The organism is Ruegeria sp. O11, assembly GCF_056535285.1.
Genome location: NZ_JBQERS010000001.1, coordinates 904,865 through 960,329 on the forward strand (window position 1 = coordinate 904,865; position 55,465 = coordinate 960,329).

General features: G+C 57.3%; 59 protein-coding genes and 1 tRNA gene (2 of these 60 cut by a window edge). 29 read left to right on the forward strand and 31 right to left on the reverse strand.

The window, feature by feature from the left end:
- From ACRZ91_RS04500 to rsmA, 4 genes are all read left to right on the forward strand, one after another.
- Positions 1–1,306 carry the 3' portion of an LPS-assembly protein LptD gene (locus ACRZ91_RS04500; protein ID WP_480902920.1) on the forward strand. It extends 860 nt beyond the left edge of the window, so only the last 1,306 of its 2,166 coding nucleotides appear in the window; its start codon lies off the left edge, out of view; its stop codon occupies positions 1,304–1,306.
- On the forward strand, positions 1,297–2,550 hold the full coding sequence (locus ACRZ91_RS04505) for a peptidylprolyl isomerase (RefSeq protein WP_480902923.1): 1,254 nt from the start codon (positions 1,297–1,299) through the stop codon (positions 2,548–2,550). The genes ACRZ91_RS04500 and ACRZ91_RS04505 overlap by 10 nt, the downstream gene beginning before the upstream one ends.
- The gene (pdxA, locus tag ACRZ91_RS04510) at positions 2,547–3,512 is read left to right on the forward strand and encodes a 4-hydroxythreonine-4-phosphate dehydrogenase PdxA (RefSeq protein ID WP_480902926.1); all 966 of its coding nucleotides are present in this window, start codon (positions 2,547–2,549) and stop codon (positions 3,510–3,512) included. The genes ACRZ91_RS04505 and pdxA overlap by 4 nt, the downstream gene beginning before the upstream one ends.
- An 82-nt stretch (positions 3,513–3,594) precedes the next feature.
- A complete protein-coding gene (gene rsmA / locus ACRZ91_RS04515) occupies positions 3,595–4,437 on the forward strand; it encodes a 16S rRNA (adenine(1518)-N(6)/adenine(1519)-N(6))-dimethyltransferase RsmA (RefSeq protein ID WP_480902928.1) in 843 nt (280 codons plus the stop codon).
- Between the two features lie 56 nt (positions 4,438–4,493).
- On the opposite strand, the gene ACRZ91_RS04520 is transcribed toward rsmA, so the two are convergent.
- The 3 genes from ACRZ91_RS04520 to prfA form a co-directional block, all read right to left on the reverse strand.
- Positions 4,494–5,072, reverse strand: a complete 579-nt coding sequence (locus ACRZ91_RS04520; RefSeq protein WP_480902930.1) for a DUF4167 domain-containing protein — start codon at positions 5,070–5,072, stop codon at positions 4,494–4,496.
- Between the two features lie 228 nt (positions 5,073–5,300).
- Positions 5,301–6,158, reverse strand: a complete 858-nt coding sequence (gene prmC, locus ACRZ91_RS04525; protein WP_170470761.1) for a peptide chain release factor N(5)-glutamine methyltransferase — start codon at positions 6,156–6,158, stop codon at positions 5,301–5,303.
- A complete protein-coding gene (gene prfA, locus ACRZ91_RS04530; RefSeq protein ID WP_260026364.1) occupies positions 6,155–7,210 on the reverse strand; it encodes a peptide chain release factor 1 in 1,056 nt (351 codons plus the stop codon). Before prfA ends, prmC begins: the two co-directional genes overlap by 4 nt.
- A gap of 62 nt (positions 7,211–7,272) precedes the next feature.
- Here prfA and ACRZ91_RS04535 point away from each other — a divergent pair, with 62 nt between their 5' ends.
- On the forward strand, positions 7,273–7,575 hold the full coding sequence (locus ACRZ91_RS04535; RefSeq protein ID WP_480902932.1) for a hypothetical protein: 303 nt from the start codon (positions 7,273–7,275) through the stop codon (positions 7,573–7,575).
- On the opposite strand, the gene ACRZ91_RS04540 is transcribed toward ACRZ91_RS04535, so the two are convergent.
- From ACRZ91_RS04540 to ACRZ91_RS04555, 4 genes are read right to left on the reverse strand one after another with little or no spacing between them, the layout of a single operon-like run.
- Positions 7,501–7,902 (reverse strand): DUF1499 domain-containing protein, encoded by a 402-nt coding sequence (locus ACRZ91_RS04540; RefSeq protein ID WP_480902934.1) that lies wholly within the window; start codon positions 7,900–7,902, stop codon positions 7,501–7,503. The genes ACRZ91_RS04535 and ACRZ91_RS04540 overlap by 75 nt on opposite strands.
- Positions 7,903–7,957: 55 nt before the next feature.
- Positions 7,958–8,905 (reverse strand): agmatinase, encoded by a 948-nt coding sequence (gene speB, locus ACRZ91_RS04545; protein WP_480902936.1) that lies wholly within the window; start codon positions 8,903–8,905, stop codon positions 7,958–7,960.
- A gap of 59 nt (positions 8,906–8,964) precedes the next feature.
- On the reverse strand, positions 8,965–9,933 hold the full coding sequence (gene speB / locus ACRZ91_RS04550; RefSeq protein WP_039535940.1) for an agmatinase: 969 nt from the start codon (positions 9,931–9,933) through the stop codon (positions 8,965–8,967).
- Positions 9,934–9,945: 12 nt separating this feature from the next.
- The gene (locus tag ACRZ91_RS04555; protein ID WP_170773894.1) at positions 9,946–11,109 is read right to left on the reverse strand and encodes a M20 aminoacylase family protein; all 1,164 of its coding nucleotides are present in this window, start codon (positions 11,107–11,109) and stop codon (positions 9,946–9,948) included.
- A gap of 66 nt (positions 11,110–11,175) precedes the next feature.
- On the opposite strand from ACRZ91_RS04555, the gene mazG reads away from it, so the two are divergent.
- From mazG to ACRZ91_RS04570, 3 genes are all read left to right on the forward strand, one after another.
- Positions 11,176–12,033, forward strand: a complete 858-nt coding sequence (mazG, locus tag ACRZ91_RS04560; protein ID WP_480903388.1) for a nucleoside triphosphate pyrophosphohydrolase — start codon at positions 11,176–11,178, stop codon at positions 12,031–12,033.
- Between the two features lie 63 nt (positions 12,034–12,096).
- Entirely contained in the window at positions 12,097–13,035 is a 939-nt protein-coding gene (locus ACRZ91_RS04565; RefSeq protein ID WP_480902938.1) for a nucleoside hydrolase, read from the forward strand.
- Positions 13,032–13,481, forward strand: a complete 450-nt coding sequence (locus ACRZ91_RS04570) for a GNAT family N-acetyltransferase (protein ID WP_170540242.1) — start codon at positions 13,032–13,034, stop codon at positions 13,479–13,481. The genes ACRZ91_RS04565 and ACRZ91_RS04570 overlap by 4 nt, the downstream gene beginning before the upstream one ends.
- On the opposite strand, the gene ACRZ91_RS04575 is transcribed toward ACRZ91_RS04570, so the two are convergent.
- From ACRZ91_RS04575 to ACRZ91_RS04600, 6 genes are all read right to left on the reverse strand, one after another.
- Positions 13,478–13,645 (reverse strand): hypothetical protein, encoded by a 168-nt coding sequence (locus tag ACRZ91_RS04575; RefSeq protein ID WP_480902941.1) that lies wholly within the window; start codon positions 13,643–13,645, stop codon positions 13,478–13,480. The two genes, ACRZ91_RS04570 and ACRZ91_RS04575, sit on opposite strands and share 4 nt — an antisense overlap.
- 100 nt (positions 13,646–13,745) lie before the next feature.
- The gene (locus tag ACRZ91_RS04580; RefSeq protein WP_170540245.1) at positions 13,746–14,063 is read right to left on the reverse strand and encodes a hypothetical protein; all 318 of its coding nucleotides are present in this window, start codon (positions 14,061–14,063) and stop codon (positions 13,746–13,748) included.
- 135 nt (positions 14,064–14,198) lie between these two features.
- Positions 14,199–15,476, reverse strand: coding sequence for a phosphopyruvate hydratase (gene eno / locus ACRZ91_RS04585; protein WP_170540248.1), 1,278 nt, complete (start codon positions 15,474–15,476; stop codon positions 14,199–14,201).
- Positions 15,477–15,620: 144 nt separating this feature from the next.
- Positions 15,621–16,499, reverse strand: coding sequence for a DMT family transporter (locus ACRZ91_RS04590; RefSeq protein WP_480902943.1), 879 nt, complete (start codon positions 16,497–16,499; stop codon positions 15,621–15,623).
- A gap of 136 nt (positions 16,500–16,635) precedes the next feature.
- Positions 16,636–17,049: a Fur family transcriptional regulator gene (locus tag ACRZ91_RS04595; protein ID WP_010440496.1), complete on the reverse strand. Its 414-nt coding sequence runs from the start codon at positions 17,047–17,049 to the stop codon at positions 16,636–16,638.
- A 72-nt stretch (positions 17,050–17,121) separates the two neighbouring features.
- Positions 17,122–17,826, reverse strand: coding sequence for an endonuclease/exonuclease/phosphatase family protein (locus ACRZ91_RS04600; protein WP_480902946.1), 705 nt, complete (start codon positions 17,824–17,826; stop codon positions 17,122–17,124).
- A gap of 269 nt (positions 17,827–18,095) precedes the next feature.
- On the opposite strand from ACRZ91_RS04600, the gene ACRZ91_RS04605 reads away from it, so the two are divergent.
- The gene (locus ACRZ91_RS04605; protein ID WP_480902948.1) at positions 18,096–18,953 is read left to right on the forward strand and encodes an FHA domain-containing protein; all 858 of its coding nucleotides are present in this window, start codon (positions 18,096–18,098) and stop codon (positions 18,951–18,953) included.
- Here ACRZ91_RS04605 and ACRZ91_RS04610 read toward each other — a convergent pair.
- Positions 18,929–20,347, reverse strand: coding sequence for a protein adenylyltransferase SelO (locus ACRZ91_RS04610; RefSeq protein WP_480903390.1), 1,419 nt, complete (start codon positions 20,345–20,347; stop codon positions 18,929–18,931). The genes ACRZ91_RS04605 and ACRZ91_RS04610 overlap by 25 nt on opposite strands.
- A gap of 87 nt (positions 20,348–20,434) precedes the next feature.
- Here ACRZ91_RS04610 and ACRZ91_RS04615 point away from each other — a divergent pair, with 87 nt between their 5' ends.
- Entirely contained in the window at positions 20,435–20,854 is a 420-nt protein-coding gene (locus ACRZ91_RS04615) for a cupin domain-containing protein (protein WP_480902950.1), read from the forward strand.
- 101 nt (positions 20,855–20,955) lie between these two features.
- On the opposite strand, the gene ACRZ91_RS04620 is transcribed toward ACRZ91_RS04615, so the two are convergent.
- Positions 20,956–22,035: an anhydro-N-acetylmuramic acid kinase gene (locus ACRZ91_RS04620; protein ID WP_480651664.1), complete on the reverse strand. Its 1,080-nt coding sequence runs from the start codon at positions 22,033–22,035 to the stop codon at positions 20,956–20,958.
- A gap of 231 nt (positions 22,036–22,266) precedes the next feature.
- On the opposite strand from ACRZ91_RS04620, the gene tyrS reads away from it, so the two are divergent.
- Both tyrS and ACRZ91_RS04630 read left to right on the forward strand, forming a co-directional pair.
- Positions 22,267–23,517 (forward strand): tyrosine--tRNA ligase, encoded by a 1,251-nt coding sequence (tyrS, locus tag ACRZ91_RS04625; protein ID WP_170773883.1) that lies wholly within the window; start codon positions 22,267–22,269, stop codon positions 23,515–23,517.
- Between the two features lie 254 nt (positions 23,518–23,771).
- A complete protein-coding gene (locus ACRZ91_RS04630; protein ID WP_480902953.1) occupies positions 23,772–24,857 on the forward strand; it encodes a DUF2652 domain-containing protein in 1,086 nt (361 codons plus the stop codon).
- A gap of 385 nt (positions 24,858–25,242) precedes the next feature.
- Here ACRZ91_RS04630 and ACRZ91_RS04635 read toward each other — a convergent pair whose 3' ends face one another.
- Complete coding sequence (locus ACRZ91_RS04635; protein ID WP_480902955.1) at positions 25,243–26,553, reverse strand: YfiM family lipoprotein; 1,311 nt, start codon at positions 26,551–26,553, stop codon at positions 25,243–25,245.
- A 304-nt stretch (positions 26,554–26,857) separates the two neighbouring features.
- On the opposite strand from ACRZ91_RS04635, the gene ACRZ91_RS04640 reads away from it, so the two are divergent.
- From ACRZ91_RS04640 to ACRZ91_RS04655, 4 genes are all read left to right on the forward strand, one after another.
- Positions 26,858–28,408 (forward strand): trimethylamine methyltransferase family protein, encoded by a 1,551-nt coding sequence (locus tag ACRZ91_RS04640; RefSeq protein ID WP_480902957.1) that lies wholly within the window; start codon positions 26,858–26,860, stop codon positions 28,406–28,408.
- Between the two features lie 78 nt (positions 28,409–28,486).
- Entirely contained in the window at positions 28,487–29,590 is a 1,104-nt protein-coding gene (locus ACRZ91_RS04645) for a mandelate racemase/muconate lactonizing enzyme family protein (protein ID WP_480902959.1), read from the forward strand.
- A 12-nt stretch (positions 29,591–29,602) separates the two neighbouring features.
- Complete coding sequence (locus ACRZ91_RS04650; RefSeq protein WP_480902961.1) at positions 29,603–30,334, forward strand: SDR family NAD(P)-dependent oxidoreductase; 732 nt, start codon at positions 29,603–29,605, stop codon at positions 30,332–30,334.
- Positions 30,331–31,065 (forward strand): SDR family oxidoreductase, encoded by a 735-nt coding sequence (locus ACRZ91_RS04655; protein WP_170470794.1) that lies wholly within the window; start codon positions 30,331–30,333, stop codon positions 31,063–31,065. Before ACRZ91_RS04650 ends, ACRZ91_RS04655 begins: the two co-directional genes overlap by 4 nt.
- A 12-nt stretch (positions 31,066–31,077) precedes the next feature.
- On the opposite strand, the gene ACRZ91_RS04660 is transcribed toward ACRZ91_RS04655, so the two are convergent.
- Genes ACRZ91_RS04660 through ACRZ91_RS04675 form a run of 4 tightly spaced genes read right to left on the reverse strand, consistent with a single transcriptional unit; the run spans position 31,078 to position 35,550 of the window.
- Entirely contained in the window at positions 31,078–32,418 is a 1,341-nt protein-coding gene (locus ACRZ91_RS04660; RefSeq protein WP_480902963.1) for an NAD(P)/FAD-dependent oxidoreductase, read from the reverse strand.
- Complete coding sequence (locus ACRZ91_RS04665; RefSeq protein ID WP_480902965.1) at positions 32,415–33,911, reverse strand: aldehyde dehydrogenase; 1,497 nt, start codon at positions 33,909–33,911, stop codon at positions 32,415–32,417. The genes ACRZ91_RS04660 and ACRZ91_RS04665 overlap by 4 nt, the downstream gene beginning before the upstream one ends.
- Positions 33,912–33,914: 3 nt before the next feature.
- Positions 33,915–34,832, reverse strand: coding sequence for a dihydrodipicolinate synthase family protein (locus tag ACRZ91_RS04670; protein ID WP_480902967.1), 918 nt, complete (start codon positions 34,830–34,832; stop codon positions 33,915–33,917).
- A gap of 7 nt (positions 34,833–34,839) precedes the next feature.
- Positions 34,840–35,550 carry a GntR family transcriptional regulator gene (locus ACRZ91_RS04675; protein ID WP_480902969.1) on the reverse strand — a complete coding sequence of 237 codons (711 nt, stop codon included), beginning with the start codon at positions 35,548–35,550 and terminating at the stop codon, positions 34,840–34,842.
- A gap of 132 nt (positions 35,551–35,682) precedes the next feature.
- Here ACRZ91_RS04675 and ACRZ91_RS04680 point away from each other — a divergent pair, with 132 nt between their 5' ends.
- From ACRZ91_RS04680 to ACRZ91_RS04690, 3 genes are all read left to right on the forward strand, one after another.
- A complete protein-coding gene (locus tag ACRZ91_RS04680; RefSeq protein WP_480902971.1) occupies positions 35,683–36,633 on the forward strand; it encodes a GlxA family transcriptional regulator in 951 nt (316 codons plus the stop codon).
- 74 nt (positions 36,634–36,707) lie between these two features.
- Positions 36,708–37,463, forward strand: coding sequence for an SDR family NAD(P)-dependent oxidoreductase (locus ACRZ91_RS04685; RefSeq protein ID WP_480902973.1), 756 nt, complete (start codon positions 36,708–36,710; stop codon positions 37,461–37,463).
- A 9-nt stretch (positions 37,464–37,472) separates the two neighbouring features.
- Positions 37,473–38,015 carry a sugar O-acetyltransferase gene (locus ACRZ91_RS04690; RefSeq protein WP_480902975.1) on the forward strand — a complete coding sequence of 181 codons (543 nt, stop codon included), beginning with the start codon at positions 37,473–37,475 and terminating at the stop codon, positions 38,013–38,015.
- Positions 38,016–38,204: 189 nt separating this feature from the next.
- Here the strand turns inward: ACRZ91_RS04690 and ACRZ91_RS04695 are convergent, their stop codons facing one another.
- Complete coding sequence (locus tag ACRZ91_RS04695; protein WP_139056599.1) at positions 38,205–38,744, reverse strand: TetR/AcrR family transcriptional regulator; 540 nt, start codon at positions 38,742–38,744, stop codon at positions 38,205–38,207.
- Positions 38,745–38,874: 130 nt separating this feature from the next.
- Between ACRZ91_RS04695 and ACRZ91_RS04700 the strand changes: the two genes are divergently transcribed.
- Positions 38,875–39,348 carry a cupin domain-containing protein gene (locus ACRZ91_RS04700; RefSeq protein WP_480902978.1) on the forward strand — a complete coding sequence of 158 codons (474 nt, stop codon included), beginning with the start codon at positions 38,875–38,877 and terminating at the stop codon, positions 39,346–39,348.
- 196 nt (positions 39,349–39,544) lie between these two features.
- Here ACRZ91_RS04700 and ACRZ91_RS04705 read toward each other — a convergent pair whose 3' ends face one another.
- From ACRZ91_RS04705 to ACRZ91_RS04715, 3 genes are all read right to left on the reverse strand, one after another.
- On the reverse strand, positions 39,545–41,353 hold the full coding sequence (locus tag ACRZ91_RS04705; RefSeq protein ID WP_480902980.1) for an ABC-F family ATP-binding cassette domain-containing protein: 1,809 nt from the start codon (positions 41,351–41,353) through the stop codon (positions 39,545–39,547).
- Positions 41,354–41,421: 68 nt separating this feature from the next.
- On the reverse strand, positions 41,422–42,156 hold the full coding sequence (locus ACRZ91_RS04710; protein WP_480902982.1) for a GNAT family N-acetyltransferase: 735 nt from the start codon (positions 42,154–42,156) through the stop codon (positions 41,422–41,424).
- A 101-nt stretch (positions 42,157–42,257) separates the two neighbouring features.
- Positions 42,258–42,734, reverse strand: a complete 477-nt coding sequence (locus ACRZ91_RS04715) for an outer membrane protein assembly factor BamE (RefSeq protein ID WP_170470812.1) — start codon at positions 42,732–42,734, stop codon at positions 42,258–42,260.
- 84 nt (positions 42,735–42,818) lie between these two features.
- Here ACRZ91_RS04715 and ACRZ91_RS04720 point away from each other — a divergent pair, with 84 nt between their 5' ends.
- From ACRZ91_RS04720 to ACRZ91_RS04755, 8 genes are all read left to right on the forward strand, one after another.
- Positions 42,819–43,355, forward strand: coding sequence for a YceD family protein (locus ACRZ91_RS04720; protein ID WP_170470814.1), 537 nt, complete (start codon positions 42,819–42,821; stop codon positions 43,353–43,355).
- Positions 43,356–43,560: 205 nt separating this feature from the next.
- Positions 43,561–43,767, forward strand: a complete 207-nt coding sequence (gene rpmF / locus ACRZ91_RS04725) for a 50S ribosomal protein L32 (protein ID WP_008756996.1) — start codon at positions 43,561–43,563, stop codon at positions 43,765–43,767.
- 24 nt (positions 43,768–43,791) lie between these two features.
- Entirely contained in the window at positions 43,792–44,877 is a 1,086-nt protein-coding gene (gene plsX, locus ACRZ91_RS04730) for a phosphate acyltransferase PlsX (RefSeq protein WP_010440567.1), read from the forward strand.
- Positions 44,878–44,901: 24 nt separating this feature from the next.
- Positions 44,902–45,873, forward strand: coding sequence for a beta-ketoacyl-ACP synthase III (locus ACRZ91_RS04735; protein WP_170470817.1), 972 nt, complete (start codon positions 44,902–44,904; stop codon positions 45,871–45,873).
- Between the two features lie 96 nt (positions 45,874–45,969).
- Positions 45,970–46,272, forward strand: a complete 303-nt coding sequence (gene ihfA, locus ACRZ91_RS04740) for an integration host factor subunit alpha (RefSeq protein ID WP_008755922.1) — start codon at positions 45,970–45,972, stop codon at positions 46,270–46,272.
- An 18-nt stretch (positions 46,273–46,290) separates the two neighbouring features.
- Positions 46,291–46,878, forward strand: a complete 588-nt coding sequence (locus ACRZ91_RS04745; RefSeq protein WP_480902985.1) for a MerR family transcriptional regulator — start codon at positions 46,291–46,293, stop codon at positions 46,876–46,878.
- 61 nt (positions 46,879–46,939) lie between these two features.
- Positions 46,940–47,016: transfer RNA gene (locus ACRZ91_RS04750), tRNA-Pro, on the forward strand.
- A 61-nt stretch (positions 47,017–47,077) separates the two neighbouring features.
- Positions 47,078–48,157 carry a 2'-deoxycytidine 5'-triphosphate deaminase gene (locus ACRZ91_RS04755; protein ID WP_260022561.1) on the forward strand — a complete coding sequence of 360 codons (1,080 nt, stop codon included), beginning with the start codon at positions 47,078–47,080 and terminating at the stop codon, positions 48,155–48,157.
- Between the two features lie 3 nt (positions 48,158–48,160).
- Here the strand turns inward: ACRZ91_RS04755 and ACRZ91_RS04760 are convergent, their stop codons facing one another.
- From ACRZ91_RS04760 to argS, 6 genes are all read right to left on the reverse strand, one after another.
- Complete coding sequence (locus ACRZ91_RS04760; protein WP_480651707.1) at positions 48,161–48,400, reverse strand: hypothetical protein; 240 nt, start codon at positions 48,398–48,400, stop codon at positions 48,161–48,163.
- A gap of 65 nt (positions 48,401–48,465) precedes the next feature.
- Positions 48,466–49,116 carry an SMC-Scp complex subunit ScpB gene (gene scpB, locus ACRZ91_RS04765; protein WP_010440580.1) on the reverse strand — a complete coding sequence of 217 codons (651 nt, stop codon included), beginning with the start codon at positions 49,114–49,116 and terminating at the stop codon, positions 48,466–48,468.
- Complete coding sequence (locus ACRZ91_RS04770; protein ID WP_010440582.1) at positions 49,109–49,903, reverse strand: segregation and condensation protein A; 795 nt, start codon at positions 49,901–49,903, stop codon at positions 49,109–49,111. The genes scpB and ACRZ91_RS04770 overlap by 8 nt, the downstream gene beginning before the upstream one ends.
- Entirely contained in the window at positions 49,893–50,900 is a 1,008-nt protein-coding gene (gene nagZ / locus ACRZ91_RS04775; protein ID WP_480902989.1) for a beta-N-acetylhexosaminidase, read from the reverse strand. Before nagZ ends, ACRZ91_RS04770 begins: the two co-directional genes overlap by 11 nt.
- Positions 50,897–51,937, reverse strand: a complete 1,041-nt coding sequence (locus tag ACRZ91_RS04780; protein WP_480902991.1) for an SPOR domain-containing protein — start codon at positions 51,935–51,937, stop codon at positions 50,897–50,899. The genes nagZ and ACRZ91_RS04780 overlap by 4 nt, the downstream gene beginning before the upstream one ends.
- 89 nt (positions 51,938–52,026) lie before the next feature.
- Positions 52,027–53,772 (reverse strand): arginine--tRNA ligase, encoded by a 1,746-nt coding sequence (argS, locus tag ACRZ91_RS04785; protein WP_480902993.1) that lies wholly within the window; start codon positions 53,770–53,772, stop codon positions 52,027–52,029.
- A 136-nt stretch (positions 53,773–53,908) separates the two neighbouring features.
- On the opposite strand from argS, the gene ACRZ91_RS04790 reads away from it, so the two are divergent.
- Positions 53,909–54,460, forward strand: a complete 552-nt coding sequence (locus ACRZ91_RS04790; RefSeq protein ID WP_480902995.1) for a putative pterin-binding protein — start codon at positions 53,909–53,911, stop codon at positions 54,458–54,460.
- Here ACRZ91_RS04790 and ACRZ91_RS04795 read toward each other — a convergent pair.
- Positions 54,442–55,465, reverse strand: the 3' portion of a protein-coding gene (locus ACRZ91_RS04795; protein ID WP_480902997.1) for a deoxyguanosinetriphosphate triphosphohydrolase. 134 nt of this gene lie beyond the right edge of the window; only the last 1,024 of its 1,158 coding nucleotides appear in the window; its start codon lies off the right edge, out of view; the stop codon is at positions 54,442–54,444. The genes ACRZ91_RS04790 and ACRZ91_RS04795 overlap by 19 nt on opposite strands.

Here is a 55,465-nt window from a genome sequence, read left to right on the forward strand (position 1 = left end):
CGGATACCTATTTGCTGATGGTCGCTTCAGCCTGGGAAACAGCTATCGACTGACGTTTGACATCAAGACAACCTCGGATGACTCATATCTGGCTGACTATGGCCTGCCCGATTTTGATCGCCTGCGCAGCGAAATCGCCCTTGAAAGGATCAAGCGCGACACCGCATTCAAGACCAGCTTCATCCACTACAAAAGTCTGCGGGATAGCGAAAATCAGGACGAAATCCCATCGCGTATCTTCGACCTTAACTATCGAAAACGTTTATTTCCCAAAGCCCTCGGGGGCGAAGTTCAACTGGCCTTTCTTGGCCACACCCACACACGCACCAGCGATGAGGATATTGTTGGGCGCGATGTCGCCCGCGCGACTTTTGACGCAGAATGGCTGCGCAACTGGACTTTCGCAACCGGGCTACGTGCAGAGGCCCAGCTAGGCGCAGCAATTGACACGTTCAACATCAGAAATGACAGCAGTTACCCGAACAATGTAACGCGCTCGACGCCGCGCGCGGCCTTTACTTTGCGCTACCCAATGTTGCGACGCGAGCAATCTGGTGCGACGCAAATCCTGGAACCTATTGCACAAATCGGCTGGACACATGTTTCAGATAACGATGTGCCCAACGACGAAAGCACATTTCAAGAGCTCGATCAGGGCAATCTGCTGGCACTTTCGCGATTTCCTGCGCCTGACAGGCGTGAAGATGGCACAACCGCCGTGGTCGGCTTGAATTGGTCCCGCTACAACGCTGATGGTTGGCGTGCGCTCGCAACAATTGGGCAAGTTTTTCGGTCTGACGCCGATCCGGATTTCACGCTGACATCAGGATTGCAGGGGACCAAATCGGATATTCTTTTGGCCGGTCAACTTAACAATGGCAAAGGTTTGACACTGGCGGCACGTGGACTGCTGAATAATGACTTCAGTTTTACGAAAGCCGAGTTGCGCGCAGCGTGGGTCAAAGGAGATACGGCACTATCTGGCGGCTATATCTGGCTGGAACCGGACCCGGCTGAAGCTAACAATGACGAAATATCAGAGCTGCGCATATCGGGTCGCTATCGCGTAGATCAGAACTGGCTGACCCGCGCCAGCGCGCGCTATGATTTCAGCGAATCTGAGCCGCTCCGCCTGGGGTTTGGTTTGACCTACCAGAATGAGTGCGTGCAGGTGAATGTGAACGTCAACAGACGTTTTACCTCCACATCAAGTATTGAGCCTTCGACGGAATTCGGCTTTACCGTAGCCCTGACAGGGTACTCCGTCGAAGGCAATGGACAAAAGTTTAAGAGAAGATGCAGTTGATCTCAGGTTTCACAAAATCTCTTCGCGCGGGCTATCGTAATTCGGTCCTGCCGGTGTTGGCTGCCGCGTTTGTTGCCCTGGCGACACCCCCGGCCCAGAGTCAAAGCCTTTTCTCTCCTGCAATCCGGGTCAATCAAGACATTGTCACTTGGTATGAACTGCAACAGCGCCAACAGTTTCTGGATCTTCTGGGTATCCCCGGCAGTTCCGACACAGAAGTCCGCAATGCACTTATCGATGACAGGCTGCGTAAACAGGCTATGCGTGATGCCGGGATTCAGGCGACGCCGGAAGATGTTCAATCTGGAATTGATGAATTCGCCTCACGCGGCAACCTAAGCACGGACGAGTTTCTAAGACTACTGAACGAAGAGGGTGTTTCCACGGAAACCGTACGGGATTTCGTGGCCGATCAATTATCCTGGCGGGATTATGTCGCCACTCGCTTTTTGTCGCAGGCCCGGCCGAGCGAGGATGAAATCAATCGCGCACTGGGACAGGGCGGCGGCGGCGGCTTGCAGGTTTTATTGTCAGAAATCATCATTCCAATAACCCCACAAACACTGGCTCAAGCCGAGGCTCTGGCCGACGAAATTGCATTGCTCCCTGATCAGGAGAGCTTTTCGGCCGCCGCAACACAGTACTCAGCAGCGGCTACACGTGAAAATGGCGGGCGGCTCGAATGGCTTTCGATCACGAATCTGCCGCCCGCTCTGCAGCCGGTCATCCTGGGCCTGAAAAATGGTGAGATTACTGATCCGCTTGCGCTGCCAAACGCGGTGGCGCTATTCCAGATGAGGGGTATCCGTGAAACAGCGGGCAGTGCTCCGCGATATTCCGAAATCGACTACGCCATCTATTACCTCCCAGGTGGCCGCAATACAGATACACTCGCAAAAGCTACCAAACTCAAGGAAGAGATCGACACCTGCGATGATCTCTATGGATTGGCCAAGGGTCAGTCGCCGGATATTCTTGATCGTATCACCGCTAAACCGTCCGAGATACCACGCGATGTTGCATTGGAACTGGCCAAACTTGACCCAAATGAGGTTTCAACTGCACTGACACGAAACAACGGTCAGACGCTGATGTTCCTGATGCTGTGCAACAGAACCCGCGATCTGGGTGAAGAAACGACCCGAGTGGACGTAGCCAACGCGCTGACACAACAACGCTTGCAGGCTCTTGCAGACAGCCTGCTGGAACAGCTCCGAGCCGAAGCCGTCATCATCGAGCAATGACACCACCTATCGCACTCAGCTGCGGCGAACCTGCAGGAATAGGCCCCGAGATCGCGGCCAAAGCCTGGCAATCATTGCGCGATGAATGCCCGTTCTTCTATATCGGCGATGCCTCGCACCTCCCGGCAGGCACTCCGATCACTCGGATATCCGACCCAGCAGAAGCCCGTGCAGCAAGCGCCACTGCCCTGCCCGTTCTGCATGTCGAGTTTTCGTCTATTAATACACCCGGACATCCCGAAGCCAAAAATGCGCCCGCTGTCGTTGATGCTATTGAACGGGGTGTCGAGTTGGTCCAATCCGGTGCAGCATCGGCGCTTTGTACAGCACCGATCCACAAGAAGGCACTGATCGATGGGGCTGGATTTGCGTTTCCGGGACATACCGAATTCCTAGCATCACTGGCGGGACAGTCGCGCGTCGTGATGATGCTCGCGAGCGATCAATTGCGGGTGGTACCAGCCACCATCCATATTCCGCTATCGCAAGTCACAAGCGCGCTCACTCCAGAAGTTTTGCGTGAAACGATCGAGATCACCGCACGGGGTTTGCGCGACCAGTTTGGCATCCCCAATCCCAGAATCGCCGTGGCTGGATTGAACCCCCACGCGGGCGAAGAGGGAAAGATGGGGACTGAGGAGCTCGACTGGATCGCGCCGCTGATCGCCGATTTGTCACCCATTGGCTATTCAGTGACCGGCCCGCACCCCGCAGATACCATGTTCCATGCCGCGGCACGTGCGCGCTACGACGCGGCGATTGCAATGTATCACGACCAGGCGCTGATCCCGATCAAAACGCTGGATTTTGACCGAGGTGTAAACGTGACGCTGGGCCTGCCCTTCGTCAGAACCTCGCCAGATCACGGCACGGCCTTGGACATTGCAGGCCAAGGCATCGCAAACCCAACCAGCCTGATCGAGGCGCTCAGACTGGCCCAGAAGATGGCGCAATCTCGCTAATGCTTCATCTGGCCAAAAAATATCCCCGCCGGAGGCAAAAAATATCTGGCGCACCAAATCCAATCCGAACAACGATTAAGCCATGAGCGCCATCGACTCCCTCCCCCCGCTGCGCGAGGTTATCGCCACCCATCAGCTCTCGGCCCGCAAATCGCTGGGTCAGAACTTTCTGCTCGACCTCAACCTGACGGCAAAGATCGCGCGGCAGGCCGGAGACCTGGACGAATGCGATGTCCTTGAGATCGGGCCGGGACCTGGTGGTTTGACCCGTGGCCTGCTGTCTGAGGGGGCCCGCAAAGTCGTCGCCGTTGAAAAAGACACTCGCTGCATCGCAGCCTTGAACGATATTGCCGCCGCTTATCCCGGCAGGCTCGAGGTCATCAACGGTGATGCGCTGGAAATCGATCCATTGGCCCATCTGACGCCTCCGATTCGCGTGGCCGCGAACCTGCCTTATAATGTCGGAACCGAGCTTCTGGTCCGCTGGCTCACCCCGCCCGATTGGCCACCTTTCTGGCAAAGCCTGACCCTTATGTTCCAGCGCGAAGTGGCCCAGCGTATCGTTGCCCAACCCGGCAGCAAGGCCTATGGCCGCCTTGCCATCCTCGCCCAATGGCGGGCCGAAGCGCGCATCGCGATGTCCCTGCCGCCCGGAGCGTTCACACCTCCACCGAAGGTCTCCAGTGCGGTGGTTCACCTGACAGCGTTGCCCGAGCCCCGGTATCCAGCGGACGCCCGCACCCTGTCCCGCGTGGTCGCGGCGGCCTTCAATCAACGTCGCAAGATGCTGCGTGCCTCGCTCAAAGCTACGGCCCCGGATATCGAAGACCGCCTGCTTGCCGCTGGTATCAAACCCACTGAACGCGCCGAGCAGATTCCGCTGGAAGCTTTCTGTGCCTTGGCTCGCGAAATTCAGAAACCCTGATCGCAATAAAAAGCCCCGGGTAAAAACCTCGGGGCTTTTGTCGGCGTGAGCCGATCTTATTCGGCCGCTTCTGGTGCGTCGCCTGTATCGGCGGGCGTATCCTCAGCTGCAGGCGGTGCTTTGGGCTTGCGCGCCCGCGGTTTACGCGCCGGCTTTTCCTTCTTCTCCTGAGTCGGAGCTTCGGCACCTTTGCTTTCGGGTGTCTCGACCAACCCGCTTTCAGGTGTCGGTTCGGCCGAGGCGAAATCCATCACATCAGGTTGTGGAGCTTCGGCAGGGTCCGCCTGACGAGCCGCTTCGCGCTCCTGACGTTCGGCACGCTCACGGTCACGTTCAGCTTGCCGTTCGCGGTTCTGGCGCTCTTGCTCTTCGCGGCGCGCTTCGATCTCGCGCTGCGCCTCGCTCAGCATGCGCAGGTAATGCTCGGCGTGTTGCTGAAAGTTCTCAGCCGCCACACGGTCATTCGACAGCTGTGCGTCGCGCGCCAGTTGGTTGTATTTGTCAATGATCTGCTGCGGTGTGCCACGCACTTTGCCCTCAGGACCCGAGCTGTCGAAAACCCGGTTTACGACGTTGCCGCCAGAAGGACGATTGCGGTTGTTCTTGGCCCGCGAGCGGGATTTGGAAGATCTCATCTTACTTTACGTCAGCCTTATCAATTCACTGTCGATCAACCCGTATCTAACGCTGCTCAGTGGCTTTGTGCCGTTACGCGCTATCGACTTTTTGGGCTTGGCGTCAGGGGTGCGCTGAAACAGCGTCAACCTCGCCGACTAATCCTGAGTAAACATGTCCTGAGCGCTCAGACAAGAGGATTCTCACAATTGTCGCAGCTTTTTTACATCAATCGGCATTTTTCAGCTTCAGATTCCCCTGGATGGTGGCATTCTTGCCCCTACAACCCGGTCACGCCCGTCCAGGTCAGGGATCACCTGCGTGCGCGTCAGTCCAGCGGCATCAAATAACGCTGAGACATAAGCCCCTTGTGTTGGACCGATTTCTACCAAAATACGCCCGCCAGGCATCAGATAATCTGGGGCCGAGGCCGCTATACGACGGTACGCGTCCAATCCGTCGCCCTCATCCGTCAAAGCCATGCGCGGCTCATGCTCACGTACTTCCGGCGAAAGATCATTCATTTCTTCCGCCGAAATATAAGGCGGATTCGAAACAATCAGGTCAAATTGCCCCTGAATGTTTTCAAACCAATCCGACCGCCGAATCTCCAAACGCGCCTGAACTTGATGCTGAACAGCATTGGCGCTGGCCTGCAGGCAGGCCGCTTCGCTCAAATCCACCCCGACGCCCGAGGCGCTCGCCCGTTCAGCTAGCAAGGTAATCAAGATACAGCCCGAGCCCAAACCCAGGTCCAGAACATGATCGAACGGTTCACTTAGAGCTGCTTCGATCAAAGCTTCGGTTTCGGGACGAGGGTCAAGTACATCACGGCTGACCCGGAACCGACGACCATAGAATTCGCGCTCGCCCAGAAGGTGCGACACCGGCACCCGGATGGCACGAAGAGAAATCAACTGGTCATAGCGCTCTGCGATATCAACGGGCAGTTCCTCGGGTGCGATCAGCGTCACACGGCTGGCCTCGATCCGTGCCGCATGGGCCAGCAGCACCCGCGCATCCCGCGCCGGATCGGGCACCCCTGCCGCGCGCAAACGCGCGGTGGCGGCTACCATGGCCTGCGCAGCTGTCAGTGCCGCAATCATTGCGCCATCTCGGCCAGCAGCCGGGCCTGATCATCTGCGGTTAGCGCATCAATCACCTCATCCAGATCGCCCTGCATCACCTGATCCAGCTTATAGAGCGTCAGGTTGATGCGGTGATCCGTCATACGACCCTGTGGGAAATTATAAGTCCTGATCCGTTCCGACCGGTCACCCGAGCCCACTTGGCTGGCGCGATCCGCTGACCGCTCACTGTCGATCCGCTGCCGCTCCAGATCGTAAAGGCGCGTTTTCAGCACCTGCATCGCAATCTCACGGTTGCGATGTTGCGATTTCTCGGAGCTGGTCACCACGATACCGCTGGGCAGGTGCGTGATCCGCACCGCCGAATCCGTCGTATTAACGTGCTGCCCACCCGCGCCGGAACTGCGCATCGTGTCGATGCGGATGTCATTCGCGTCGATCTGGATGTCTACATCCTCAGCCTCAGGCAAAACCGCGACGGTCGCTGCCGAAGTGTGAATACGCCCGCCGCTTTCGGTTTCGGGCACACGCTGTACCCGATGCACGCCAGATTCATATTTCATCCGCGCAAAGACGTTGTCGCCCTTGATATGAGCCACTACTTCTTTGATCCCGCCGAGATCCGAGGCCTGTTCCTCAATGATTTCAAACTGCCAGCCACGCGCCTCGGAGTATCGCTGGTACATCCGCAGCAGGTCTCCGGCGAACAGAGCCGCCTCATCGCCACCTGTACCGGGCCGTATCTCCAGCATCGCCGGGCGCGCATCCGCCGCGTCTTTGGGCAATAATGCCAGCTGCAAGGCATGTTCGGCCTCGGGGATTTGCGCCTGCAATTCGGGAATTTCCTCCTCGGCCAGCTCTTTCATGTCTGGGTCGGCCAGCATCGCTTCGGCCTCGGCCAAATCGGAGACCAACAAACGCCATGCCATGATCTGATCAACCACCGGCTTGAGGTCGGAATACTCCTTAGCCAAGGCCGCAATATCTCCGCCCGATGCGCCATCAGCCATGGCCGCTTCGAGGTATTGGAATCGCTGGGTGATCTGTTCTAGGCGTTCTTCGGGGATCATCCGCGCGGTGTCTATCATCCGGGGGCTTTGGTCAAGGCCTTGCCTTGTGCTAGGCTTAGCGCATGAAACGACTGATCCTGGCCCTGACACTTGTTGCAGCCCCTGGTATGGCCGACGTTGTTGGCCCCGGGGGCAAGGTGCAGGACTGCTATTGCACCGACAAATCAGGCACCCGCGTCGAATTGGGAGAGATGATCTGTCTGCAGGTCGACGGCCGCATGTTCATGGCCCAATGCCAGATGTCGTTGAACGTGCCCATGTGGCGTGAAGTGCAGGAAGGATGTTTGTCGTCAGGGCTGCCGCAAAGCAAGCCAGTGGGTGACCCGCTGTCGATTGACGCCGAAATCTTTCCGACCAAATCTTGAGCGCGCATAGATGCGCAGCATATCCCCGTCATGCTGCACGGTGGTGTAGTCGGGGAACCCGAATACCCTGGAACGGGTGACATAGGTTATCATTCCCTCTTCGATCGAACCTGCCAGCACGGTCGTGCGCGGTGTCGCACGGGCAATATGATCGAGTTGCTCCAGCCCTCCCGGGGCTGCCTCAACGACCCGCGCTACGCCGTTCCTGAAATCTCGATCCACGCCTTCGGGGGCAACATGCCAGCGCGTTGGGTCAGACGGCGCAATACGAACATATGCGCCCATCGCAATGCCCACCGAAATCAACAGCCAAAGCACCATTTTCATCTGCCCTTCGATCCCTTTGCGCAAAGCCTACCCGGTCCGAGGGCGACCAACACCCCTATCGTGGCGTCACGCCCGGCAGAATGCACAGCATCTCGAACAGCAGATTTGCTGCCGTCAGCGCCGTATTGCCCGACGGATCATATGGCGGAGAGACCTCTACCAGATCACAGCCCACCACGTTCATTCCTGCCAGTGCATGGATCAGCTGTAGCGCCTGTGGCGTTGTCAGACCCGCGATCTCGGGCGTGCCGGTGCCGGGCGCATAAGCCGGATCGAGGCTGTCGATGTCATAGGTGATATAGACCGGATGATCACTGACCATCTTGCGGATAAGTGAGCCGATCTCGGTCAGGTTTAGCTGCCACAACTCCCACGCGGGGTATTGGCGAAACCCCCAGCCCTGCGCCTCGGTAAAGTCGCTGGCGGCATAGCCTGATCCGCGAATGCCGATCTGGAAGGTCTTGTCAGGGACAATCAGTCTTTCCTCATAGGCTCGTCGAAAGACGGTGCCATGGGTCTCTTTCTCGCCAAACATCTCGTCATTGACATCGGCATGAGCGTCCACATGCACCAGAGCCACCGGCCCGTGTTTGGCCGCCATTGCCCGCAGGATCGGCAGGGTGATCGAATGATCCCCTCCCATCGCCACCGGGGTCACGCCCTGCGCCAGAATACCGTCATAGCTGTCCTTGATGATCTTAAGACTATCAGCCAGCGAGAAGGTGTTGATCGCCAAATCTCCAATATCAGCGATCTGCAGATGTTCGAACGGGGCCGCGCCATTGGCCATGTTATAGGGCCGTATCATCGCACTTTCGCTGCGGATCTGCTTGGGTCCGAACCGAGTGCCCGACCGCCAAGAAGTGCCGATATCCATCGGAACCCCGAGGATCGCCACGTCCAGCCCTTCAAGCGACGACGCCTGCGGCAGACGCATGAATGTATTCGGCCCCGAAAACCGCGCCAGATCATTGCCTCCAATGGGTTGGTTATATTCGGTCATGTACTGTCTCCGATCCGGTGCCTTACCAAGCAGATACCGGGATTATGCCTAACCAAAGGTTAAGGCTTCACCAGCTTGTTCCACCCCAACAGGCATATGATCTGCGTCGCCACATGGGCCCCCGCAATCGCCGTCGCACCAGATGTGTCGTATGGCGGAGAAACCTCGACCACATCACCACCTTTGATGTTGATACCGGCAATGTCGCGCAGGATGATTTGCGCCTGAATGGAGCTCAGCCCACCCCAGACCGGTGTCCCGGTGCCCGGGGCAAAAGCCGGATCAAGACCGTCGATGTCGAAACTCAGATAAACGGGTCTATCGCCCAGTATTCCTTTGATCTTCTGCGCCACGGCGGCGGGTCCGGATTCATAAACCTCGCGTGCATCGATGATGTTGACGCCCAGCGTGTCCTCGTTCGTCGTGCGTATCCCAACCTGAACCGAGCGTTTCGGGTCCACGATCCCCGATTTCACCGCTTTGTAGAACATCGTCCCATGGTCTACGCGGGACATGTCGTCATCGGCCCAAGTGTCCGTGTGCGCATCGAATTGCAGCAGGGACATCGGCCCATATTTCTCGGCATAAGCCTTGAGGATCGGGAAGCTGATATAATGATCCCCGCCCAGCGTGACCGAAGCGACATCGGCCTTCAGAATGGTACGGATGTGATCGGTCAGGGTGTCGGGAAAGGCCGGGATATTGGCATAGTCATAGGCCATGTCGCCATAATCCACGATGGCCAGCTCACTCAGAGCATCAAAAGGCCAGCCATAAGGCGCATCAGGCGATTGCAACGCACTGGCCTCGCGGATCGCACGAGGGCCAAGCCGGGTTCCGGGGCGGTTTGTCACCGCCTGATCGAAAGGCACGCCGGTTACCGCGATATCCGCTCCGGTCAGGTCTTTGGTATAAAGCCGCCGCAGGAATGAGGTCGCGCCACCAAAAGTGTTCTCATAGGACAGCCCCTTGAGATCGGGGTTGGTGAACGCCTCATCCACCTGGTTCTTTGCATCTTCCAGTGCCATGTCTTTTCCCTGTCAGCCCAACGGCTGAGCCTTTTCGACGATCCGCGCAAAGAAGGACGCTCCGATCGGCGCGACGTCGTCATTGAAGTTGTATTTCGGATGGTGCAGTCCTGCGCCCTCTCCTTGTCCCATGAACAGATAAGCACCGGGTCGGGCCTGCAGCATATAGGAAAAATCCTCTGCCCCCATCTCGCGTCCAGCATTATCCTTCACACGTTCCGCACCGGAAACATCCCGCGCCACTTCGGCCGCAAACGCGGCCTTGTCGGCATCATTGATGGTGGCAGGATACCCCTCTTGATACTCCAGTTTGGCCTCAACACCGTACGAGGCCGCCTGCCCTGCCACAATCTGCGCCATCCGTTCTTTGACCATTTTCTGCACTACAGGATCAAAGGTGCGGACAGTGCCGTTCAAATAAGCGGTGTCGGGAATGACATTGTTCACCGTTCCGGTGTGAATCTGCGTCACTGATACCACCAGATCGTCAAGCGCATAGTGATTGCGACTGACAATTGTCTGGATTGCCTGCGCCATCCCGCAGGCCGCCATCACCGGGTCTTTCGTTTCGTGTGGCATGGCCCCGTGGCCGCCAACACCTTGAATATGGATCTCGAACGTATCCACAGCTGCCATCAGCGGCCCCGGCGTGGTCTCGAACAGACCTTCAGGCCGACCCGGAGTGTTATGGATGCCATAGACCTGAGAGATATCGAACCGATCCATGATGCCTTCTTCAACCATGACGCCTGCGCCACCACCTTCTTCCTCGGCGGGCTGAAAGATCAGCGCAACGCGACCCGCGAAATTCCGCGTCTCAGCCAGATAGCGCGCTGCGCCTAACAGCATGGTCGTATGCCCGTCATGACCACACGCATGCATCATGCCGGGGTTCTTCGAAGCGTAATCTACGCCCGTCTCCTCGGTAATCGGCAGCGCATCCATATCGGCACGCAGGCCAATGGTCGGACCCTCGCCCTGCCCATTGATGATCGCGACCATGCCTGTTTTGGCGATCCCTTCGTGCAGCTCATCCACGCCGAACTCGCGTAGACGCTCGGCCACGAAAGCAGCGGTCTCATAGCATTCGAATTCCAGTTCGGGGATGGTGTGAAGGTGCTGGCGCCACTTGGCCATATCGGCGGCGTAATCGGCAATTCGGTTGACGACGGGCATCTGGGGTGGACTCCTGATCCTGACTGCGGGATGGATGCATCTGACACCGGAACGAAAGGGTTCGCAATGGCCGAAAATCCTCTGATCCACGACGCGGACGCGGGTATCGAGCGTTTGCTGGAAATCATGCGCCGTCTGCGCGACCCTGAAACTGGCTGCCCGTGGGATATCGAACAGGATTTTTCGACAATTGCCCCCTATACGATCGAAGAAGCCTATGAGGTCGCAGATGCCATCGAACGCAAGGCCTATGACGAGTTGAAAGGGGAGCTGGGTGACCTGCTGTTCCAATCCGTCTTTCACGCGCAAATGGCTGAAGAGGCTGGGCATTTCACCTTTCAGGACGTAGTGCGCACCATGTCGGACAAGATGGTTGACCGGCACCCGCATGTGTTCGGTGACGAATCCCGTGACAAGTCCGCCGACCAACAGACGAAGGATTGGGAGACCATCAAAGCCGCCGAACGCGCGGGCAAAGAACAGAAAGGCGCACTGGACGGCGTCGCCGCCAACCTGCCTGCTTTGCTACGTGCGCATAAACTGCAGAAACGTGCCGCGCGTGTGGGCTTTGACTGGCCCGACGCCAGCCATGTGCTGGCAAAGATCACCGAGGAGGCCGCCGAACTGGAAGAAGCGCGCGACAGCATGGATGCCGATGCGCTGGAAGATGAATTCGGTGATCTGCTGTTCGTGATCGTCAACCTCGGCCGCCACTTAGATATCGAACCCGAAGCCGCCCTGCGCCGCACAAACGCCAAGTTCACCCGCCGCTTCGAGAAGGTCGAAGCCCGGCTGGCCGAACGCGGAAGAACGCCCTCTCAAAGTGATCTGGCCGAGATGGACGCGCTCTGGGATGAGGTGAAAATCGAAGAACATCGCGCCAATGGCAAACTCCCGCCGGTGGATGCCCCGACAGGGGCGTAATTCGGCTAGACAAGTCCCGCGACACTTGCGAGTGTCCCACCTTCACGGCCCTCGGAGATCCCCATGCCCCGTAAAATCATCATCGATACCGATCCCGGTCAGGACGACGCCGTTGCGATACTTCTGGCCCTTGCCAGCCCTGAAGAGATCGAGGTTCTGGGCATCACCGCCGTCGCCGGAAACGTTCCGCTGGAACTTACCGCCAAGAATGCACGCATCGTGTGTGAATTGGCGGGCCATACCGATATCCCCGTCTATGCCGGATGCGACCGACCGCTGAAACGCCCGCTTATCACCGCCGAACATGTTCATGGCAAAACCGGGCTCGACGGTCCTGTTCTCCCCGATCCTGAAATGCCTCTAGCCGAAGGACACGCGGTCGATTTCATCATCGAGACCCTGCGCGCGCATGAGCCCGGCACGGTCACGCTCTGCCCGCTGGGGCCGCTGACCAACATCGCCTCGGCCTTTCTGAAGGCGCCCGATATCATCGACCGGGTGCAAGAGATCGTCTTAATGGGCGGCGCCTATTTCGAAGTTGGAAATATAACTCCAGCTGCGGAATTTAACATCTATGTCGACCCGGAAGCGGCTGATATCGTGTTTAAATCCGGCATCCACATCGTGGTGATGCCGCTGGACGTGACCCATGACGCGCTGGTCACGCCTCATCGCAATGACGCCTTCCGAGCATTGGACAGCAAGGTCGGTCATGCGGTGGCAGAAATGACCGATTTCTTCGAACGCTTCGACAAAGAAAAATACGGCTCGGAAGGCGCGCCGCTGCACGACCCCTGCGTGAGCGCCTATCTGATCCGGCCCAATCTGTTCTCGGGCCGCCACATCAATGTTGAGATCGAAACCCAATCAGAACTGACGTTGGGCATGACCGTGGCCGATTGGTGGCGAGTCACCGACCGCGCACCAAATGCCATGTTCATAGGCGACGTGGACGCTCAGGGCTTCTTCGACCTGCTTACAGAAAGGCTTGCCCGCCTATGACTGCCGCACTCCGCCTTGCCCGTCCCGACGATCTGGATCGCCTGATGGCACTGGTCGCAGCGTTTCATTCGGAATCCGGCATCGCGCAGGATGACGAGAAACGCCGCAACGCGCTGGCCCCTTTGCTGGATGGCATACCGCATGGCTGCATCTACCTGATCGGGCCGGGCCGTGCGCCGCTGGGCTATGTCATCCTCACCTTCGGCTGGTCAGTCGAGTTTGGTGGCATGGACGCCTTTGTGGATGAGATTTACATCCGCCCTGCTGTCCGAGGCCGCGGTATCGCAACCGAAGTGCTACACGATCTCCCCAAAGCGCTGGCCGAAGCTGGCCTGACTGCCCTGCATCTTGAAGTCGACCGCACCAATGAGACTGCGCAGAAACTTTATCTCCGGTCAGGTTTCAAACCGCGCGATCGCTACATGCTAATGAGCAAATTGCTCTAGCGCGATTCACCCCGGAAGATCACGGCGGGGTTCACCATGTCCTGCACCGGATCATCCTGCGAGACCTCCATCCCCGTGATCGGATAGGTCCCCGGCTCCGAGCAAGCGGCTAGAAGCCCGACGGAAAGCATTGAAATTAAAAGAAAGATTTTTGAAGCAGACATATCGTCCCCCTTTCTGCAATACAGGCAGAATATCGGGGCTTGTTCCGCCGCAATAGGAACAAGTTCACACATAATGATTTTTATGTCGGAATATTCTAGCTTAGAGGCAATTCTTGTTGAACGTCTGTTCCATGGTTTTTAGTTGCCTTGGCACCCGCTTGGGCTGCGGCAACGCGTTGAGCTGCTCGGTTATGTTCTCGCCGGTGTACCAGGAGTCGAACAAAAGGGCTTTGATGTCATCGTCCAGCACCGTATCGGCGACGTTATAAGTACACAGACATTCCTCCATCGTGATCTGCCCGCTGGGATCACCTTCCACCATCTTCTGACACACTGCCTCTGGCGGTCGATCAGCAAACACTAACTGAGGCAAGATCAACAGCGAAACTGCACCCACGATGAGTTTTAGATGGCTCATATGACGTCCTCTCCCATCGACCACCGCGTGATGGCCTATCTGACACAGATTAGACGGAACGACGACAAGACAAAGAAAAAAATAGCCCCGGCGATAACGCCGAGGCCCATTCAAGTCCAAATGCAGAGACGCAGATCAGCGTTTCAGGATAGACGAACCTGCATATTCCGCGACCTCGCCCAGCGATTCCTCAATACGGATCAACTGATTATATTTCGCCAACCGGTCCGAGCGCGCCAGAGAGCCGGTTTTGATCTGGCCACAGTTTGTCGCGACCGCCAGATCGGCAATCGTGGCGTCTTCGGTCTCGCCCGAGCGGTGCGACATTACGTTGGTGTATCGCGCGCGGTGGGCCATATCGACGGCACGAAGGGTCTCGGTCAGCGAACCGATCTGGTTCACCTTGACCAGCATCGAGTTCGCACAGCCACGCTCGATTCCTTCGGCCAGACGCGCCGGATTGGTCACGAACAGATCGTCGCCGACCAGCTGCACCTTGTCCCCGATAGCGTCGGTCAGGGCCTTCCAGCCATCCCAGTCATCTTCGGACATACCGTCTTCGATCGAGATGATCGGGTAATCGTTGACCAGTGCGGCCAGATAGGCGGCGTTTTCATCGGATGTCAGCGATATGCCCTCGCCCGCCAGCACGTACTTACCGTCCTTGAAATACTCGGTCGCGGCGCAATCCAGCGCCAGATGGATTTCCTCACCCGGCTTGTAGCCCGCTTTTTCGATGGATTTCAGAATGAAATCCAGTGCCTCACGAGTCGACGCGATGTTCGGAGCAAAGCCGCCCTCATCGCCCACACCAGTGGCCAGACCAGCCGCCGAGAGTTCTTTCTTCAACGTGTGAAATACCTCAGACCCCATGCGCACGGCCTCACGGATATTCGCGGCCGAGGTCGGCATGATCATGAATTCCTGAATGTCGATCGGGTTATCGGCGTGTTCTCCACCATTGATGATGTTCATCATCGGCACCGGAAGAACGCGCGCTGAAGTACCGCCGACGTAGCGATACAGAGGCTGTGTGGTGAAATCCGCCGCCGCCTTGGCCGTCGCCAGCGAGACACCCAGAATGGCGTTCGCGCCCAGACGGCCCTTGTTCTCGGTCCCGTCGAGTTCAATCATCGCCTGGTCGATGGCCACCTGCTCAGTCGCATCAAAGCCCACCAGTTCTTCGGCTATCTCACCGTTAACGGCAGCGACCGCTTCCAGCACGCCCTTGCCCATATAGCGGGCCTTGTCGCCATCACGTTTTTCTACTGCCTCATAGGCACCGGTTGACGCGCCCGAGGGCACGGCAGCGCGGCCCATAGTGCCGTCTTCCAGAATCACGTCCACCTCGACCGTCGGGTTACCCCGGCTGTCCAGAATTTCGCGTGCGTGGATGTCGATGATCGTGCTCATGATATGGGTCCCGATGATGCCAACAGTTGCATGCCTCATAGCAGCACGCGGCAAAAAGTAAACCGCTTCCGTTATCGCTAACACGTATATTTTTCAGCCTTTAGGGCTAACAGTTTGCTGTTTGCGCCAACAGGTAGCGGGTGCTTAGGCCGCTGCCAGCGCCTGCGCCAACTGGCGTTCGCGAATGAAGGTGTACAGACCCGACCCGATAATCAGACCGGCACCGGCCAACGTCATGCTGTCAGGGCGTTCGCCGAACATCAGCATCCCGGCCATGATCGAAAACACCAACCGGGTATACCGAAACGGCGTCAGCGCTGAAGCTTCACCAATCCGCATCGCGGTAACGATGCCATAATAGCCCAAAACGCCGAACCCGATGGCACCCAGATAAGGCCCGATCTGCGCAGGCTGCAGCGGCACGATGGGCTGTGCTGTGAACACCATCAGGGCCGCACCAGCCAGCGCCACTCCGATATAGGCCTGCAATGCGACGACCGAAGAGGCTACACGAACATCCAGCCTGCGTGTGATCAGATCACGCGCCGCGATCGCAACAACCGCAACCAAAACAAACAGAGATTCTGGCTGGAAACCTTCGAGCCCGGGGCGAATGATCATCAAGACGCCGACAAAGCCAATGCCGATGGCGCTCCAACGACGCCAGCCGACCTGCTCGCCCAGAAACAGCGCGGCCCCCATCGTGACGAATAGCGGCATCGCTTGAAAAACCGCAGCTACGGTCGACAGATCGACCAATGACAAAGCGGTCACGAAGCTGAGCGCTCCAAAAGCCTCGGTCCCTGCCCGAAGCAGTGGCAGCGGTTCCCACGCGACAGGATCGAAAATGCGTTTACGTGTCACCAACGACATGATTGCAAAGACGGTTCCGCAGAACAGACCCAACACGATCATGATCTGCCCGGTCGAGACACTGACCGAAAGGTACTTGATGAACATGTCCTCAAGCGCGAAGGCTGCCATCGAGCCGATGATCAGCAAAATGCCGTTTACGTTGTTCATGCGCGTTTCCGTTGGAATTGACCGCTAACAGGCGAGTCCTTCCAGCACAAAAATCGTAACCTTCACGACGTCGCAAGCAGTATTGCGACATGTTCGATGATTTCCCGTGCGCCGACCAATCGATTTTCGTGATGAGTCAGTCTTTTTCCAGCGGTACGCCGTACAATTCCAGGCGATGTCCTTTCAGCTTATACCCAAGCTTGGCCGCAATCTTTTCTTGCAGTGCTTCAATCTCGGGGTCTACGAATTCGATCACTTCGCCTGACTGCATGTCGATCAGGTGGTCGTGGTGATCACGCTCTGCGTCCTCGTATCGCGCGCGGCCATCACCGAACTCCAACCGCTCCAATATCCCGGCCTCTTCGAACAGCTTAACGGTGCGATAGACCGTTGCGATCGAAATCCCCGAATCCTCTGCCGAGGCACGGGCATACAGCTCTTCAACATCCGGGTGATCCTCGCTCTGTTGCAAGACCTGGGCGATGGTCCGGCGTTGACCCGTCATGCGCAGGCCCTTGGCTTCGCAACGGGCGATAATCGTATCGGACATGGTGACCCCCGGAACTGTTCGAAACTCTGTCATAGTATGTCTGAGTGCCTTGCGCCACACAGGATTTACGTATCAGGCAGCGCGTCGCAAATCGGCCCAAACCGGCAAATGGTCAGACGCGATGTGCGCCGGTCGCGCATCGTGCACCCCATGCAAAGCTGCCTCAAGCCCCTGTCCCACTGCGATCCTATCCAGTGCCCCCAATGGCTGCGCCGCCGGAAAGCTGGGCACGGGCGGCAAAAACCTCATGTCCGGAGCCAGATGATCCAGAACCGGTTGTCGCGACCATTCGTTGAAATCGCCAGCCCAGACGGTGGGCATATCGTCAAGATCGGAGTCACAGCGCTTGATATGGTTGATTTGCTGGCGTCGCGACGCGGGCAATAACCCCAGATGCATCCCCATCACGCGCAAAGGCCCGATCTGTGTATCAAATTCGACCCGCACAGCACCACGCGGCTCCAGCCCCGGCAACTCGTGATGCCCGGTCCGACGTACCGCAATTGTGTCTCCACGCCAGATGACAGCGTTGCCGTGCCAACCCAGACTGCCCGCACCACCCAGATCAACAATCTGCCAGCCGGCTTCGTCCAACATGAAATGCGGCAACGCGGCAGGGCGCGGTGGCAAACGTTTGTCGGCCTCCTGCAGCACAACAATATCCGCCTGCATACTCTCAATAACCTGCAATATCCGCTGCGGTTGACGCCGGAAGTCGAGTCCCACACATTTCTGAATGTTGTAACTGGCTAGACGCAGTGTTGACTGAAGGACCATGGGATTCCGATGTTTACTCAAGCACCAAGAGTGCCACGCTCAGCGCCTGGTGCAACATGAAATTCCCGCAGGAACCAGATAGGTTGCTTTGGTTCTATCACCACCATTCAACTTAAAATTGCTTTTACCACAATGCGCTCCACCAAAACGCAAATATCGTGTACACGTGCATCTCTATGGGTAAAGTGCCCGTAAAGCCAAACTAAGGATCAACCGTGAATTCAACATTCGCCACCCTGGTAATCGCAGACATTTCAGGGAGCACCCCATTGTACAAAGCAGTGGGCGAAGGCGAAGCGCAGCGTCTAATCCAATTGGAACTTGATCGGCTACGTCGCGTACTTGCAACCCATGGTGGCACACAGGTTGGCCAGAAAGGGGATGATGTTCTAAGCTTTTTCCTGGATCCGAACGCAGCGTTGAATGCAGCGATGGGCCTGATCGAACAGTCCCCGGAAACCTCACTGTCTGTGCATGTTGGTGTACATTGCGGGCCGATCGTCATCGCCGAAAAAGGTGTTTATGGCGAAGCTGTGAATGTGACCGCCCGTCTTGCCACAGCCGCCAACCCAGGAGAGGCCTGTGTCAGCAATGGCGTCGCGACGATGCTACAGGAAAACTTGCGCCAGATTCTCAAACCGCTTGGGCAACTCAACCTCAAAGGTTTGACAGAGCGGTTCATGGTCTATTCCTTGATGAACCCGGACATGGACCCGTTCACGCAAACCAGATTGCCACTGTCCCATGGCCGGACCGAAGATCACTGGAAGCCAGCGGAACGCTTGACCCTTTTGCTTAGCCATGGGGAGCGCTCGTGGCGCTGCCACGAGAATGGCGAGCTGGCAATTGGCCGATCACAAGATTGCGACGTCGTGCTGTCCCAACCATGGGTGTCGCGCCTGCATGCGGTTCTCAGTATCAAGGATGGCAAGCTGATCCTGTCAGACCGAAGCACATCTGGCACTTATCTGAAACCTGAGGCTGGTCGTGAAATCCAGCTCAAGCGCGAATCCGTCATGTTGACAGACAGCGGCTGGATTTCTCCAGCGCTGCCCATTGAACAGTCCGAAACCTGCCTGCAGTTCGAGCTGTTGGGCCGCAGTCAGGTACCACAGAACGTGGCATGAACCACTTCGCTCTCGGATGGAGGGCGTGTCAGATCAACCGCATCGGACTGATCTTCGAAGGGTCGTGACAATACGTCGTTCAAACGATGGAATGGCGCGTAATCTCCCTGAACGGCCGACTGTATCATCTGCTCAATCCGGTGGTTGCGTGGAATGAAAGCCGGGTTTGCAGCACTCAATACAACGTCAGGAGTATCTTCGCGCTGCAAGCGCGCGCGCCATCCTTCAGCCCATTCGTCATACGCCGCAGGATCAGTGAACTGATCCCGCGCATGATCACCGCCCAGCGCACGAAACGTGTTGGTAAAGTCAGCCTGATTCTGCGCCATCCGCACCAGCAGGTCCGAGATCAGTTCAAGGTCTCCCTCTTCAGCTCGAACCAATCCGATCTTGGCCCGGAACCGCTTCAACCAATGCTCTTGCATCAGGGCAGGCATGGCATGGACAATTTCGGTCGCTTCTTCAACCGCCGCGTCTTTGTCTTCGAACTGCTGGATCAAGGCAGTCGCCAATTGCGCCAGGTTCCAGACCGCAATCTCAGGCTGGTTGGAATAGGCATAACGCCCCATCCGGTCAATCGAGCTGAACACCGTATTCGGATGATAGGAATCCATAAAGGCGCAAGGTCCATAATCTATGGTTTCACCCGCGATCGAGCTGTTGTCCGTATTCATCACCCCGTGAATAAATCCAACGCTCATCCACTGGGCAATCAGTCGCGCCTGCGCATCGCGCACAGCACGCAGCAATCGCATCGGACCTTGTGCGTCCGGATAGTGACGCTGAATAGCATAGTCTGTCAGCTTTCGCAGATTGTCCAACTGTCCTCGGGCGGCAAAAACCTGAAAGGTACCCACGCGTAAATGGCTCTGCGCCACGCGCGTCAGGATCGCACCGGGCATCGGACCTTCCCGTAAAACGATCTCACCGGTCTCGACCGCCGCCAGGGCGCGTGTCGTCGGAATGCCCAGCGCATGCATCGCCTCAGACACAACATATTCGCGCAACACCGGCCCTAGCCAGGCGCGCCCGTCGCCCCGGCGCGAAAACGGCGTCTGGCCCGAGCCTTTCAGCTGAATATCCCGCCTGACCCCGTCTGCGCCGATGGTCTCGCCCAATAGAACTGCACGTCCATCTCCAAGCTGGGGGTTATAGGTACCGAACTGATGCCCCGAATACAGCTGCGCCAAGGGCTCGGCACCTTCCGGAACGATATTCCCTGCAAACGCCTGTGCCATCTCTTCAGCCTCATCGAGCGTTATCCGCAATAGCTGTGCCAGATCGGTATTAAACGCAATCAAACGCGGCGCGCGGACCGGTACAGGAGCCTGCCGCGCAAAGAACCCCTCCGGTAGGCGGGCGTAACTATTGTCAAAAGGGATCATCATGGTCATGCGGCAAACATATGCGCTGGTTACACAATTGCCATAGCGGATCATACGACGCCGTGCATAATCAGCGCAATCGAACCCGAGGCCGCCATGAACCCACAAGACATCATCGATCACCTGGATCTGCAACCGCACCCCGAAGGAGGTTGGTTCAAAGAAACCTGGCGGGCCGACAATCCCGGCCGCGCCACCGGTACTTGCATCTACTTCCTGCTGACCGAAGGTCAAAGCAGCCATTGGCACAAAGTCGACGCGACCGAGATCTGGCTCTACCATTCAGGCGCACCGTTGACCTTGTCGATCAGCGCAACCGATGCGGGTCCGGCAATCGCTTACACGCTCACCCCGGACTTGGCCAACGGCGCACCCCAGCTGATTGTTCCCAAGGGGCATTGGCAAGCCGCGCGCAGCACCGGCGCTTACACATTGGTCAGTTGCACGGTATCCCCAGGCTTTGAGTTTGAAGGTTTCGAGCTTGCAGGACCCGACTTCTATATACCCGCAAAATAATAATCACTGGACCCACAGGATTACGCACCAAAGCTATCTGCTTCTTCATCTGGCCCAAAATACCCCGGGGGAGGACGCGCAGCGACCGAGGGCAGAGCGCCCTACCCGCCAACCACCTCACTCCGCGCTGGCGACGACACGACGCCGCCTCCAACCAACGCACTGACCCCGGTTGTACCCGGACCAGATGTTGGTAAGCCCCGCGCCACCCGGACCGCAAGATAGGCAAATGCTTGGGCTTCAAGCATATCGCCGTCCAGACCAACCGCCTCAACCGGCCCTACCGGGCAATCCAGCGATACGCGCAGCATTTCCATCAACACCGGGTTCTTGCGGCCACCCCCGGTCACCAGAATGCGCGAAGGTGGCTTGGGGCAATGCTCCATTCCCTGCACAACACCTGCTGCACTCATGCCCGTCAACGTGGCGACCGCGTCTGCGTCGTTCAGTTCCTTCACCAGATCGATCATTTCCGAGAAATCATTCCGATCCAGCGACTTGGGGGGCATACGATTAAAGAAAGGTTCGGCCAGAAACAGCTCCAGCGCACCGGTTTCGACCGTCCCACCACGCGCCAGTTCGCCATCCTGGTCCATCGGCAGGCCCAATCGCGCCTGCATCAGGTCATCTACCGGCGCATTGGCCGGCCCGGTATCGAAAGCCAGCAACGCCCCAGGTGCTTCGGGCCCATCAAATGACGGATCGACATAAGTCAGGTTTCCCACGCCTCCCAGGTTGAGGAAACACATCGGCTCTTGCGCCCCAATCCACTTGGCGCAGGCAAAGTGAAAGAACGGTGCCAACGGTGCCCCTTCACCACCCAGCGCCACATCGTCGCTGCGAAAGTCCCAAACCACTGGTAATCCAAGGGCCTGCGACAGGCCCAAACCGTCACCCACCTGCAAAGTCCCACGCCCACGTGGTTCATGCGCCAGCGTTTGGCCGTGGAAGCCGATCAGGTCAACTTCTTCGAATTCAGACAAAACCTCGGCATGCGCGCGAGTTACCAATTCAGCTGCAGTATCGACTTTGGAGCCATGCCACTGCCCGAGCGCTGAGCGCAAGGTCTCACGCTCTTCCTCTGAATACGCCCGGTAGGCAATTGGTCCAAAATCAAAAATTTCCTGCCCATCGGTTTCGATCACTGCCGCGTCGACACCGTCCAGAGAGGTTCCTGACATGGCGCCTAATGATCTGATCGCTCCCGATTTGCTGATGACCCTGCCCACATCGACCTCATTGTTCCGTTCATACACCCGTTTCGCAGGGTTCTGGGCACAACCTGCACGGTAATGCGAAGCCAAGGCAAGACACATCACACGCGAGCGGCACTTTTCTTGGAAATGGTGCCTTTTCCTTGCCTCTGACGCCGCCTATACAGTGCTCCGCAAACCTAACCCAAAGGGCACGATATGACCTACCACCCCAAATCGGATTTCATCGCCACGATGATCGAGCGCGGCTTTCTCGCCGACTGCACCGATTATCAGGGCCTTGACGACGCGCTGATCTCTGGGGTGCAGACGGCATATATCGGCTATGACGCCACGGCGCAGTCTCTGCATGTGGGTCACTTGATGAACATCATGGTGTTGCGCTGGCTGCAAAAGACCGGTCACAAACCGATCACCCTGATGGGTGGCGGCACTACGAAAGTGGGTGATCCGTCATTCCGCTCGGACGAACGCCCATTGCTGGGCCCCGAACAGATCGACGCCAACATCGCGGGCATGAAACAGGTGTTCTCGAAATACCTGTCCTATGATGACAGCGAGACCGGCGCGCTGATGCTGAACAATGCCGAGTGGCTGGACAGCCTGAACTACCTCGATTTCCTGCGCGATATCGGACGGCATTTCTCGGTCAATCGGATGCTGAGCTTTGAATCCGTGAAATCGCGGCTGGATCGCGAGCAATCGCTGTCGTTCCTCGAATTCAACTACATGATCCTGCAGGCCTATGATTTCCTCGAACTGAATCGCCGGTATAGTTGCGTTCTGCAGATGGGCGGCTCGGACCAGTGGGGCAACATCGTGAACGGCATCGACCTGACGCGCCGCGTATTGGATCACGAAATCTACGGCCTGACCACGCCCCTGCTGACCACAAGCGATGGCCGTAAAATGGGCAAGTCGCAGGGCGGTGCCGTGTGGCTGAACGGCGATATGCTGTCGCCCTACGAATTCTGGCAGTTCTGGCGCAACACCACCGACGCTGATGTAGGCCGGTTCCTGAAAATTTTTACCGAGCTTCCGGTCGACGAATGCGATCGCATGGGCGCGCTGCAAGGGTCCGAGGTCAATGAGGCCAAGGTGCGCCTTGCAAACGAAGTCACCACCCTGCTGCACGGTGCCGAAGCCGCAGCAACCGCAGAGGCAACCGCGCGCGAAGTGTTCGAAAAAGGCGGCGTTGGCGGAGACCTCCCGACCCTAACCCTCAGCGCATCGGAACTGGGTGACGGCATGTCCATCGTTCAGTTGATCGTTAAATCTGGCCTCGCCAAATCCGGTAAAGAGGCCAAGCGCCTGATCGCCGAAAACGGCGCCAAGCTGGATGATGCCCCGCTGACTGATACGGGCCTGATGATCGACGCAGGCGCACTGTCATCGCCCATCAAATTGAGCGCAGGTAAGAAGCGCCACGCGCTGGTGAAACTTGGTTAATCCAGTCAAAGAACTTCTATCAAGCATTTGTCCTTTGGAGAAATTGTTGCAGATCGAGTAACTCGATCTGCAATTTTTTTTGCATTCACCCGACGAAGATCGCTATGGGTCCGAAAGAGAAGATCAATTGTCGGAAACTGCTATCAGGCTGCGCCATTTCTGGTCGTTCAGCTCTTGTTTTTGAACTGCGTTGCCCGAAATAGTTTCAAAGTCTACCATGAGTTTTGACGTTCGGAATTAGGGATATTGTGATTATGTCTGTTCAGACAGGTTACCTGCTAATCGCCGATATCACCGGTTACACAGGATACTTGACCCGGTCTGAGTTGGAGCATGCCAACCCAATCATCCATTCTTTGCTTGAGGCAATTGTGATGGAACTGAAAGACCCGATGAAGTTGCGAGGCCTCGAGGGTGACGCCGTTCTCGCGTATTCGAGTGGACCGTTCCCTTCAGGTGAAACTTTCCTCAACATATGTGAAAGCCTTTATCGGGCGTTTGCCGAACGCCGTCGAAACATTGTGCAGAACACAACTTGTCCCTGCAATGCATGTCGCAACGTTGCTGATCTCGATCTGAAGATCCTTGCGCATCACGGGAAATTTGAAGAGCTTTCGATTGGCCCGATGAAAGATATTTCCGGTGCTGACGTCATACTCGTGCATCGGATGGCGAAAACCGATGTGAAAGAGGATACAGGTATCCTCAGCTACGCGCTGTTCTCGGAAGACGCGTTCCAGGCAATGGGCATCGAGTCTGAACTCATGAAATACAGCGCTCAGTTCGAGCATTTTGGCGACGTGCCCATGCGGGTCTATGACCTTGCTGCGGCCTGGCAACGATACCGAGAAGTCGCCGGACCTGTCCGCGTTACAGACGAAGAAGCAGTATTCACAACTCGGCACATGCTGAACGCACCCCCGGGAGTGGCTTGGGAAATGCTTACCGATCCCCGGCTCAAGATGCGCTGGATGATGTTGAAGGACGCCTACCGCGAAGGAGATGCATCGCGCACATCGGTGGGCGTTCGTTTGCACTGCATTCATGAAGCCGCACATTTTCAGATGCTGATAGTCGACTGGCAGCCATTCGAATATGTAACCGACATTCTGCACAACTCCTCCATCGAAGGTCTTACGAATATTGAGACTTATGAATTGGTCCCGACTGAAGAAGGCACCGAAATTGTATTTCGTATGGGCCGACTAACAGACTCTGACGGAAAACATCATCCGGCGGAGGAAGCTGCGGTGATCGAATTATTCGAAAGTTTTTATCCGGTGGCTTTTGGCATTCTCGATGAGATGGCGCTGGAGTTTAATCAAAAGAAACAAGAGTGATAACGCTGAATCTTTGACGGCATCTACGCACCTTAATGGGCTGAGAATATCGTACCATCATCGAACAAGATGCTATCTTTGCAATCAGGGTTGTTCACCTAGAGCCAGATTGAACCGGTTGCCCGCAAGGTGGCAGATGCGGGCCTGATGGTCACCGCGTCGGTGCTGCCAACGCCGATCATACAAAGTGCAGAAAAAAGTGGAACGGTGGTGAAACTGGGTTGATCTAGGTAAACGGCCACCTTTGGGCTTCCATCGATTTGCAGCTGTTATTTCGGGTCGAACAATTCGATCTGAAATTTATTAGCGCCCAACTGGCAGAAGTGCGCTTTGAGTTCGGACTGGGCATTTCCTTGCGTCTAAGTCCACCAAAGGTGATTGACGTTTAATCGATGCGATTAGCGCGTCTATGCAATGCAAGTTCATCGATGCGAGCCTCGATCAGATTCAGCATTTTAAGATACTCGATGCTCTCGACATCTTTGTAGTTATTCTTGAAATCTTCTTCGGACATGATCTGGGGGATATCTTCGAATCCTATAATGACATCATTTTCCGACCGGATCCCATGTATGAGTTCAGCCCAATCAGGGGCTGGTGTAGACATAAATTTGTTCGACATCCGAATTCCAGAATTATTCGCCGCCAAGTCGGTGAAGTCGAAACCTCCAGACTTAACGGTGTCGTAGAGCTCCTTGAATTCTCCTACTGATACGGCAAAGCCACGGTTGCTTGCAGCTTGCAACGCGGCGGCAGTTGTGAAGTGTCGGCGACTGTCAATGCGTCCATTCAGAGTCAATTCACCACAATCAGCTTTCCAGTTATTGTCCTCAGCAAATTCACTTCCAACCATACCACCAACAATCATGGTAAAATCTTTCGCGCCACAAATCAGTGTAAGGGCAATAATCGCGGACGTGTAGGCGTTCGCTACACCCTCGGATTGGCTTCCTTCGTGAGCGGCCTCTAGCATAAACAGCAAGTAGGGCAGGTAACTTCCGCTTGTCGGCAGTTCGCCGAGATCCATTGCTGAACGAAACTTCAAATAATAGCGGTCAATGTCTCCTGAGTCGGGCATGTCGGAACCACGCAAGCTCCCAAAAATCCCTCGCATTAATCCGTTACTACCCATTTCGTTCATCGTCAGACGGAAGGCCACGTTGCCATCATGAATATGCATGCTATCCGCGACGTTCAGAACGATATCACCGAACTGCTCTCCCACAATTACATTGCCGCCTATTCGCAGGACGCTAATTGCGAGACTTGGAGGGACTGTGACGGGCCCTAGTTGAACGCTAGAAAGCGCAAAGGGGCCTTCAAATTCGGGTACAGATGCGCGCAGGTTCATCCATTTGTTAGTGTATGGAACTGGGACTGAGGCAATTCCATAAACGCTCTTCCCATCAACACTGAGTTCGCCGCGAAATCCTGGAATGAAGCGCCCTCCTAGCTTTAAGACACTATTGAGTTGATCCTCGTTCGTAGTGAATGAAGCCGTTTCTGATAACTTTGGCTGAATAGCGGACCTCAGGCCTCGTACGAATTCACGCGCTTCTGTCACATCTTTAGGAGAAGGTGGTGCTCCAGTTTCAACTAGTGGAGCGTCCTCGACGACGACCAGGACAAACACAACCAAAGCCATCAACACTGCGGCAAATGAAATTATCAATATCTTTAGAAGTCTGCGCAACATGCATAATCCACTCGGCCAACAACGCTATTTAAGTATGCAAGCCCTCAAAAGAGAAATCATCTGAAATCGATGAACGTCAACCTGCGAAACGAATTTGGATAATGCAGCCCAAGCGTCGGAAAATGCCAATGCTTAATTGGTCATGAGATTGTCAAACCTGAGACAACAATACCAACATCAATAACCTTCTTCGGATTGCCGCATTATTGACGACTCCCGGCGTCGTATTTCGCAACAGACTTTCGCATTCCTGCATGTGAGCCCCACCCTTTCCGTTCCACTCTGAACCGGAAGGAGGCACCATATGACCAGAACTGCCACTGCCACACGTACCGGAGGGCGCTCTGCCCGTCGCGCCATCCGCACCGCTCCAAATTTCGAGATGCTACCCGGGCTGACCCATGGCTTACCGCTCTGCGAAGTGATGGACGGAACTCAGGTTGAACGCATCGATGCGGCATCGATGGAAATTCTGGAAAACGTGGGTGTCCAGTTCCGCGACCCCATCGCGCTGGAAGACTGGAAAAAGGCCGGTGCCAAAGTTGAAGGTGAACTGGTCTATCTGGATCGCGGTCTGGTACGTGAGCTGATCGCGACCATTCCGTCAGATTTCACCTACCACGCGCGCAATCCAAAAAAGAACGTGCAGCTGGGCGGCAAACACTCGATCTTCGTGCCAATGACCGGCGCGCCGTTCCTGCGCGATCTGGACGATGTGCGCCGCAACCCGACGCTGGACGATCTGGCGATGTTCCACAAGCTCAGCCACATGTTACCCGCGCTTCATTCGTCGGCCCATCATATAGTCGAACCCTATGACCACCCGATCAGCCAGCGACATCTGCGGATCACTTATTCGTCGATGAAACACTCGGACAAGACCTTCATGGGCATGACCACCAGTCCCAAGAATGCCGAAGATGTCATGGAGATGTGCGCGATCCTGTTTGGCGAGGAGTTCCTTGAGGATCACCCTGTCACCACCGGCAACTGCAACGGCAACTCGCCGCTGGTCTGGGATGAAACCATGTTAGGGGCAATGCGGGCCTTCTGCCGCCGCAAACAGCCGGTGCTGTGCTCGCCCTTCGTACTTGGCGGGGCCAACACGCCTGCCAGTGTACCCGCCACCGTGGCGCAGCTGAACGCCGAAGCACTCAGCGCGTTGGCCTATACGCAGGTGATCCGCAAAGGCGCGCCTGCGATTTACGGGCATTACCTGTCGACTGTCTCGATGAAGTCCGGTGCACCGATGGCCGGTACGCCCGAGATCAGCCTGATGAACTTCATGATCGGACAGATGGCCCGGTACTATGACGTACCATGGCGCACTTCGAACACGCTGGGTGGGGCAAAAACCTTTGACGCACAGGCGGGGTATGAATCTGCGACCACTCTGCAGGCGGTGATCCATTCCGGCGCCAATTACATTTGGCACTCGGCCGGTTGGAACGAGGCCGGGATGCACTGCTCGACCGCGAAGTTCATCGTCGACGCGGAACAATGCGCCATGGCCTATCGCATGGCCGAGGGCCCAAAATGGCACGATTTCGATCAGGCGGTTTCCGCCGTTGGTGATATCGGCCCCGGCGGGCACTATCTGGGGCACCCCCACACGCAGGACAATTTCCAAAGCGCGTTCTTCATGCCCGATATGTTCGACAATAACTCGATCGAGCAATGGCAGGCCGAGGGCTGTGTCGAAATCACCGAACGCGCCCTCAAACACGCCCGCAAGCTGTTAGCCGAGTATCAGGAGCCGACGCTCGATATCGCAAAAAACGAAGAGCTGCTGGACTACATCGCACGGCGTGAACGAGAAATTCCAGCAGCCGATGAGTTGAATCAAACATACTGAGATACACTCCCCTGAAACTCACCCGCCCGAACTATTGGGCGGGTCTTTTCCATTCAGAGACATCGGGAAACACAAAACGTGAGAATTGCTGAAATCCACATCTACGGCCATGATCTACCGGTGAAAAATGGCCCATACACCATGGCCCGCGCCCAGGTCTGGGCTCTGGATACAACGCTGGTCAAACTGGTTGCTGATAATGGTCTAGTCGGATGGGGCGAGACCTGTCCGGTCGGTCCCACCTATGCCGAAGCACATTCGGCAGGCGCACGGGCCGCGCTAGCGCAGATGGCACCAGATCTGCTGGGCGCTGAGGTCTCGCCGCTTGGCTTGTATCGCCAAATGGACGGCCTTTTGAACGGTCATAACTACGCCAAAGCGGCAATTGATATCGCGGCGCACGATCTGTTGGGCAAACACTATGGTGTAAGTGTATCGACCCTGCTGGGAGGTGCTGTAACCGACAAAGTGCCCTCGTATTACGCAACAGGCGTCGGCGCACCGGATGACATCGCCCGGTTGTCTGCGGATAAGCAGTCCGAAGGCTATCCTCGCCTCCAGATCAAGGTCGGCGGTCGCCCGGTAGAGCTGGATATCGAAACCATCCGCAAAGTTTGGGAGGTGATCGGTGGCTCTGGCATGCGCCTTGCCGTGGATGGCAACCGTGGCTGGACCACCCGAGATGCGCTGCGTGTCAGCCGCGAATGTCCCGACATTCCCTTCATCATGGAGCAGCCCTGCAACACAATCGAAGATCTGCAGAAAATCCGGCCACAGGTAACTCACGCGATCTACATGGATGAAAACAGCACCAGCCTGAACACCGTCATTACTGCGGCGGGCACCGGGCTGGTGGACGGGTTCGGCATGAAGGTCACCCGTATAGGCGGCCTGCACCCGATGCGCACCTTCCGCGATCTGTGCGAGGCCCGCAATCTGCCCCATACCTGTGACGACAGCTGGGGCGGCGACATTATCGCAGCGGCCTGCACCCATATCGGTGCTACGGTGAAGACCGAATTGCTCGAAGGTGTATGGCTCGCTGCACCCTATATCGAAGGAAACTATGATCCCGAAAACGGCATCCGGATTGAGGGCGGCCATATTCGCGTTCCGACCGCACCGGGGCTTGGCGTATCACCTGACGAAAGCCGATTTGGCGCGCCAGTCGCATCGTTCTGATTGGGGGCAAACATGGATTTCAATGGAAAAACAGCCCTGGTGACCGGTGCCGCCGGGGGTATCGGAACCTCTCTCGTGCAGCGCCTGCGCGCAGCAGGTGCGCAAGTGGCGGTGGCAGACCGCTCGCTGGAGGGGATCGAAGCAGAAGCGCATCTGCCCGGCGATCTGTTGGATCCGGCCTATGCCGACGGGCTACCCGCCAAAGCCGCACAGGCCCTGGGCGGTCTTGATATCGTGGTCAACAATGCGGGCGTCATTACGCGCGGAGCTGTGACCGAGACTTCGGATGAGGATTGGGCCCTGTCGTTGGGTGTGAATGTCGAGGCGCCGTTCCGCATCTGCCGGGCCGCCATTCCAATCATGGCCGCGGCAGGTGGCGGAACAATCGTAAACACCGCGTCCTGTTGGGGCCTCCGACCCGGCCCGGATCATGCGGTCTACTGCATGACCAAAGCGGCCATCGCCAGTCTCACACAATGCATGGGGCAGGATCACGCGCATCAGGGCATCCGCATAAACGCCGTTTGCCCGAATGAAGTGAACACACCGATGCTGCGCTCCGGCTTTGCAAAACGGGGGTTTGATCCCGATAGTGCCGTTGCCGAGCTTGGAAAATCAGTGCCGTTGGGCCGGATTGCCGAACCCGAGGATATCGCGGACGTGATCCTGTTTCTGGCCTCGGACGCCGCGCGGTACATGTGCGGTGCGTTGGTTGAAGTGAACGGAGGCAAGCCGGTGCAATGAACAGATTTGTCGGAAAAACTGCGCTGGTTACTGGCGGACGCAGCGGCATCGGGCGCGCCATCGCACATCGCCTGCGTGCTGAAGGCGCAGATGTCTACACCGCTCAACGTGGAATGGACGACGAATTCCCCTCCTTCCATGCGGATTATTCAGACCCCGATAGCCCCGCACAGATCATCGAGCAGGTCATTGCTCAAGCGGGTCGGCTGGATGTGCTGGTCAACAACGCGGGCATGATGCAGGAAGCATCGGTCGACGACATGTCTCTGGCGGATTGGCAACGCAACATCATGGTCAACCTGACCGCCCCTTTCCTGTTGATCCAGGCCGCTCTGCCGCATCTGCGCAAAACTAAGGGAAGCATCGTCAACATCGGCTCGGTCGAAGGGCTGGGCAGCAATCCGGGCCATGCCGCCTATTGCGCCTCAAAGGCCGGGCTGCACGGGCTGACCCGCGCGGTTGCCGTCGACCATGGCGCAGAGGGCATCCGCTGCAATGCGGTTGCTCCGGGCTGGATCGACACCGATCTCAACCTCGATTTCATCGACAGCATGGACGACCCCGCCGTGTTCCGCCGGGATATCGCCCGTATTCATCCCGTAGGCCGCACTGGTGACCCCAAAGAAGTCGCCGCACTGGTCGCGTTTCTGGCTGCTGATGAGGCCGGGTTTGTCACCGGCCAGATTTACACCGTCGATGGCGGGCGAATGGCAAAGCTCAGCCTGCCCTGACCAGCAGGCGGGTTATTCCGCCCCGGATCGCCACTCTTTCCAGCGCAGATACGCATTGGCACCCGCTGATGCGAAGGGCTCGGGTGGCAAGCGCGGCGGCATCGGCTGCGCTAGAAAATGGTCTGAAATCTGGGAGTCTTTCCCCAGCGCAAGCTCTGCTACTCCCATTCCTTGCAACGTGCCGCGGGCGATGCCCAATCCGTTCTGGCAGCAGGCGGCATAGACCCCTTGATCAACCTCACCAAATGCGGCTGAACCATTGCGGCTAAGGCACAACATCCCGGCCCAGCGATGTTCCATCCCCACATCGGACAAATTCGGAAACCGCTCCTGAAACTTACGGTCATGCACTTTGCCTGCCCGCTTCAAATGGCTCTCGTTACTGTGAATTTCAGGATGAAAGCTGGAACAGGTCCGGATCAGAATACGATCCCCATAGCTGCCCGAAAGCCGCCGCACCGAAGTGCCCATCGGATCCGCAGGCGTCACCGACCAGCGCGGCTGCCCGCCCAATTTGGCAATCTGCGCCTCGCTCAACGGTTCGGTCATCGAAGCATAGAGGCAGATATGCATCAGACGCCGCTGGTAGAAACCAAAGCTCTCGATGTGTCCATTATTGGCCAGAATAATGCGGCCGGTCGACACATGCGCCTTTTCGGTTTCGACTTCCCAGCCACTGCCCTTCTTACTGAACCCAGTCACGGATGAATTCTCAAACACCCCAATCTGTCCTGCAAGGTACGCGGACAGGGCACGGATGTAAGCAGCGGGCTGAATCATCACTGTTCCCGGCGCAAACAGACCCGAAGTGTAATGCGGACTGCCCGTCAGCGCCTGCATCTGATGCGCATCATACAGCTCGCAAGGCTCACCCAGATGCGCCAGATGAGCTGCATAATCTGCGTTGTGCCGATCTCCATCTGGTGTCGCTGCGGCATTGATCTTGCCGCACGAGTCGAACGACTCAAGCGACAGATCACACTCTTCTGCCACCTCCGTTGCAAAGGATATGGCCTGACGGTTCAGCGCGATCGTGGCTCGGTCCGCCTCCAACCCATCGCTTGCATAGTTGTCCGAAGCCAGATCATGCGGAAGATCGATCATGAAACCCGAGTTTCGCCCGGCCGAACCTTCGGCAAAGCGCCCGGCCTCCAGCACGAAAACCTTCAGACCCGGATCAAGCTGATGCAGTCGCCGGGCCGCCGTCAGCCCGGCAAAACCACCGCCGATGATGGTCACATCTGCGGTCTGGTCTTGCTCAAGCCGGGGCAGCGATTGCTGCGGCGGCAGGATCGCATTCCATCCCGCCGCGCCGGTCTGCCGGGGCAACCGTTTGGCGGCGTAGCTCGTCAATCCACCGCCTCATCTTCGTCATCAGTCAGATCAATCCAAATGGTTTTCAGCTGGGTATACTGATCATGGGCATGGACCGAATTGTCCCGACCACCAAACCCCGATTGCTTGTAACCGCCAAATGGTGTGGTGATGTCACCTTCGCCAAAGCTGTTGACCGTGACGGTTCCCGCCCGGATCGCCCGTGCGCCCCGGATGGCGCGTTTGGCGTTGGCCGTGAAGATCGACGCACACAGGCCATACTCAGTGTCATTAGCAATGCTAATCGCCTCGTCAAAGCCAGAGACTTCGATCACCGACAAGACCGGGCCAAAGATTTCCTCGCGCGCCAGCGTGGCATCGTTTCCGGGCACTTCGATCACCGTGGCCTCGACGAACCCATTCTCCGCCTTGCCACCAATCAGCACGGTTTCGGCCTGATCCAGATAGCCGCACACCTTGGAATAATGCCCTTCACTGACAAGCGCGCCCAACCGAGTTTCAGGGTCCAGCGGGTCGCCGACATTCCAGTGCTTGGCATGATGCGCGATCCGTTCCAGCAATTCTGCCTTCACGTCCTTATGCACGATCAACCGCGAAGAGGCCGAGCAATTCTCGCCCATATTCCAGAACGCGCCATTGACGACATGCGCCGCCACCCGATCCAGATTTTCCGCATCGTCCATCACGATAGCCGGGTTCTTGCCGCCCATCTCAAGCACCACTTCCTTGGCGTTGCTTTCGGCGGAATAGCTCAGGAACTTCTTGCCCGTCACGGTCGAGCCGGTGAAGGATACCATATCGATATCCATATGCCGCCCGATGGGTTCGCCTACCTCGGCGCCACCGCCGGGCACCACATTCAGCACACCGCGCGGCAATCCCGCCTCTGCAGCCAGCTCCGCCACCTTTAGCGCGGTCAGAGAGGTCTCGGTCGCAGGCTTCACCACCACCGAACAGCCCGCCGCCAATGCCGGCCCGATCTTCCATGCCAGCATCAACAAGGGGAAGTTCCACGGCAATACCAGCCCGATCACACCGATGGGTTCGCGCACCACCATGGCAATATGGTCGTCGCTGGCGGGCGAGACCTGATCGTAAATCTTGTCGATCGCCTCGGCATGCCACTTCAGACAGTGGATCGTCTCGGGCACATCGACGGTTTCGCAATCAAAGATCGTCTTGCCGCTATCGATGCTCTCCATCACCGCCAGTTCCCGCGCGTTGCGGGTGATCAGCTTGCACAGGCGAATCAGAACGTCCTTGCGATCCGATGGGTGCATCTTTGACCAACGCCCATCATCAAACGCTTCACGCGCCTTTTCAACGGCAAAATCCACATCCTCGACACCGCAGGCTGCAATACTGGTCAGCACCGCGCCAGTGGCGGGGTTCACGGTCTCGAACACCTGTCCCGAGATTGCCGGGCGATAGCCGCCATCTATGAACGCGCCCGTCGGCAAATCCAGATGCGCAGCGATGGATTCGTATTCATCTTTCGTCAGCAAGCTCATGCCTCAATCCTCCGCCACGATATCTGCGATTTTGCGTTTCAGAACGCGCGTCACCTGTTCCAGCGCGCGTTTGTCATCTTTGTTCAGGCCTTTAAGGGGCGACCTGACCATCCCCGCATCGATCCCGTTCATAGTGACGCCATGCTTGATCGTCTGAATGAACTTGCCGCCCTGCTCCAGCACCCGCATCAGCGGCATGAGCGCGCTCATGATGCGGCGGCCTCTGGCAAAGTCGCCCTCGATCACACAGGCCTGATACAGCGCCACGTGCTCGGCGGGCAGAAAGTTCGATCCGCCGCAGACCCAGAACGGAGCGCCCCAGGCGAAGAACTCCAGCGCCTGATCATCCATGCCGCAGCCCAGTTGAATATGAGGGTAATCCCGCGCCAGCAGGTGTACCCGGTTGATATCGCCCGAGCTTTCCTTGATGCCGCAGAAATTCCGGCTGCGGCCCACACGATCCAGGAACTCTTCCCCCATCATCGTGCCGGTCCGGTGCGGATAATTGTAAAGCATCACCGGCAGATCAGCCGCCTTGTCGATCGCCAGAGCGTTCAGCGCATTCTCACGGTCTGTCGGCACCGAATATGGAGGGCTGGCCAACAGGATCGCATCCGCGCCTAAGTCTCGCGCGCCTGAGGCCAAAGCTACTGAGTCGCCGGTCAGCATCGCCCCCGTTCCCACAACCAGAGGCACCCGCCCCTTCAGCTGTTCATGCGTAAACTGCGCCAGTTCCAGCCGTTCATCAACGGTCTGGGCATAGTTCTCACCGGTCGATCCACCCGAGATCAACCCGTGCACACCCTGTTCGACCAGATAGTCGATCACCACGGCCAGCGCGTCCCAATTCACGCTGCCATCCGCCGCGTAGGGTGTCACCACCGGCGTATAGATACCCTCAAATCTGAAGATCGGAGTCATGTGTCTCTCATGCAGATGTCTTGCCGGGGACTTGCCCCAGCGGAAAATCCAAACCCTCAGGCATCACGAACAGCTCGATCTGATCGCGTGACAGGGTCCAATGGTCGTCGGCAAGCTGCGCAGCAGCCGCCTCATCGCCCGCCTCGATGGCAGCGATGATGGCGTCGTGCTGATGACTGGCTTGCGACAGGTTTTCGGTCATCTGCGCGGTCTGCGGGCGATAAAATGTCATCCCGATCCGCGCATGGTCGATCAGCAGCCGATTGAACGATGGGGATAAATAGACATTCCCCGCCATCTCTCCGGTCGCCTCGTGAAACCGGGTATTGGCCAGCGTCCGCTCCTCAGCCGAGCCTTTACACAAGGCCTGCCGAAACGTCTGTTGCGCCTCTTTCAACTGATCAATCTGATCAGGCGTCGCATTGGCCGCGGCCAGACGCAGCACCGCGCCATAGATCATCGGCGCAACCAGAAAGAAATCGCGCAACGTGGTATGAGACATCTCGGACACCCGCGCCCCGCGATGGGTGCGCAGGTCCAGATAGCCCTCACCGGCCAACTGCCGGAACACTTCGCGCAACGGCGTGCGCGACAGGCCAAAGGCCTGCGACAGCTGCGCCTCGTCCAGATCCTCTCCGGGGCTCAGGCGCAAGGTCAGAACCGACATCTTGAGATGTTCGGCCAACGCCTCTTTCGGTGATCTGTCCTCGCCCTGCATCCCAAGCCTTCCATTGCCGTTTTCGAATCGCGTATGCGCATAGTGGTATCTCAAGAAAATACATGTTGTATACAGTTAGTTTTCGTGCAGCATGCCGGTACATTCAGAAACGCCCTGATTCCGGTCCACCCCATGCACAAACCGCAACACTTCACTTTCATACTGGTCGAGGAATTCTCGCACCTCGCCTTCTCATGCGCGGTCGAACCGTTGCGCATTGCCAATTGGGTGGCGGGTGAAGAGCTCTACCAATGGTCCTTTCGGTCAGAGCACGGAGAGCAGGCGGTTTGCTCCAACGGATCAATAACTCTGGTACATGGCGGGCTGCAGTCCGTGCCCAAATGCGACCAGTTGTTTGTTTTGTCGGGCATTCACATGCGAAATCATGTCACGAAGCCACTGCTGGCCACATTGCGCCGTGAACGCGTGCGTGGGACCAATATCGGCGCACTGTGTTCTGGTGCTTGGTTGCTGGCCGAAGCCGGGTTTCTGGACGGTATGCAGGCTGCAATTCATTGGGAATACCACGATTCTTTTATGGAGGCTTTTCCCGAAATCAACCTGGTTCGCAGCGTTTTTGTCGCTGACGAAAAACACATGACCGCATCGGGCGGCACGGCAACTGCCGATCTGATGCTGCACCTGATCGAACGGGATCACGGCCACGACATGTCCGTCGCCGTTGCCGATCAGATGGTCTATAACGCCGTGCGTAATGCCACCGCTGATCAGCGCGTATCACTGCAATCACGCAACGGAATGCGCAATGCGCATTTGGCCAAGGCGATCAACATCATGACTGAAAACATCCAAAGCCCGCTGTCGCCATCAGTCATTGCCGCCGATATCGGAATTTCGACCCGGCAACTCGAACGCTTGTTCGGAAAATTCCTGAACACTTCGCCTAAGAAATATTTCATGGAATTGCGCCTGGAACGGGCGCGTAACCTGCTTTTGCAGACCGAGTCCTCAGTGACCGAGGTCGCCTTTGCCTGCGGGTTCGAAAGCGCTGGTCACTTCTCGCGCGTCTATCGTGCGACCTTTGGGATCACGCCCATGCAACAGCGTAGCAGGCTGGATTGATCAACACTGTGACTGGACAGCACCCCCTGCTTGCGACTATCTGAACAAGTGTTCAGATCAAGATGAGGCCCTTCATGCAACTCTCAACCACAGCTGCAGTCATCACCGGCGGAGCGTCCGGCCTGGGTGAAGCCACAGCCCGTCATTTTGCCGAGAGCGGCGCACAAGTAACCATCCTTGATCGTGATGCCGAGCGCGGCCCTCAGGTCGCGGCTGAGATTGGTGGGTATTTTGCACAGACCGATGTGACGGATGAGGCCTCGGTCGCTGCGGCCATTGCGCAGGCGAAGGACAAGATGGGTCGCATCACCGCGGCGGTGAACTGCGCCGGTATCGCGATCGGAGCCAAAACCGTCGGCAAAGACGGCCCCCACCCCCTGGACGCCTTCCAGCGAACCATCGACATCAATCTGGTCGGCACTTTCAACGTCTCACGCCTTGCCGCCGCCGAAATGGCAAAGAACGATCCCGAACCGGACGGCGCACGCGGCGTGATCATCAACACCGCCTCTATCGCCGCCTTTGACGGGCAAAAGGGTCAGGCCGCTTATGCGGCCTCGAAAGGCGGAGTGGTCGGCATGACCCTGCCCATGGCCCGTGATCTGGCATCCACTGGCATCCGCGTGATGGCCATCGCACCGGGTATTTTCATGACGCCCATGCTGGCTGGCCTGCCCGAAGAGGTGCAGCAGCAACTTGCAGCGGACGTCCCCAACCCTGCCCGCCTTGGCGATCCCCTTGAATACGGGCGGCTGGCCGGGTTTATCGTCGAGATGGGCTACCTTAACGGAGAGGTTATCCGCATCGACGGTGCCCTCCGGATGAGGTAAATCAATGCCATGACCGAGCGGCAGAAAATGGAGGCAGGCGACTGGTATCGCTGCCTTGATCCGGAACTCGATGCGTTGCTTGCCACCGCGCGCCGTGCTGTCCATGCCCATAACACTTGCCCGCCAGATGAAAGGGGCTATTTGGCTCCGGAACTTGCGGCGCTATTTACCCATATCGGTCAGGATTGCTTTGTCGAGGCACCATTCCATTGCGCCTACGGAATAAACCTGTCTCTGGGTAGTCGGGTTTATCTAAACGCTGGCTGTGTCGTTCTCGACACCGCGCCCGTTCACATCGGCAATGATACGATGCTTGGTCCCACGGTACAGATCTACTGCGCCGAGCACGCGAAAGACCCCGCCTTACGCGCGCAAGGTCTGGAACTCGCCCACCCTGTGACAATAGGCGAGAATGTCTGGATCGGCGGTGGCGCCATCATCATGCCCGGCGTCACAATCAGAGACCGCGCCATCATTGGCGCCGGCAGTATCGTCACGAAAGACGTCCCACCAAGGGCGACCGTTGTCGGCAACCCAGCCCGCGCGATCTGACCTCACGAATGACCGCAAGCCATATGCCGAATACCTTGCACTTCTTCTTTTTCGAAGGCCCGGACCACAGAAAAACAATGAGCCGTGTCAAACACTTCTACGCCTGATTGAAGCTGTTTTGCTTTCTTTAGAGGTGTCACCTTTGCGGACAAAGCGTCCGTTTAGCCAAGATTGCTTTGCTGGTATGTTTCACACATTCGGCAGGTATTGATCAAGCAGAGCGTCCACGAGACCTTCTTGCAAGCGGTATCCTTTCTGCTGGTCTACTCGCAGAATGTCTTCCAATATCACAAACTGTTCCATGCCTGTTGTCATGGCCAAACGTAGAGTCAAGTCTTCGTAATCACTCCGTTTCATCGAACGGCGGACAGGTTCTAGGGCCTCGCCAAATGCTATCACTCTTCTGGCGCCGCGCATTTTGACAGTACCGTCCTGAAGTGATGCCTTTAGCGATTCAGCCAAAAACTGACGGAAGTAAGCCTCGTGTTCGCGCGAGAAATCCAAATAGTAGCGCGCCACCGCGTGCACACGGCTTCGCACATCCTCAAGTCCTTCCAGCAGTCCTGCAGTTGGAGTCACCTCTATGTCGAGGGTCGCATCCAAGGCCAAAACATTGGGGTCTGAGAAGTACCGGTACACTGTCGCGCGGCCAGTTTTCGCTCGCTCTGCGACTCTGGCAAGCGTCACGTTTTCTCCTTCGGACATAAGCTCACGTGCTGCCGACAGCAAGGCCTCTCTTGTTCTGTTCTTTTGATTGGTGCGAGGAGCCAAATCGCGCGTTCCTTAATGATACACTTGTCTCATGAGTAGATATATGTATCATAATGATGCGTTCATCGAAGTAAAGGGAGCCGTTGAAATGACAGAGTCTCGTCCACGCACATATCACCTACTTGGTAATCTTCTGACGTTTCACGCGTTTCCTGCTGAAACCGGAGATCGCTGTACCATCGTCGAAATAAAGACCGCCCCGGGAGCGGGTGCGCCTCCCAATCATCATGCTGGCGAAGACGAGAGTTTCTATGTGCTCGAAGGAGAGTTTGAATTTTTCCTGAACGGCGAAACGAGTAAGGTAAGCATCGGTGATTTCGTGAAAGTCCCGGACGGCGCCGTGCATGCGTTTACCTGTATTGGACAAAGCCCAGGTCGCCTGTTATGCGTCAATGCCCCAGGAGCAATGCACGATACATTCTTCACCGAAGCGGGTGAAGCAATGCCAGACGGCACCACAGACATTCCCGCTCCTGACGGACCACCCGACATTCCGGCCATTGTGGCGGTGGCCGAAAAGACAGGTATGACAATTTTAGCGCCACAAGGTGCGCCTGCCTGAACTTCATTTTTGAAACGGGAGCCCGCAAATTAGCGTTTCTGTTACGAGTTAGAGAAATGTGCTAAACCTGACACACGGGACCAAACTGACATCGACCGCAAGGGGCTCAAAGCGGTTAATAAATCGTGTTCAATCCAGAAGCTTGGGTTTTGTACAACTCGGAGGATTTACCCATTTGACGGTGTTCAACTCGGACTCAACCGGATTCAGCCTTTTCTTCCAGCATCAGCCACTCTTCCTCGGCTGCTGATAGTTTTTCCTGTCGTTCGACCAAGGCGTCTGTCGCTTTCTGAAACTTGACCGGTTCGCGGGTGAACAGCTCGGGGTCCGACATCAGTTCTTCAAGCTTGGCAATCTCGGCCTCAAGTCGCGCGATCTCGGCAGGTAGCTTCTCTAGCCGGTGCTTTTCCGAGAATGAGAGGCCAGGTTTTGGCTTTGCCTCTTGCTTCATCTTCGGCTTTGAAGGTTTTGTTTTATCTTCTTTTTTCTGAGTTAACTCTCCACGCTGCGCGATGTAGTCGGACCACCCTCCGGCGTAAACGGTTGCCCGCCCATTGCCCTCCATCGCGATGGTTGTGGTGGCGACTCGATCCAGAAAATCTCGGTCGTGACTGACCAGCAAGACCGTTCCATCGTAGTCGTCCAGCAATTCCTGCAGCAGATCCAGCGTTTCGACATCCAGGTCGTTCGTCGGTTCGTCCAGTACCAGAAGGTTCGAGGTTTTTGCCATCAGCTTGGCCAACAGCAACCGCGCTTTTTCCCCTCCGGACAAGGACTTAACAGCCGCTCTTGCCTGCGCATCATCGAACAGAAACTCTTTGAGATAGCCCACCACATGCTTGGGCTGCCCGCCGACCATCACCTGATCGGCCTTGCCCGACACCCGCATCTCGGGATCGCCGGTCAAGCTGTCCCACAGGCTCATTTCCGGGTCCAACTGCGCACGGGCCTGATCGAAAACAGCGATCTCAAGATTCGTGCCCAACACCACCGAACCCTCGTCCGGTTCGACCTGACCCAGCAGCATTTTCAGCAATGTGGTCTTGCCCACACCGTTGGGGCCGACAAAAGCCACACGGTCCCCACGCTGCACCAGCAGATCGAAATTGCGCACAATCTGCTGGGACTCGAAGGCCTTCGAAACGCCAGTGGCTTCGATGACCTTACGGCCTGATTTTGGACCGGATTCCAACGTCATAGCAGCCGAACCCTGACGTTTGATTTGCGCCGCGCGCTCCGCCCGCAACGCCTGCAAAGCCCGCACTCGGCCCTGATTGCGTTTGCGGCGCGCGCTGATCCCTTCGACGGCCCATCGCGCCTCGGACTTGATCAAGCGGTTCAGCTTGTGGCGCTGCTGGTCTTCTTCTTCCCAGACCTTGTCCCGCCAGCTTTCAAAGGCTTCAAACCCCTGCTCCTGTCGCCGTACAATCCCGCGATCTATCCACAGAGTGGCGCGGGTCAGCGCGCGCAGGAAAGCGCGGTCATGCGAAATCAAAACATAAGCCGCGCGGGTCGATCCCAACTCGCGTTCCAGCCAAGCAATCGCCTCGATATCCAAGTGGTTGGTCGGCTCGTCCAGCAGCATCAGGTCCGGTGCCTCGGCCATCAGCTTGGCCAATGCCGCCCGCCGCCGCTCCCCACCTGATGCGGTTTCGACCGCACGGGCGGGATCGAATTTCAGGCCTTCGCCAGCGCGTTCGACCTTATAGAGTTCCCCGGGCTCCAACCCGCTTGACGCATAATCTCCAAGCGTTGCGAACCCCTGCATATCGGGTTCCTGCTCCATGTAACCTACTGATTTACCCGGAGGGATGACGATGTCACCCTGATCGGCCTCGACCAGACCGGCCATCACTTTCATCAAGGTGGATTTACCCGACCCATTCCGCCCGACCAGCGCGACGCGATCACCGGGTTGAACCACCAGATCCAAACCGGAAAACACCGGATCACCCCCGAAAGTCAGAGAGATACCGGACATCTGCAACAAAGGAATTCTCGCCATGCCCGCCAGCTAAACTGGCTTGGGCAAGGCGTCAACGCCCGTGTTTCACCTTTTGAATAATACCCATCTCACCCGGCCACGGCCCGCAGAAGGCGTTTACGCGCGGCTGGAATTGCGCTGATTTCCAGCCCCGTGAACACATGCAGCGTGTTCATCTGGCGATCCACGACCGCGTGATCACTCACCCAGCCGCCCATCATCAGATAGGTGCGCAGCAATGGCGGCATGCGCAGCATCGCCAGTTTTGCATTTGGTCTGCGACGCAACCGTGTGGCAAACCGAAAAACATCGGGCGCCTTGACTCGCGGCAGCCACCGTTTTGGGGCCAAATGCTTGTGTTTGAGCATGGCAAAAGCATCCAGATATTCAACCGTCTCAGTCCCCGCAAAGGACGAGCAGCCAAAAAGCATTTCGACCCCGTTCTGGTCGACATATGCCGTCATTGCCCCCCAGGCGACACGCAAGATATCCGGATCTTGCCGATCAGGATGAATACAGAAACGACCCATCTCGACCATCGGCCCTGTAAAACCACGCAGCGCTGACAGGTCATAGAACTGAGCCGAATAACTGCGCCCTACTCCGTCACCGTCCTGCATCGTCAGCATGCGGAAGCAGCATACCAACTCTCCATTGGTGCTCATGTCCTCGATCAGCACGTGGCTGCAGTGCTCATCAAAAACATCGCAATCCTGATCCTCGGTCGCGAAGGCCAGCGTCCGCAGCTTCTGTGCCTCGGCCACATCACACGCGGTTTGTGCTAAGCGCGCTTGATAACGGCCCTTCTCCAACAAAACAGCCATGGTCGCATCCTCCTGCCGTGGCTGACCGGTCAATCATCTGGAACACTTATATAGTGCATGTGACCGCCATATGACCGCCACATCGCCCCTACACAGCTCAGTTACTGACTGACCCCCGGAATGTTCGCCGGATTGAAGTTGCCGATATTACCCAACAGCTGACGCAGGAATCCTTTGTCTTCGACATTGGAATCGGTCACACGGCGGTCCAGGACAATGACATAGCCATCTTCCAGACCGAACCGCTCAATATTGCGGACGACACCGCGTTGGTCGAAGCTGATTGCGACCAACTGGCGCGAAACGACCTCGGGCTTTTTCGGTCCATAGTGACGAATTCGAGACGCGACGTAGTAATAACCCGAATCCCGTACAACGCCAGATGCCGTTGGCGCACCGATCGTTTCTTCGACGCTTTCGCGCGTGTCGACGCCGACTTTGATCTTGGCCAGATCCTCCGGCGGCGGCACATAGCCGTGATTCTTGAAGATCGGCGAACACGCGCCCGCGACTGCCAAACAGACAGCAAAGACAAGCGTTTTCGATGCTGGTTTCAGCCTGTTCACACCCTTCAACATTGACACCCTCTTGCCATGGCCCCTTGCGGACCCTATCCGATTACAGAAACCGGCGCTCCGGTTCAACACAGGAAAGACTCAACTATGAGCAACCAAACATCATTACGGGTGGCTGACCTGCCCCAGAACGCTGCAACCCCGTTTGAACTGCGCCCAGATAGCGACACGCTTGAACCGATCAAACGGGAGCTCGGCCTGCTGGGGCTGCGCAAGTTGAGCTTTGTCGGGCAGCTAAGCGCCCAGGGCAAACGTGACTGGGTTCTGAAAGGCAAACTTGGTGCGACGGTGATCCAACCCTGCGTCGTCACGCTTGAACCCGTGACAACCCGGATCGACACGCCAGTCACTCGTGTGTTTCTGGCGGATTGGACCGATCCGGACGAGCCCGAATTCGAAATCCCAGAAGATGACGAGACCGAACCATTGGGCGCTGAAATTGATCCGGCGCAGGTTATGATCGAAGCGTTATCACTTGCGTTGCCGCAATATCCCCGCAAGGACGGTGCCGAACTTGAGCAAGCCGACTATACTGAGCCCGGAAAAAAAGCGATGACCGACGAGGATGTCAAACCCTTTGCGGGGCTGGCTGACCTGCGGGATGCCATGAAAAAAGACGAGTGACAGGCAAGGGATTTCCTGTCATAGCAGGCGGCCAGAAAAACCGCTTGAACATGACGAGAATCGCAGTATTTTCGCGCGCTCATTGGAATTTGGGTTGGACATTGCGGGGCAAGCCCCTTAAACGCGCGTCAAACCACGAGAAAACAAAGTACGTAACCCGGCTGACAGCGAATCTGTCAGCCCATATCAGACAAAGGTTGAGACCATGGCCGTCCAACAGAACAAAGTTTCCAAGTCGCGTCGCAACAACCGCCGCGCACACGACGCTCTGGTTGCTGCAAACCCGAACGAGTGCCCGAACTGCGGCGAGCTGAAGCGCCCGCACCATGTTTGTGCCTCTTGCGGCCACTATGACGATCGTGAAGTCGTCGCTCAGGCCGACGAAATCGACCTGGACGAAGACGCGGCCTAAGCCTGATTGGACGCGGGCCAAGGCATGACGGATCAGCCCACGCAAACCGGACGGATCATCATCTCGGTTGACGCTATGGGCGGAGATTCGGGCCCTGCCGTCGTTGTGGCGGGTATTGCCAAGTCTGCGGACAAGAACCCGAAGATCGGGTTCATCCTGCACGGCCAGGAACAGGAACTGCGCAAGCTGGTTGCCAAACGACGTGTCCTTGATGGGCGCGTCGTTTTTCGTGATTGCCCCGACGTCGTCACGATGGAAGACAAACCCAGCCAAGTTGTGCGCAGCGGCAAGAACACATCGATGTGGTCGGCGCTGGAAGCAGTGCGCGCAGGCGAAGCGCACGGCGCGGTGTCCTGTGGCAACACCGGCGCGCTGATGGCAATGTCGATGCTGCGGCTGCGCAAGCTGCCCGGTGTGAACCGCCCTGCTATTGCGATACTGTGGCCGTCACGTAACCCGCATGGCTTTAACGTAATGTTGGATGTCGGCGCGGATGTGCGTGCCGATGCCAAGGATTTGCTGCAATACGCTCTGATGGGTGCTTCATACGCGCGCAACGGGATGGCACTAAGCCGCCCCCGTATCGGTCTGCTGAACGTCGGAACTGAAGAGCACAAAGGCCGCGCCGAATTGAAAGAGGCGCACGCCATGATCTCGGACTTTGCCGATCAGGCGAATTTTGAGTTCGTGGGCTTTGTCGAAGGCAGTGATATCCCCGGCGATAAGGCTGACGTGATCGTCACAGACGGTTTTACCGGCAACGTTGCGATCAAAACCGGCGAAGGCACTGCGAACCTGATCGGTGATCTGCTGCGCGAGGCATTCAAATATTCGCCCCTGTCCCGCTTGGCATCGATTCTGGCGATCACATCGCTAAACCGCCTTAAAAAGCGGATCGATCCGCGTCGCGTAAATGGCGGCGTGTTCCTCGGGCTGAACGGAACCGTTGTGAAATCCCACGGCGGAGCAGACGCGACAGGCGTTTCGGCTGCGGTCAAACTTGCTTTCACTTTGGCAGAATCCGGCTTTGCCGAAAAATTGGCGGCACGGGTTGCATCAACTGCCGCACTTGCACAAGATGCGGCCCATTCCGTGTCTCAATCGGAATAATAACAAAAAAGGCAGTACCCCAGCATGGCAGGCCGCTCAGTTGTTGTAGGTGTCGGACATTATTTGCCGGAGCGCGTTGTACCAAACGCCGAATTCGAAAAAACGCTGGATACGACGGACGAGTGGATTCGCACCCGGTCCGGTATCGAGCGGCGGCATTTCGCAGCCGAGGACGAGACCACATCCGATCTTGCCACCAAAGCAGCCGAGGCTGCGCTGGCCGATGCCGGACTGACGGCAGATGATATCGACGCGATTGTGCTGGCAACCTCGACGGCGGATCTGACTTTTCCATCGGCTGCGACTATGGTGCAGGCGCGGTTGGGTATGACCAAAGGCTTTGCGTTTGATGTGCAGGCCGTCTGCGCCGGGTTCGTCTTTGCACTTTGCAATGCCAACGCTCTGATCCTGTCTGGACAAGCGAAGCGCGTGCTGGTGATCGGAGCCGAGACATTTTCGCGAATCATGGACTGGACCGACCGGTCCACCTGTGTGCTGTTCGGCGATGGCGCAGGCGCACTTGTGCTGGAATTACAGGATGGGCAAGGCACTTCTGATGATCGCGGCATTCTTTCCACCGACCTGAACTCGGACGGGCGATACAAAGACCTGCTTTATGTTGATGGCGGGGTTTCGACCCAATCAACCGGCCACTTGCGGATGCAGGGCAATCAGGTCTTCCGCCATGCCGTCGAGAAGCTGGCCAAAACCGCCGAAGTGGCGCTGGAGCGAGCAGGCCTGACAAGTGACGATGTCGACTGGATTGTGCCGCATCAGGCCAATATCCGCATTATTCAAGGCACTGCCAAGAAGATGGGCCTGCCGATGGAAAATGTCGTTGTCACCGTGCAGGATCATGGAAACACCTCCGCTGCGTCGATTCCCTTGGCCTTGTCGGTAGGCAAAAAGAACGGTCAGATCAAAACCGGTGATCTGATTGTAACTGAAGCGATCGGCGGCGGTCTGGCATGGGGTGCGGTTGCCCTACGCTGGTGATGGGCGCAATCCAGCTTACGAAGCCGCCTGCAATTCATTGATATTGACAGTGAATTTCGCATCGCCATATGCTCGCTCATCAACAGGGGAAAAAGTATGGGCGATAAAACACTGACCCGAATGGATCTGAGCGAGGCCGTCTTTCGTGAGGTCGGCCTGTCACGCAATGAAAGTGCGCAGCTTGTCGAAAGCGTTCTGAACCACATGTCCGACGCGTTGGTGCGTGGCGAGCAGGTCAAGATTTCGTCTTTCGGTACATTCAGCGTTCGGGACAAAACCGCCCGCATCGGACGTAATCCCAAGACCGGAGAAGAGGTTCCGATCCAGCCGCGCCGCGTGCTGACCTTCCGCCCGTCGCACCTGATGAAGGATCGCGTCGCTGCAGGGAACCGCAAGTAAGTTCAGGACAGTTTGGTTATGAGTAAGTCCCCCGACGCCTTTCGCACCATTAGTGAAGTTGCGGACTGGCTAGGAGTTCAGGCTCATGTTCTGCGCTTTTGGGAAAGCAAGTTTACGCAGGTAAAGCCGGTAAAGCGCGCCGGTGGGCGGCGATACTACCGCCCGAATGATATGCGATTATTGGGTGGCATCAAGAAACTGCTGCACGAGGATGGCACCACCATCAAAGGCGTACAGAGAATCCTGCGGGAACAAGGCGTTGCACACGTTGCTTCACTTTCACCGAGCCTGGATGACAGCCCGCCCGTTTCGCCCCCGGATGACACGGTTGTTCCATTTACCACAGCGTCCTCGGGGCAGCCTGCGAACCAGATTAACATGGATCTCGGCGAACCCGCCCAAGCTCCGGCACCAATAAAGCCCGACATTAGCGACCAACCCAAGTCGCAACCTGATGCAATGGACGCCGCTCCGCTTATGGGTGGAATAGCATCATTGGCATGGAACCGGGCAGAGTATGACGACAAGCTTCTGCACCAAATTGCACCGATTGCGAAAGACCTGCGCCGTTGGCTGGATCGCGTTGAAAACCGGGCGGCGGGATAGCAAAAAAGGCGATGATTTCCTCTTGCCCCTGCCGGGAAAGTCTTTATGAACACCTCAACGTCGGGCTATGGCGCAGCCTGGTAGCGCGTCCGTCTGGGGGACGGAAGGTCGCAGGTTCGAGTCCTGCTAGCCCGACCAAATCACACCGACGTTTATGGCACATAGGCCAGATCCCGCTCTGGCAGCAGAGGGGATCGAAATGACAGGTGTTTGCCCAAATCAGCAGCTTGAGGCGATGATCGCGCGTGGTGAGATTACTGCAAGCCCGGACATCATCCCTGCGCAGGTGCAGCCCGCCAGCCTTGATCTACGTTTGGGAACAGTAGCTTACCGGGTGCGCGCCTCATTTTTGGCAGGCGAAGGACGGTCTGTTGCAGATCGTCTGGCCGAGTTTGAAATGCACCGCATCGACATCACCGAAGGTGCGGTTCTGGAAAAAGGCTGCGTCTACCTTGTGCCGCTTATGGAATCGCTCGCCCTGCCCGATGAGGTCAGTGCGGTGGCCAATGCCAAAAGCTCGACCGGGCGGCTAGACTTGCTGACACGCACGATCACAGATGGTGGTACCGAATTCGATCGGGTCCCCGCTGGATATACTGGTCCTCTATATGCCGAGATCTGCCCGCGCTCTTTCTCGGTTCTGGTGCGCCCCGGCATGCGGCTGAATCAAATCCGTTTCCGCAAGGGTCAAGCCGTGCTGAGCGATGCAGAACTGGCCGCGCTCCATAATGATTCACCCCTGGTCGACGGTCCAGCGGTTATTCAGGACGGGTTGGGCTTTTCGGTCGATCTGCAGCTACCCGATACCGACCTAGTTGGCTATCGCGCCAAACCCCACACCGGGGTGATCGATCTGGACCGGATCGGCGAATACGACCCGCAGGAATACTGGGAAGAGGTACGCACCAAAGACGGACGCATCATCCTTGACCCCGGCGCGTTCTACATTCTCGTCAGCCGCGAAGCAGTGCATATCCCACCGATGTATGCCGCCGAAATGGCCCCCTATCTGGCCATGGTTGGCGAGTTCCGGGTGCATTACGCCGGTTTCTTCGACCCGGGCTTTGGTCATGCCGAAGCGGGCGGCGCAGGATCGCGCGGCGTGTTGGAAGTGCGCTGCCACGAGGCACCCTTTGTGCTGGAGCACGGACAGGTCGTCGGGCGTTTGGTATATGAGAAAATGGCTGAGATGCCGACGCAACTGTATGGCGCGGGCATTGCCTCAAACTATCAGGGGCAAGGCCTCAAGCTGTCTAAGCATTTTAAGGCCGTAAGCTAACAATCAAAATTTCATGAAGCGGCGCATCTGCCGAGTTACCTGTTTCATCTGCTTGGCGCTCTGCTTCTGGCGCCCAGCCACATCGCGCATTTGACGATTTGCTTCGGGATCACTTTGGGTCTCTGACGGACCTGGTTTGCGACCGGCCCGGCTCGCCATATCAATACCCTTGTCGACCCCGCGGTTCACAAGGCGGCGCAAAACCTGACGCACGATCATGTCAATGATCCGATTGGCATTCATTGGTTCAACTCCGTTTCCTTCGCACTACAATAGGAATGTTTTACGCCAACAAAAGAGGTGTTTGATCACTCTTCCTCGAACAGCTCGGTCTGATCTTCGTCTTCATCCTGATCCTGCCCTTCACCCAACGGCACTGTGCCTGGAGGCGGCCGGTTTTCCAACAGCCCCGCCGCGCGCAGTTCTTTCAGACCCGGAAGGTCACGGGCGTTTTCCAGACCGAAATGATCCAGAAACTCGGGCGTTACCACAAATGTAACTGGACGGCCCGGCGTCATGCGGCGGCGCCCCAGCCGAATCCACTCCATCTCCAGAAGCTGATCGATGGTGCCACGCGAGACGGAAACGCCGCGGATTTCTTCAATCTCAGCCCTTGTGCAGGGTTGGTGATAGGCAACAATCGCCAGCGTTTCGATGGCTGCCCGGCTCAGCTTGCGCGTCTCAACCGTTTCTTTCTGCATCAGGAAACCCAGGTCGGGTGCGGTACGGATTGCCCATGCCTCACCCACGCGCACCACGCGCACACCGCGCCCTTCGTATCGTTTTTGCAGCGATTCAACTGCTTGTGCAGCATTGCTGCCATGGGGCATCCGCGCTTCGAGATCACCAATCGTCACCGGCTCGGCGCTGGCAAACAACACGGCCTCGACCATACGTTCCTGTTCGGCCAATGGCGGCGCTTCAAACAGAGTGCCGGTCTCTTCTGGGGCGTCAGTCACGTGTTTCGGTCCTCTTACGCAAATGGATCGGTGCAAATGTCTCGCTTTGCTTCATCTCCATATGTCCTTCTTTCACCAGCTCCAGCGAGGCCGCAAAGGTCGCAGCCGTGGCCGAGCGGCGGCGCACCGGATCGGCGTCCCAACCTTCGGGCAGATATGTCTCCATATCCGTCCAAGCACCGGCAAAACCAATCAGCGGGCGCATACGCTCCAGTGCTTGTTCCATCGTGAAGACGGCATCGCGGTCCATCACAAAGGGTCGGAATTCGTCTCGAGTGCGGATGCGCGCATAGCCCTGCATAAGGTCTAGCAGCGTGGCAGAATAGGTCACGGTGCGGATACGGGTGACATCCTCGCCCTGCCCGCGTTTGAAGAAGTCACGACCCAGCTGATCGCGTGCCATCAGACGCGCGGCTGCATCGCGCATGGCCTGCAAGCGTTCCAACTGAAATGCGAGGTGTGCGGCCAGTTCTTCACCCGAGGGGCCTTCGTCATCCGGGTCGGGCGGTAGCAACAGGCGGGATTTCAGAAAAGCCAGCCATGCCGCCATCACCAGATAATCCGCCGCCAGCTCAATCCGCAGCTGCCGCGCCTTTTCGACAAAGGTCAGATACTGCTGCGCCAGCGCCAGAACCGAGATTTTGCGCAGATCCACCTTTTGCGTGCGTGACAGGGTCAGCAGCACGTCCAACGGCCCTTCAAACCCATCAACGTCAACAATCAGCGCTTCGGCCGCAAGCCGATCCGCGACCGAGACCGGGTCTTCGCTGAAAAGGTTATCCTGCATATACCTGCCCGCCCATTAGGGCAGATAGTTCCGCTTCGGCGGCTTGGATGTCAAGTTCCTGTGGCGGCTGGCGTCGGGCCAACGCCCGATCTGCGCGGACCTGTGCCGCATCGGTCATTACTCCAGCGGCTTCGAGCACCTGAGCACGTTCTTCAAACGCCCCGTTGCAGTGCAAGGCCACATCGCACCCAGCGTCCAGCGCCTGGCGGGCCAGGTCAGCGGGCGTGCCGTTGAGCGCTTTCATCGTGATATCGTCAGTCATAATCAGACCATCGAACCCAATGTGTTCCCTGATCAATGTCATCATTCCGGCAGAAATGGTCGCAGGTCTGGGATCAATCTGGCCATAGACCAAATGCGCCGTCATTCCCATTGGCAGGTCGTTGAGCGCTCGGAACGGCGAAAAATCTGCGTCTTCCAGTGCTTCCAGCGAAAGGTTCACATGAGGCAGGTCGTGATGACTGTCGAGCGTTGATAAGCCATGACCCGGCATGTGCTTCACAACCGGCAGCACTCCGCCGTCCAAATGCCCGTTAGCGACAGCACGGCCAATCGCAGAAACTTGTTCGGGATCAGATCCATAGCAGCGGTTCTTTAGAAACGCGTGTGTGTTGTCGCGAGCCAAGTCAACCATTGGTGCGCAGTTGCTGTCGATACCCAGCTCCAGCAATTCATGCGCGATCAGGCGATAGCGCAGATACATCGCACGCTCGGCTTGATCTCCGGCACGCGCGACATCATCCAGCGGCGGCATCCATTCACGGGCTAAGGGTGCGCGCAGACGTTGCACGCGGCCCCCTTCCTGATCCACGGTGATCAGGCAATTTCGACCAACAGCGTCGCGAAAGTCCTCGCACAGAGCGCGGGTCTGGTCGGCGGATTCGATGTTGCGGGCAAACAGAATGAACCCGAATGGGTTCATCTCTTTGAACAATGCTTTCTCATCCGGCGTCAGGCGCAGCCCTTCGGCATCGGTGATGACAGCGCCGAATCTCACCGGACGGCGACCGGGATACAGTCTGCACCCTGCGCGACCAAGGCGGCACAAAACTGACGCGAGTCGCTCAGATCATCAAACCCCATGACCCGCAAGCGATAAAAAGTGCGGCCCCCGCTTGAGGTTTTCTGGATAACGCGCTGTTTTCCATCCATATACTCACCGAACTGACCGTTCAAACGCGCCCATTCCGCTTGCGCCACATCGGCGCTTTCGTAGGCCCCAAGCTGAGCCAGACGCGTGCCTTTGGCCAGCGTATCCGGGTCAACATCCAAACCAACGGCAGCCTTTACGGCCGCGTTTATTGCAGCCTCGGTTGCACTGCTGGACGAGATTGTGCTGGGAGTTGCACGAGCTGGGCGCACATGCGGACGTAGCGAACGGCGCACTCCGGGCAGTGCTGCAATCTTCGGGTCAGGCTGTTGCGCGGCATAGTCCGCCGGATCAATCGCGGGCTCTTCCTCCGGGGTAACCAGCGAGGCCAGCTGCACACCCTGCTCTTGCTCCTGCGCGGGCGCAGGTGCGGCGAGCCCTTGGGCCAAAGCCTGCAGGACTGCCTGATCCGTGGCGGGCTCTTCAACCACATGTACGGCATTCGTCGCCTCAAGCGTCGCCATCGGTGTGTCTTCATCCGTCAGCGACACAGGGCGTGGTGCCAGAATGAGCCGATCTGCCGGAGGTGCAGCGGTTCCAACTGCGGCGACCGCATTCACCGCCAGTCCCTGGTGATCCGCAGGCGTACCGCCGGGATTTTCGGGTTGCACGCGCATCGGCCCGTCGGCGGCGCGCACAACCGGCACACCGCTAACGTCGCGCATGATCAACTGGTAGCCCCAGACGCCAACACCCGCGACCAGCGCAAGTGACGCAACCGCGCCAAGCACGTTCACAATTCGACCAAGCCCAGCCCCTGCGCGCGGCGCATCGTCATAGCCATAGCTTTCGTCAGGATAGTCATACGCATCTGCAGAGTGCGTTTGATTCGAGTAATGCATCTGCTCGGAGCTGTTCTGCCCCGAGTAATCGTAACGTGCCATATCCGCCTCACCGCCCGTTTCGCGCCTTAAAAAGATGGCGCGCGGGTCATTTCTTGCCTACCTCGTACCGGCGGTTCGGGCGATATTGTTTACCGCATCTCCTGCGCCGGGGTAACGCCAAGAATACCCAAGCCCGCTGAAATCACAACAGAAACAGCGCGGGCCAATGCGATTTTCGATTGGCTTGTGGCAACATCGCCATCCTGGATAAAGCGCAGCTGAGTTTCGTCATTGCCTTTGTTCCACAGCGCATGAAAATCCCCTGCCAATTCATAGAGATAGAATGCGACCCGGTGTGGCTCGTTGGTACGCGCAGCGATTTCCACCAGCCGTGGCCACTCCGCTAGCTTCTTGGCAACAGTCAGCTCAGAGGCGTGATCAATCTTGCCCAGATCGGCCCCTTTAAGGGTCGCATCATCGGCCGCGATCCCGGCTTCGGCCGCGCGGCGCAGTACACTCATGACGCGGGCATGGGCGTATTGCACGTAGAACACCGGGTTCTCGCGGCTTTGTTCCAGCACCTTGTCGAAATCGAAATCCAGCGGCGCGTCGTTCTTGCGAGTCAGCATCACGAAACGGGTCACATCCGGCCCGACCTGATCGACCACATCGCGCAGGGTGACAAAGTTCCCTGCCCGTTTGGACATCTTGAACGGCTCGCCATTCTTCCAAAGCTTCACAAGTTGCGTCAGCTTGATATCCAGCGGCACCTTGCCATCGGACAGAGCCGACACTGCCGCCTTCATCCGTTTGACATAGCCGCCGTGGTCCGCACCGAACACATCGATCAACGCGTCAAACCCGCGGCTCACCTTGTCGTAGTGATAGGCGATATCGGGGGCAAAATAGGTCCAGCTACCATCCGACTTCTTGACCGGGCGATCGACGTCATCCCCGTGTTCGGTCGACTTGAACAAGGTCTGTTCGCGCGGCTCCCAATCCTCGGGTTTTTTACCCTTGGGCGGCTCAAGAACGCCTTCGTAGATCAGGCCCTTGTCGGTCAAAGACTGCAGCGCCGCCTCGATCCGCCCCGTACCATAGAGCGATTTTTCTGAGAAGAAAACGTCCATCTCAACGCCCAGCGCTTTTAGATCGGCGCGGATCAGGTCCATCATCGCATCGGTTGAAAACTCACGCAGTGCTTCCAGCCATTCGCTTTCCGGCTTGTCGATCAGGCTGTCACCATATTTCTCTTTCAGCGCCTCGCCAATCGGGAGCAGGTAGTCGCCAGGGTATAGACCTTCGGCAATTTCAGGGCTTAGACCATTCGCCTCGCGATACCGCTCATAGGCTGAACGCGCCAACACATCCACCTGCGCGCCGCCATCGTTGATGTAGTATTCGCGTGTCACATCATGGCCCGAATAGGCCAGCAGGCTTGCCAGCGCATCACCGAACACAGCCCCTCGCGTGTGGCCCACATGCAGCGGGCCGGTCGGGTTGGCCGAGACATACTCCACGTTGAACTTCTGACCATGCCCCATGGTCGAACGGCCATAAGCGGTGCCTTTTTCCAGCACCGCAGCCAGCACACCCTGCCAGACCGAAGGCGCAAGCCGCAGGTTTAGAAAGCCCGGGCCCGCCACCTCGGCGCTGGTGATCCGGTCGTCTGCAGACAGCTTGCCTGCCAGTACATCCGCAATATCCCGCGGCTTCATCTTAGCCGGTTTCGCCAGTACCATCGCCGCATTGGTCGCCATGTCGCCATGCGCTGCATCGCGCGGAGGCTCAACCGCCACGTTGTCAAAGCTCAATCCCTCTGGCAGCGCGCCTTCGGACTGCATCTGCGCCAGCGCGTCCAGTACAAGGCCGCGGATCTCGGAAAACAGGTTCATTTCGGATGTCCTTTTACTTGTCGCGGGGTTTAACACGCATCGCGGCAAGGTCAATGGACGCCCTTAGTTTGTACTTGGCATAACGCACAGGCCGGGTAGTTTCGGGCCTGACGCCACACACGCCTCGGAGATCCCCATGTACCGCGCTCTGCCCTTAGTCCTGCTTCTATCTGCCGCCATACCCGCATGGGCCGAACTATCGACGCCCGAAGGTCACGTCATTCTGACACTGGGTGGCGCCGTCGATGAGACCAACCTGCCCGCACGAACAGAAAATGACGGTGGCCTGTTCGGTTACCTCGAAGTCTCGCACGCAGGAGCGGCCGGGTTCGACGCAACCATGCTGGAGGGATTGGAGCAGATCGAGATCACTATCCCCTATGGCCCGCCAGAGAGCCAGCGCGACTATATTTTTTCAGGCCCACTGCTGTCCGAAATAATGAATTTGGCCGGAGCAGAGGGTAAATCCGCCCTGCCCATGGCAATGGACGGCTATCAGGCGGAAATCCCTTGGCAGAGCATCAAAACACATCAACCGATTGTAGCCACCCATGCGGACGGCTTGCCCATGGGAATCGGCGGCTATGGCCCCACAATGATCGTCTTCCCTCCAACCGATGATGCAGAATTGGCTCAGATGCAGGCCAGCCAACAAGTCTGGGCCATTGCCTATATCGCGATTGAATGATCTCCGGTCAGGCGGGCATGGTCCTGCAGCGCAAACCTGTCCGTCATACCCGCGATATAATCCGAGACGATCCGCGCCAACGCCGTTTCGTCAGCCGCCGCCTCGATATCGCCGTGCCAGTGCCCAGGCATCTGCTTCGGGTCGGCAAGATAAATCGGAAAGAGCTCTTCGACCACCTTGCTGACCTTGGTTCGCACTTGCATCACGCTTGGTGCGCGATACATACGCGAAAATAGAAACGCCCGGATTTGTTTGAGCTGAGCCCATAACTCATCTGAGAACTGAATGACCGGATAGCCCAGATTCCGAATATCCTCGACCGATTGCGCCCCTGAGGAAGCGATCAACGCGCGCGACGTGTCAATAACATCCGAGACCATCACGCCAAAAACCCGCCGCAGCGCTTCATGGCGACGCCGGTATGGGTCCAGACCCGGATATCTGCGATCGACTTTTGCAAAACAGGCATCGATGATGGGAAGTTGCTGAATGTCGTCATCGCTGAACAGACCAGCGCGCAACCCATCGAACAGATCGTGATTGTTATAGGCTATGTCATCAGAAAGCGCGGCCACCTGCGCCTCGGCGCTCGCGTGTGTGTTGAGTTCGAGGTCATAGCCCTGATTGCACTCGGCCAGCGCCCATGGCAATTCGCCTACGACGGGACCGTTATGCTTGGCGATGCCCTCCAGACATTCCCAGGTCAGATTGCAGCCGTCGAACTCGGCATAGTGACGCTCAAGTTTGGTTACGATCCGAATGGCCTGTGCGTTGTGGTCAAAACCGCCATAGGGCTTCATCAACGCGTGCAGTGCATCCTCTCCCGTATGACCAAAAGGCGTGTGCCCAAGATCATGCGCCAGAGCGACCGCTTCGGTCAGCTCCGGGTTCAATCCCAAAGCACCAGCAATCGTCCGCGCCACCTGCGCAACTTCGATTGAGTGGGTCAAACGGGTACGATAGCTGTCACCTTCGTGCTCAACAAAGACCTGTGTCTTGTGCTTG

Excerpts from the sequence above, each read along its gene's own strand:
- ACRZ91_RS04665 (WP_480902965.1), bottom strand. The coding sequence starts at position 33,911 with ATGAGCTTGCTGACGAAAGATGAATACGAATCCATCGCTGCGCATCTG.
- ACRZ91_RS04720 (WP_170470814.1), top strand. The coding sequence starts at position 42,819 with ATGAGCAACCAAACATCATTACGGGTGGCTGACCTGCCCCAGAACGCT.
- eno (WP_170540248.1), bottom strand. The coding sequence starts at position 15,476 with ATGAGCACGATCATCGACATCCACGCACGCGAAATTCTGGACAGCCGG.
- ACRZ91_RS04600 (WP_480902946.1), bottom strand. The coding sequence starts at position 17,826 with ATGGTCCTTCAGTCAACACTGCGTCTAGCCAGTTACAACATTCAGAAA.
- ACRZ91_RS04565 (WP_480902938.1), top strand. The coding sequence starts at position 12,097 with ATGCCCCGTAAAATCATCATCGATACCGATCCCGGTCAGGACGACGCC.
- ACRZ91_RS04535 (WP_480902932.1), top strand. The coding sequence starts at position 7,273 with ATGAAACGACTGATCCTGGCCCTGACACTTGTTGCAGCCCCTGGTATG.
- ACRZ91_RS04505 (WP_480902923.1), top strand. The coding sequence starts at position 1,297 with ATGCAGTTGATCTCAGGTTTCACAAAATCTCTTCGCGCGGGCTATCGT.
- ACRZ91_RS04755 (WP_260022561.1), top strand. The coding sequence starts at position 47,078 with ATGACAGGTGTTTGCCCAAATCAGCAGCTTGAGGCGATGATCGCGCGT.
- ACRZ91_RS04595 (WP_010440496.1), bottom strand. The coding sequence starts at position 17,049 with ATGTCCGATACGATTATCGCCCGTTGCGAAGCCAAGGGCCTGCGCATG.
- ACRZ91_RS04555 (WP_170773894.1), bottom strand. The coding sequence starts at position 11,109 with ATGCCCGTCGTCAACCGAATTGCCGATTACGCCGCCGATATGGCCAAG.
- speB (WP_480902936.1), bottom strand. The coding sequence starts at position 8,905 with ATGACCGAATATAACCAACCCATTGGAGGCAATGATCTGGCGCGGTTT.
- pdxA (WP_480902926.1), top strand. The coding sequence starts at position 2,547 with ATGACACCACCTATCGCACTCAGCTGCGGCGAACCTGCAGGAATAGGC.
- ACRZ91_RS04705 (WP_480902980.1), bottom strand. The coding sequence starts at position 41,353 with ATGGCGAGAATTCCTTTGTTGCAGATGTCCGGTATCTCTCTGACTTTC.
- ACRZ91_RS04640 (WP_480902957.1), top strand. The coding sequence starts at position 26,858 with ATGACCAGAACTGCCACTGCCACACGTACCGGAGGGCGCTCTGCCCGT.
- ACRZ91_RS04630 (WP_480902953.1), top strand. The coding sequence starts at position 23,772 with ATGTCTGTTCAGACAGGTTACCTGCTAATCGCCGATATCACCGGTTAC.
- ACRZ91_RS04590 (WP_480902943.1), bottom strand. The coding sequence starts at position 16,499 with ATGAACAACGTAAACGGCATTTTGCTGATCATCGGCTCGATGGCAGCC.
- ACRZ91_RS04580 (WP_170540245.1), bottom strand. The coding sequence starts at position 14,063 with ATGAGCCATCTAAAACTCATCGTGGGTGCAGTTTCGCTGTTGATCTTG.
- ACRZ91_RS04540 (WP_480902934.1), bottom strand. The coding sequence starts at position 7,902 with ATGAAAATGGTGCTTTGGCTGTTGATTTCGGTGGGCATTGCGATGGGC.
- ACRZ91_RS04635 (WP_480902955.1), bottom strand. The coding sequence starts at position 26,553 with ATGTTGCGCAGACTTCTAAAGATATTGATAATTTCATTTGCCGCAGTG.
- ACRZ91_RS04680 (WP_480902971.1), top strand. The coding sequence starts at position 35,683 with ATGCACAAACCGCAACACTTCACTTTCATACTGGTCGAGGAATTCTCG.
- ACRZ91_RS04790 (WP_480902995.1), top strand. The coding sequence starts at position 53,909 with ATGTACCGCGCTCTGCCCTTAGTCCTGCTTCTATCTGCCGCCATACCC.
- ACRZ91_RS04735 (WP_170470817.1), top strand. The coding sequence starts at position 44,902 with ATGGCAGGCCGCTCAGTTGTTGTAGGTGTCGGACATTATTTGCCGGAG.
- ACRZ91_RS04520 (WP_480902930.1), bottom strand. The coding sequence starts at position 5,072 with ATGAGATCTTCCAAATCCCGCTCGCGGGCCAAGAACAACCGCAATCGT.
- ACRZ91_RS04715 (WP_170470812.1), bottom strand. The coding sequence starts at position 42,734 with ATGTTGAAGGGTGTGAACAGGCTGAAACCAGCATCGAAAACGCTTGTC.
- ACRZ91_RS04760 (WP_480651707.1), bottom strand. The coding sequence starts at position 48,400 with ATGAATGCCAATCGGATCATTGACATGATCGTGCGTCAGGTTTTGCGC.
- plsX (WP_010440567.1), top strand. The coding sequence starts at position 43,792 with ATGACGGATCAGCCCACGCAAACCGGACGGATCATCATCTCGGTTGAC.
- prmC (WP_170470761.1), bottom strand. The coding sequence starts at position 6,158 with ATGATTGCGGCACTGACAGCTGCGCAGGCCATGGTAGCCGCCACCGCG.
- ACRZ91_RS04615 (WP_480902950.1), top strand. The coding sequence starts at position 20,435 with ATGAACCCACAAGACATCATCGATCACCTGGATCTGCAACCGCACCCC.
- ACRZ91_RS04570 (WP_170540242.1), top strand. The coding sequence starts at position 13,032 with ATGACTGCCGCACTCCGCCTTGCCCGTCCCGACGATCTGGATCGCCTG.
- ACRZ91_RS04610 (WP_480903390.1), bottom strand. The coding sequence starts at position 20,347 with ATGACCATGATGATCCCTTTTGACAATAGTTACGCCCGCCTACCGGAG.
- argS (WP_480902993.1), bottom strand. The coding sequence starts at position 53,772 with ATGAACCTGTTTTCCGAGATCCGCGGCCTTGTACTGGACGCGCTGGCG.
- ACRZ91_RS04710 (WP_480902982.1), bottom strand. The coding sequence starts at position 42,156 with ATGGCTGTTTTGTTGGAGAAGGGCCGTTATCAAGCGCGCTTAGCACAA.
- ACRZ91_RS04690 (WP_480902975.1), top strand. The coding sequence starts at position 37,473 with ATGACCGAGCGGCAGAAAATGGAGGCAGGCGACTGGTATCGCTGCCTT.
- ACRZ91_RS04700 (WP_480902978.1), top strand. The coding sequence starts at position 38,875 with ATGACAGAGTCTCGTCCACGCACATATCACCTACTTGGTAATCTTCTG.
- ACRZ91_RS04655 (WP_170470794.1), top strand. The coding sequence starts at position 30,331 with ATGAACAGATTTGTCGGAAAAACTGCGCTGGTTACTGGCGGACGCAGC.
- ACRZ91_RS04675 (WP_480902969.1), bottom strand. The coding sequence starts at position 35,550 with ATGCAGGGCGAGGACAGATCACCGAAAGAGGCGTTGGCCGAACATCTC.
- ACRZ91_RS04685 (WP_480902973.1), top strand. The coding sequence starts at position 36,708 with ATGCAACTCTCAACCACAGCTGCAGTCATCACCGGCGGAGCGTCCGGC.
- ACRZ91_RS04650 (WP_480902961.1), top strand. The coding sequence starts at position 29,603 with ATGGATTTCAATGGAAAAACAGCCCTGGTGACCGGTGCCGCCGGGGGT.
- ACRZ91_RS04745 (WP_480902985.1), top strand. The coding sequence starts at position 46,291 with ATGAGTAAGTCCCCCGACGCCTTTCGCACCATTAGTGAAGTTGCGGAC.
- tyrS (WP_170773883.1), top strand. The coding sequence starts at position 22,267 with ATGACCTACCACCCCAAATCGGATTTCATCGCCACGATGATCGAGCGC.
- rpmF (WP_008756996.1), top strand. The coding sequence starts at position 43,561 with ATGGCCGTCCAACAGAACAAAGTTTCCAAGTCGCGTCGCAACAACCGC.
- ACRZ91_RS04670 (WP_480902967.1), bottom strand. The coding sequence starts at position 34,832 with ATGACTCCGATCTTCAGATTTGAGGGTATCTATACGCCGGTGGTGACA.
- ACRZ91_RS04770 (WP_010440582.1), bottom strand. The coding sequence starts at position 49,903 with ATGCAGGATAACCTTTTCAGCGAAGACCCGGTCTCGGTCGCGGATCGG.
- prfA (WP_260026364.1), bottom strand. The coding sequence starts at position 7,210 with ATGATCCCCGAAGAACGCCTAGAACAGATCACCCAGCGATTCCAATAC.
- ACRZ91_RS04575 (WP_480902941.1), bottom strand. The coding sequence starts at position 13,645 with ATGTCTGCTTCAAAAATCTTTCTTTTAATTTCAATGCTTTCCGTCGGG.
- ACRZ91_RS04620 (WP_480651664.1), bottom strand. The coding sequence starts at position 22,035 with ATGTCAGGAACCTCTCTGGACGGTGTCGACGCGGCAGTGATCGAAACC.
- speB (WP_039535940.1), bottom strand. The coding sequence starts at position 9,933 with ATGGCACTGGAAGATGCAAAGAACCAGGTGGATGAGGCGTTCACCAAC.
- mazG (WP_480903388.1), top strand. The coding sequence starts at position 11,176 with ATGGCCGAAAATCCTCTGATCCACGACGCGGACGCGGGTATCGAGCGT.
- ihfA (WP_008755922.1), top strand. The coding sequence starts at position 45,970 with ATGGGCGATAAAACACTGACCCGAATGGATCTGAGCGAGGCCGTCTTT.
- ACRZ91_RS04780 (WP_480902991.1), bottom strand. The coding sequence starts at position 51,937 with ATGGCACGTTACGATTACTCGGGGCAGAACAGCTCCGAGCAGATGCAT.
- rsmA (WP_480902928.1), top strand. The coding sequence starts at position 3,595 with ATGAGCGCCATCGACTCCCTCCCCCCGCTGCGCGAGGTTATCGCCACC.